The 50,389-nt window shown below is 74.9% G+C and carries 47 protein-coding genes, 1 pseudogene and 1 riboswitch; of the genes and pseudogenes, 27 read left to right on the top strand and 21 right to left on the bottom strand.

What is annotated here, in order from left to right; all coding sequences use genetic code 11:
* The 5 genes from ACI79O_RS18985 to ACI79O_RS18965 form a co-directional block, all read right to left on the bottom strand.
* On the bottom strand, nucleotides 1-682 hold a 682-nt coding region (locus tag ACI79O_RS18985; RefSeq protein WP_456914920.1), incomplete at its 3' end, for a YetF domain-containing protein.
* Between the two features lie 18 nt (nucleotides 683-700).
* Nucleotides 701-1,249 carry a redoxin domain-containing protein gene (locus ACI79O_RS18980; RefSeq protein ID WP_456914919.1) on the bottom strand — a complete coding sequence of 183 codons (549 nt, stop codon included), beginning with the start codon at nucleotides 1,247-1,249 and terminating at the stop codon, nucleotides 701-703.
* Nucleotides 1,246-2,880: an SMP-30/gluconolactonase/LRE family protein gene (locus ACI79O_RS18975; protein WP_456914918.1), complete on the bottom strand. Its 1,635-nt coding sequence runs from the start codon at nucleotides 2,878-2,880 to the stop codon at nucleotides 1,246-1,248. The genes ACI79O_RS18980 and ACI79O_RS18975 overlap by 4 nt, the downstream gene beginning before the upstream one ends.
* A gap of 2 nt (nucleotides 2,881-2,882) precedes the next feature.
* Nucleotides 2,883-4,085 (bottom strand): heme-binding protein, encoded by a 1,203-nt coding sequence (locus tag ACI79O_RS18970; protein WP_456891825.1) that lies wholly within the window; start codon nucleotides 4,083-4,085, stop codon nucleotides 2,883-2,885.
* 5 nt (nucleotides 4,086-4,090) lie between these two features.
* A complete protein-coding gene (locus ACI79O_RS18965; protein WP_456914917.1) occupies nucleotides 4,091-5,053 on the bottom strand; it encodes an SMP-30/gluconolactonase/LRE family protein in 963 nt (320 codons plus the stop codon).
* Nucleotides 5,054-5,246: 193 nt separating this feature from the next.
* On the opposite strand from ACI79O_RS18965, the gene ACI79O_RS18960 reads away from it, so the two are divergent.
* From ACI79O_RS18960 to ACI79O_RS18940, 5 genes and pseudogenes are all read left to right on the top strand, one after another.
* Complete coding sequence (locus ACI79O_RS18960; protein WP_456876923.1) at nucleotides 5,247-5,495, top strand: hypothetical protein; 249 nt, start codon at nucleotides 5,247-5,249, stop codon at nucleotides 5,493-5,495.
* The gene (locus tag ACI79O_RS18955) at nucleotides 5,473-6,048 is read left to right on the top strand and encodes a DM13 domain-containing protein (RefSeq protein WP_456914916.1); all 576 of its coding nucleotides are present in this window, start codon (nucleotides 5,473-5,475) and stop codon (nucleotides 6,046-6,048) included. Before ACI79O_RS18960 ends, ACI79O_RS18955 begins: the two co-directional genes overlap by 23 nt.
* A gap of 25 nt (nucleotides 6,049-6,073) precedes the next feature.
* A complete protein-coding gene (locus ACI79O_RS18950) occupies nucleotides 6,074-6,865 on the top strand; it encodes a DUF427 domain-containing protein (RefSeq protein WP_456891831.1) in 792 nt (263 codons plus the stop codon).
* A 6-nt stretch (nucleotides 6,866-6,871) separates the two neighbouring features.
* Nucleotides 6,872-6,991 (top strand): annotated as a pseudogene (locus ACI79O_RS18945) (peptidoglycan-binding domain-containing protein); the annotation flags it as partial.
* A gap of 172 nt (nucleotides 6,992-7,163) precedes the next feature.
* Nucleotides 7,164-8,219, top strand: coding sequence for a patatin-like phospholipase family protein (locus ACI79O_RS18940; RefSeq protein WP_456914915.1), 1,056 nt, complete (start codon nucleotides 7,164-7,166; stop codon nucleotides 8,217-8,219).
* A 328-nt stretch (nucleotides 8,220-8,547) separates the two neighbouring features.
* On the opposite strand, the gene ACI79O_RS18935 is transcribed toward ACI79O_RS18940, so the two are convergent.
* Nucleotides 8,548-8,931, bottom strand: coding sequence for a VOC family protein (locus ACI79O_RS18935; RefSeq protein WP_456891835.1), 384 nt, complete (start codon nucleotides 8,929-8,931; stop codon nucleotides 8,548-8,550).
* 128 nt (nucleotides 8,932-9,059) lie between these two features.
* Complete coding sequence (locus ACI79O_RS18930; RefSeq protein WP_456876916.1) at nucleotides 9,060-9,710, bottom strand: TetR/AcrR family transcriptional regulator; 651 nt, start codon at nucleotides 9,708-9,710, stop codon at nucleotides 9,060-9,062.
* A 62-nt stretch (nucleotides 9,711-9,772) separates the two neighbouring features.
* On the opposite strand from ACI79O_RS18930, the gene ACI79O_RS18925 reads away from it, so the two are divergent.
* The 3 genes from ACI79O_RS18925 (at nucleotide 9,773) to ACI79O_RS18915 (ending at nucleotide 12,877) form a co-directional block, all read left to right on the top strand.
* Nucleotides 9,773-10,744: an oxidoreductase gene (locus ACI79O_RS18925; RefSeq protein ID WP_456914914.1), complete on the top strand. Its 972-nt coding sequence runs from the start codon at nucleotides 9,773-9,775 to the stop codon at nucleotides 10,742-10,744.
* Nucleotides 10,741-11,586, top strand: a complete 846-nt coding sequence (locus tag ACI79O_RS18920) for an SDR family NAD(P)-dependent oxidoreductase (RefSeq protein WP_456914913.1) — start codon at nucleotides 10,741-10,743, stop codon at nucleotides 11,584-11,586. Before ACI79O_RS18925 ends, ACI79O_RS18920 begins: the two co-directional genes overlap by 4 nt.
* Before the next feature lie 142 nt (nucleotides 11,587-11,728).
* Nucleotides 11,729-12,877: an ABC transporter ATP-binding protein gene (locus ACI79O_RS18915; RefSeq protein WP_456914912.1), complete on the top strand. Its 1,149-nt coding sequence runs from the start codon at nucleotides 11,729-11,731 to the stop codon at nucleotides 12,875-12,877.
* A 206-nt stretch (nucleotides 12,878-13,083) separates the two neighbouring features.
* Here the strand turns inward: ACI79O_RS18915 and ACI79O_RS18910 are convergent, their stop codons facing one another.
* From ACI79O_RS18910 to ACI79O_RS18890, 5 genes are all read right to left on the bottom strand, one after another.
* Nucleotides 13,084-13,359, bottom strand: a complete 276-nt coding sequence (locus ACI79O_RS18910) for a type II toxin-antitoxin system RelE family toxin (RefSeq protein ID WP_456914911.1) — start codon at nucleotides 13,357-13,359, stop codon at nucleotides 13,084-13,086.
* Nucleotides 13,356-13,631 carry a type II toxin-antitoxin system Phd/YefM family antitoxin gene (locus tag ACI79O_RS18905; RefSeq protein WP_456891845.1) on the bottom strand — a complete coding sequence of 92 codons (276 nt, stop codon included), beginning with the start codon at nucleotides 13,629-13,631 and terminating at the stop codon, nucleotides 13,356-13,358. The genes ACI79O_RS18910 and ACI79O_RS18905 overlap by 4 nt, the downstream gene beginning before the upstream one ends.
* 268 nt (nucleotides 13,632-13,899) lie before the next feature.
* Complete coding sequence (locus ACI79O_RS18900; protein ID WP_456914910.1) at nucleotides 13,900-14,970, bottom strand: DNA polymerase domain-containing protein; 1,071 nt, start codon at nucleotides 14,968-14,970, stop codon at nucleotides 13,900-13,902.
* A 26-nt stretch (nucleotides 14,971-14,996) separates the two neighbouring features.
* Nucleotides 14,997-16,565, bottom strand: coding sequence for an alpha/beta hydrolase (locus tag ACI79O_RS18895; RefSeq protein ID WP_456914909.1), 1,569 nt, complete (start codon nucleotides 16,563-16,565; stop codon nucleotides 14,997-14,999).
* Nucleotides 16,566-16,617: 52 nt separating this feature from the next.
* Nucleotides 16,618-17,688: an ATP-dependent DNA ligase gene (locus ACI79O_RS18890; RefSeq protein ID WP_456891851.1), complete on the bottom strand. Its 1,071-nt coding sequence runs from the start codon at nucleotides 17,686-17,688 to the stop codon at nucleotides 16,618-16,620.
* 103 nt (nucleotides 17,689-17,791) lie between these two features.
* On the opposite strand from ACI79O_RS18890, the gene ACI79O_RS18885 reads away from it, so the two are divergent.
* Both ACI79O_RS18885 and ACI79O_RS18880 read left to right on the top strand, forming a co-directional pair.
* Complete coding sequence (locus ACI79O_RS18885; RefSeq protein WP_456891853.1) at nucleotides 17,792-18,025, top strand: type II toxin-antitoxin system Phd/YefM family antitoxin; 234 nt, start codon at nucleotides 17,792-17,794, stop codon at nucleotides 18,023-18,025.
* The gene (locus tag ACI79O_RS18880) at nucleotides 18,022-18,408 is read left to right on the top strand and encodes a type II toxin-antitoxin system VapC family toxin (protein ID WP_456891855.1); all 387 of its coding nucleotides are present in this window, start codon (nucleotides 18,022-18,024) and stop codon (nucleotides 18,406-18,408) included. Before ACI79O_RS18885 ends, ACI79O_RS18880 begins: the two co-directional genes overlap by 4 nt.
* Before the next feature lie 34 nt (nucleotides 18,409-18,442).
* Here the strand turns inward: ACI79O_RS18880 and ACI79O_RS18875 are convergent, their stop codons facing one another.
* Nucleotides 18,443-19,099 (bottom strand): signal peptidase I, encoded by a 657-nt coding sequence (locus tag ACI79O_RS18875; RefSeq protein ID WP_456891857.1) that lies wholly within the window; start codon nucleotides 19,097-19,099, stop codon nucleotides 18,443-18,445.
* Nucleotides 19,100-19,232: 133 nt separating this feature from the next.
* Here ACI79O_RS18875 and ACI79O_RS18870 point away from each other — a divergent pair, with 133 nt between their 5' ends.
* Entirely contained in the window at nucleotides 19,233-19,844 is a 612-nt protein-coding gene (locus ACI79O_RS18870) for a hypothetical protein (protein WP_456914908.1), read from the top strand.
* A 16-nt stretch (nucleotides 19,845-19,860) separates the two neighbouring features.
* Here ACI79O_RS18870 and ACI79O_RS18865 read toward each other — a convergent pair whose 3' ends face one another.
* Together ACI79O_RS18865 and ACI79O_RS18860 are read right to left on the bottom strand one after the other, a co-directional pair.
* Nucleotides 19,861-20,550 carry a LuxR C-terminal-related transcriptional regulator gene (locus tag ACI79O_RS18865; RefSeq protein WP_456914907.1) on the bottom strand — a complete coding sequence of 230 codons (690 nt, stop codon included), beginning with the start codon at nucleotides 20,548-20,550 and terminating at the stop codon, nucleotides 19,861-19,863.
* The gene (locus ACI79O_RS18860; protein ID WP_456914905.1) at nucleotides 20,547-22,040 is read right to left on the bottom strand and encodes a sensor histidine kinase; all 1,494 of its coding nucleotides are present in this window, start codon (nucleotides 22,038-22,040) and stop codon (nucleotides 20,547-20,549) included. Before ACI79O_RS18860 ends, ACI79O_RS18865 begins: the two co-directional genes overlap by 4 nt.
* Before the next feature lie 255 nt (nucleotides 22,041-22,295).
* On the opposite strand from ACI79O_RS18860, the gene ACI79O_RS18855 reads away from it, so the two are divergent.
* On the top strand, nucleotides 22,296-22,910 hold the full coding sequence (locus tag ACI79O_RS18855) for a TasA family protein (protein ID WP_456914904.1): 615 nt from the start codon (nucleotides 22,296-22,298) through the stop codon (nucleotides 22,908-22,910).
* A 66-nt stretch (nucleotides 22,911-22,976) separates the two neighbouring features.
* Here ACI79O_RS18855 and ACI79O_RS18850 read toward each other — a convergent pair whose 3' ends face one another.
* From ACI79O_RS18850 to glgX, 5 genes are all read right to left on the bottom strand, one after another.
* The gene (locus tag ACI79O_RS18850) at nucleotides 22,977-23,699 is read right to left on the bottom strand and encodes a dihydrofolate reductase family protein (RefSeq protein WP_456914903.1); all 723 of its coding nucleotides are present in this window, start codon (nucleotides 23,697-23,699) and stop codon (nucleotides 22,977-22,979) included.
* 2 nt (nucleotides 23,700-23,701) lie between these two features.
* Nucleotides 23,702-25,456: a malto-oligosyltrehalose trehalohydrolase gene (treZ, locus tag ACI79O_RS18845; protein WP_456914902.1), complete on the bottom strand. Its 1,755-nt coding sequence runs from the start codon at nucleotides 25,454-25,456 to the stop codon at nucleotides 23,702-23,704.
* A gap of 180 nt (nucleotides 25,457-25,636) precedes the next feature.
* A complete protein-coding gene (locus ACI79O_RS18840; protein ID WP_456914901.1) occupies nucleotides 25,637-26,326 on the bottom strand; it encodes a transglycosylase family protein in 690 nt (229 codons plus the stop codon).
* A gap of 3 nt (nucleotides 26,327-26,329) precedes the next feature.
* Nucleotides 26,330-26,457, bottom strand: a riboswitch (cyclic di-AMP (ydaO/yuaA leader).
* Nucleotides 26,458-26,700: 243 nt separating this feature from the next.
* Entirely contained in the window at nucleotides 26,701-29,022 is a 2,322-nt protein-coding gene (gene treY / locus ACI79O_RS18835) for a malto-oligosyltrehalose synthase (protein ID WP_456914900.1), read from the bottom strand.
* Nucleotides 29,019-31,133, bottom strand: coding sequence for a glycogen debranching protein GlgX (gene glgX / locus ACI79O_RS18830; protein WP_456891873.1), 2,115 nt, complete (start codon nucleotides 31,131-31,133; stop codon nucleotides 29,019-29,021). The genes treY and glgX overlap by 4 nt, the downstream gene beginning before the upstream one ends.
* A 478-nt stretch (nucleotides 31,134-31,611) precedes the next feature.
* Here glgX and uvrB point away from each other — a divergent pair, with 478 nt between their 5' ends.
* From uvrB to ACI79O_RS18790, 8 genes are all read left to right on the top strand, one after another.
* Nucleotides 31,612-33,723 carry an excinuclease ABC subunit UvrB gene (uvrB, locus tag ACI79O_RS18825; RefSeq protein ID WP_456891875.1) on the top strand — a complete coding sequence of 704 codons (2,112 nt, stop codon included), beginning with the start codon at nucleotides 31,612-31,614 and terminating at the stop codon, nucleotides 33,721-33,723.
* A 244-nt stretch (nucleotides 33,724-33,967) separates the two neighbouring features.
* Nucleotides 33,968-35,068, top strand: coding sequence for a TerC family protein (locus tag ACI79O_RS18820; RefSeq protein WP_456914899.1), 1,101 nt, complete (start codon nucleotides 33,968-33,970; stop codon nucleotides 35,066-35,068).
* Nucleotides 35,069-35,306: 238 nt separating this feature from the next.
* Complete coding sequence (locus tag ACI79O_RS18815; RefSeq protein WP_456874248.1) at nucleotides 35,307-35,903, top strand: TerD family protein; 597 nt, start codon at nucleotides 35,307-35,309, stop codon at nucleotides 35,901-35,903.
* A 204-nt stretch (nucleotides 35,904-36,107) separates the two neighbouring features.
* A complete protein-coding gene (locus tag ACI79O_RS18810; RefSeq protein WP_456914898.1) occupies nucleotides 36,108-37,484 on the top strand; it encodes a VWA domain-containing protein in 1,377 nt (458 codons plus the stop codon).
* A gap of 79 nt (nucleotides 37,485-37,563) precedes the next feature.
* Nucleotides 37,564-38,766, top strand: coding sequence for an HpcH/HpaI aldolase/citrate lyase family protein (locus ACI79O_RS18805; protein ID WP_456891881.1), 1,203 nt, complete (start codon nucleotides 37,564-37,566; stop codon nucleotides 38,764-38,766).
* Complete coding sequence (locus ACI79O_RS18800; protein ID WP_456914897.1) at nucleotides 38,763-40,049, top strand: phosphoribosyltransferase domain-containing protein; 1,287 nt, start codon at nucleotides 38,763-38,765, stop codon at nucleotides 40,047-40,049. Before ACI79O_RS18805 ends, ACI79O_RS18800 begins: the two co-directional genes overlap by 4 nt.
* Nucleotides 40,046-41,173 carry a cysteine protease StiP family protein gene (locus ACI79O_RS18795; RefSeq protein ID WP_456891885.1) on the top strand — a complete coding sequence of 376 codons (1,128 nt, stop codon included), beginning with the start codon at nucleotides 40,046-40,048 and terminating at the stop codon, nucleotides 41,171-41,173. The genes ACI79O_RS18800 and ACI79O_RS18795 overlap by 4 nt, the downstream gene beginning before the upstream one ends.
* Nucleotides 41,170-41,976: a hypothetical protein gene (locus ACI79O_RS18790; RefSeq protein ID WP_456891887.1), complete on the top strand. Its 807-nt coding sequence runs from the start codon at nucleotides 41,170-41,172 to the stop codon at nucleotides 41,974-41,976. The genes ACI79O_RS18795 and ACI79O_RS18790 overlap by 4 nt, the downstream gene beginning before the upstream one ends.
* A 2-nt stretch (nucleotides 41,977-41,978) precedes the next feature.
* Here the strand turns inward: ACI79O_RS18790 and ACI79O_RS18785 are convergent, their stop codons facing one another.
* Nucleotides 41,979-43,253, bottom strand: a complete 1,275-nt coding sequence (locus tag ACI79O_RS18785) for a hypothetical protein (RefSeq protein ID WP_456914896.1) — start codon at nucleotides 43,251-43,253, stop codon at nucleotides 41,979-41,981.
* 260 nt (nucleotides 43,254-43,513) lie between these two features.
* Between ACI79O_RS18785 and ACI79O_RS18780 the strand changes: the two genes are divergently transcribed.
* The 7 genes from ACI79O_RS18780 to ACI79O_RS18750 all read left to right on the top strand — a co-directional run.
* Nucleotides 43,514-44,635: a DUF475 domain-containing protein gene (locus ACI79O_RS18780; RefSeq protein WP_456891890.1), complete on the top strand. Its 1,122-nt coding sequence runs from the start codon at nucleotides 43,514-43,516 to the stop codon at nucleotides 44,633-44,635.
* Nucleotides 44,636-44,787: 152 nt separating this feature from the next.
* On the top strand, nucleotides 44,788-45,405 hold the full coding sequence (locus tag ACI79O_RS18775) for an AIM24 family protein (protein WP_456874240.1): 618 nt from the start codon (nucleotides 44,788-44,790) through the stop codon (nucleotides 45,403-45,405).
* A gap of 3 nt (nucleotides 45,406-45,408) precedes the next feature.
* The gene (locus tag ACI79O_RS18770) at nucleotides 45,409-46,053 is read left to right on the top strand and encodes an AIM24 family protein (protein WP_456891892.1); all 645 of its coding nucleotides are present in this window, start codon (nucleotides 45,409-45,411) and stop codon (nucleotides 46,051-46,053) included.
* Between the two features lie 10 nt (nucleotides 46,054-46,063).
* Nucleotides 46,064-47,044, top strand: coding sequence for an AIM24 family protein (locus ACI79O_RS18765; RefSeq protein ID WP_456891893.1), 981 nt, complete (start codon nucleotides 46,064-46,066; stop codon nucleotides 47,042-47,044).
* Between the two features lie 71 nt (nucleotides 47,045-47,115).
* Nucleotides 47,116-48,861, top strand: coding sequence for a prolyl oligopeptidase family serine peptidase (locus ACI79O_RS18760; RefSeq protein WP_456914895.1), 1,746 nt, complete (start codon nucleotides 47,116-47,118; stop codon nucleotides 48,859-48,861).
* A 106-nt stretch (nucleotides 48,862-48,967) separates the two neighbouring features.
* Nucleotides 48,968-49,759 carry a TerD family protein gene (locus tag ACI79O_RS18755; protein ID WP_456914894.1) on the top strand — a complete coding sequence of 264 codons (792 nt, stop codon included), beginning with the start codon at nucleotides 48,968-48,970 and terminating at the stop codon, nucleotides 49,757-49,759.
* 323 nt (nucleotides 49,760-50,082) lie between these two features.
* The coding region (locus ACI79O_RS18750) for an MFS transporter (protein ID WP_456914893.1) at nucleotides 50,083-50,389 on the top strand (307 nt) is incomplete at its 3' end.

Raw genomic sequence — 50,389 nt, 5'->3', positions numbered from 1 at the left:
GACGGTTTTTGAGAGAACATGAAGTGTGACGTGTGGGGGGGGGGGGCGGGGCGGGGGGGGCGCCCCCCCCCCCCCAAACCAAAACCCCGCGCAGACCCGCGCCACGGCCGCGCCGGGCGCCGTCCGCGGTGGCCGCCGCGATCGCCTGCTGGATGGCGTCGAGCCGCCGGTGGACCGCGTCGATGTCCCCCCGCGTCGCGGACATCCGCGCCGGTTCGAGCCAGACGACGATGCTGCCGCCGGGACCGAGGCCCGCCTCGGCGACGTCGCCGGCGCCGTCGGCACCCTGGGCGCGGAGGGCAGCCTCGACGTCCGCGCGCCGCAGCCCCTCCCGCCGCAGCGACCGGTCCAGGAACCGGCCGTGCCGGATCAGCGGGACGTCGGAGCCCTCGAACAGCCGGACGGCCCGCTCGGAGCGGGACACCACCCGGACGACGACCGCGTTCGTGGCGACGAGCACCGCGGCGGCCAGCAGCCCCCCGGCGACGCTGTCGTCGGGCCCGATGAGCGCGTTCTGGACGACGGTGGACAGCAGCAGCACGACGACGAGGTCGAACGAGTTCAGGTGGGCCAGGTTGCGCTTCCCGGCGACCCGCAGCAGCAGGGCGAGCGCCGCGTAGACCGCGACGGTGCGGAGGACCTTCTCGCCCGCGGGGACGTCGAGGGTCCAGACGTCCGACACGGTCCGGGGCCGTCCGGGTCACGCCGAGGCGCGGGCCCGGCTCCAGGCCGCGCGCGCCTCGGCGGTGGTGGGGTCGAAGTCGGCCTTGGTCCGCCGGAACAGGTCCTGCAGGTCCCGCCAGAGCTGGTCGGCGGACGGGCGCCCCCAGAACCAGTAGCCGCAGTAGACGCGGTCGATCACCAGTCCCGGCGCCAGCACCAGCGTGTGGGGCACGGTGGCCGGGTGGTGCGGGTCGGTGTACTCGTCGATGCCCAGCGCCCGCTGGACCGCGAGGTCGCCGTCGGAGAGGAAGGTCCACCAGGCGCCGGTGGAGCTCTTGAGCTTGTAGGTGTCGTGCAGGTCGTTCGGCACGATCGTGACCAGCGAGGTGAAGGCGATCGGGAGGACCTCCTGGAGCCTGAGCAGCTCCCGGTGGTGGGCCCGCTCCCGGGGGCAGTGCTCGCCCCGGCCGAGCTGCAGCACCATGGCGTCGGAGCCCTGCAGCTGCGACAGCCGCCACGGGGTCCCGTTCTCGTCGGGCAGCTCGAAGTCCGGCAGCACGGCGCCGACGTCCAGTCCGGTGCTCATCGGTCCTCCTCGTCGCGGGGACCGACGCCGCCGATCCCGGTCCGGATGCGGTAGACGCTCGTGGGCGCCGTGACGTACAGGGTGCGGCGGTCCGCGTCGCCCCAGGCGAGGCCGACCGGGCGCTCCGGCAGGTGCAGCGTGCCCAGGTGCCCGCCGTCGGGGGACAGCACCCGGATCCCGGAGCGCCCGCAGACGTACAGGTCGCCGTCCCGGTCGACGGTGATGCCGTCCACCGCGTCCTCGCCGCCGGCCGGGTGGACGACCACCCGGCCGCCGGACAGCGTGCCGTCGGCCGCCACGTCGTAGCGCACGACCGCCGGGCGGGCGGGGTCCCGGTCGGCGACGTAGAGGTGCCGCTCGTCGGGGGACAGGGCGATCCCGCCGGGATCGGTGAGCCCGTCCTCGACGAGGCGCACGACGCCGTCGCGCACGCAGAAGACGCCGCTGGACGGGAGCTCCCGCTCCGGGTCGTCGGCGCCGCCGGGCAGGCCGGACGGCGGATCGGTGAAGAAGAGCGTGCCGTCCGAGCGGTACACCAGGTCCTCCGGGCTGTTCAGCCGCCGGCCCTCGTGGCGGTCGGCCAGGACGGTGGTGTCGCCGTGCGGCTCCACCCGCAGCACCCGGCGGTTGCCGTGCTGGCAGATGGTCAGCCGCCCCTGCGGGTCGACGGCCAGCCCGGCCGAGCCGGGCGCGGTGAACCGGCCGATGTCGGTGCCGGCGTAGCCGCTGTGCGACCGGAACACCGTGACCCCGCCCCAGGGCGTCCACCGGTAGACGTGGTTGGTGGCGGGCGAGCTGAACAGCAGGGCGCCGTCGGCCGTCCACACCGGGCCGGCGGTGGACTCGAGGCCGCCGGCGACCCGCTCCGCCCCTGCGCCCGGCTCCAGGACGGCGTCCAGGCCGGCGTCCGCCCGGGTGGTCCGCAGCAGCACCGGCTCGGTCCGCCGCGCCCGGTGGGCCGGGTAGAGGTCCAGCGTGGCGCTGCGCAGCCAGATGTAGTTGCGGGGGGAGGCGGAGACGGGGCCGTTGGCGCCGAACACCGCGATCCGGAAGGTCTGGCCGGGCCGGGCGTCGTCGGTGAGCACCACGCGGTTCGGGGCGTTGAAGCCGGCCACCACCTGGCCGCCGGTGTCGCCCAGCGCCACGGGCAGCCGGCCGTCCACCCAGACCTCGGCGTAGTCGTCGACCACGACCTCGAAGACCACCGTGGTCCCGGTCGGGTCCAGGTCCCCGACGCGCTCGGGGAGGGTCACGCTCACCCGGTACCAGTTGAAGCAGACCCGCCCGCCGGCCAGGCGCAGCTGCGTGTCGCCGGGCGAGAGCACCCGCCAGGCGGAGTCGTCGAAGTCGGCCGCCCCGGCGTGCGGCAGCACGTCGAAGGTCCGGTTCGGCACGTCGCCCGGGCCGAGCGGGTCGGCCGGCGAGCCGACCTCGACGAAGTCGATCTCCTCGACCCGGGCGTCGCTGTACCGCCAGGTGGCCCCGACCAGCGCGGCGCCCTCGTCGGTCTGCAGGTCGACGACCGCGGCCGGGGCGCCGGGCAGCAGCTGCGGCGGCCGCGGCAGGTCGGCGGCCGGCCGGTGGCCGGTCGGCGCGGCCGTGGAGACGGCCGTGGAGGTGGCCGTGGCCACGGCTACGCCACCACCTTCGTCACGAGGTACAGGAAGGGGTCGGAGACGTCGACGAACTGGTGCGGCACGCCGGCCGGGACGACCAGCACGTCGCCCTCGCCGAGGTCGTGGGCGGTCCCGCCGTCGAGCGCCTCGGCGCGCAGCTCACCCGGCCCGACCTCGTGCGCGGAGCGCATCGTGCCCCCGGTGACGACCGTGGCCCGGCCCTGCACGACCCGCATGACGTCGACCACGGCGGCGTGGTACTCCACCGCGCCCGGGGCGGTGCGCCGTCCGGCGTCGACCTGGTAGCGGGCGGTGTCGACCAGCAGTCCGCCCGAGCGGAACCGCTCCTCGACCTCGGGCGCGGGGACGAGGACGGCGTCCTGCACGCCGGCGCCGGAGGCGGCCCGCCGGCCGGCGTCCCGGCCGATCTCGGCCAGCTCCTGGTCCTCGTCGGCCGAGGACGCGCCGCTCACGCCCACGGCGCCGACGACGTGGCCGTCGACCTCGATCGGCATGCCGCCCTGCAGCGGCACCGCGCCGGCCAGGTGCAGCGCCGACGGGCGCCCGCCGGAGGCCTGCTGCTCGAAGTCCCGGCTCGGGCGCCGGTAGAGCGCGGCGGTGCGGGCCTTGTCGGTGGCGACGCCGACGCTGGCGACCTGCGCCGCGTCGGGGCGCCACAGGTACACCAGGTCGCCACCCGCGTCGACGGCCGCGGCGACCGGCGCCACGCCGCGGGAGGTGGCCGCGTCGGCGACGGCCCGGATCGCGACCTGCGCGGCGGTGGCGCCCAGCGCCGGCACCTCGCGGGTGCTGAACGGCGCGGCCGCGCCGGCCAGGGAGACCGCCTCGTCCTCGTCCGGGGTCTCGCCGCTGGTGCCGATCGCGCCGACGACCTGGCCGTCGACCGTCAGCGGCACGCCTCCGGTCAGCGCCCGCGCGCCGTGCAGCGCCAGCGCGCCCAGCCGCCCGCCGGTCACCTGCTCCTCGATCTCCCGGCTCGGCCGCACGAAGACCGCCGCGGTCCGGGCCTTGTCGACGGCCACCTGGTCGCTGGCGGCCTGGCTGTCCTCCGTCCGGCGCAGGGCGAGCACCCGCCCCGCGGCGTCGACGATCGCGATGACGACCCGGTGGCCGTGCGCGGTTGCGTGCTTCTCGGCGGCGGCGAGGACCGCGTCCACGCCGACGCCGTCGAGGACCCTGCGCGTGCGGACCGCGGTCATGGCGGTCACGCTCCTCTCGTGTTCAGGACGGCGACCCACACGGCCGTGTCCGCGGTGATGAACAGCCGGTCGCGGTCGCGACCGCCGAAGGTGAGGTTGACCGCGCCGGGCACGGCGAGCCGCCCGAGCAGCGCTCCGCCGGGGGTCAGCACCCGGACGCCGTCGGGGCAGCAGACGTAGAGCCGGCCGGCCACGTCCACGGCGAGCCCGTCGGGGGTGCCCGTGGGCGTGGTGTCCACGACCCGCCGCGCGGCGAGCGCGTCCCCGCCGACGACGTCGTAGGCGTAGACGTGGTGCGGCCGGTCCCGGTGGTGGCTGCCCGGCTCCTGCTCGGCGCCGCTGTCGGCGACGTAGAGCACCGTCCCGTCGGGGGAGAAGACCAGCCCGTTGGGCTTGTCGAGGTCGTCGGCGACCACCCGCAGCCGGCCGGTGGCGGGGTCGAACCGGTACACCGCGTCCGGCAGCTCGGGCGCGGGACGGAAGCCCTGCAGGTGCCCGTACGACGGGTCGGTGAACCAGATGGTCCCGTCCCGGTGCACGACGACGTCGTTGGGGGAGTTCAGCGGACGCCCGTCGTGGGCGTGCACGACCGTCGTCGTCGCCCCGGTGGCGGGGTCGAGGTGCGCCAGCCGGGCGGGGGAGTCGGGGCCGCCTTGGTCGCACACCAGCAGACCGGACCTCCACGCGGTCATCCCGTTGGGCGCGACGACGGTCCCGGGCACGGTCGTCACGGGATCGGCGCCGGCGCCGGCCCGGTCACCGTCCAGCGCGATCCGCCGGACCAGCGCCCCGGGCGGCCGGCCCCGGGGGGTCGTGGTGACGTAGAGGGCGTCGTCGCGGGGCAGGTACGTCGGGCCCTCGTGCGCGTCGCACCGGACCAGGACCGCCAGCGACGGGGACGTGCCCGTGACGGCGGCGAACCCCGCGTCGTCCGCGACGACGGCGTCCGCCGACAGACCGGTTGCCATCGCCCCTCCTACCGTCCCCCCGACCGCGGGGGGCTCGTGCACCGGCTGTCCCGGCTCGGCCGCGGGCGTTTCACCACCTCCTCGTCCCGCCGTGCTCGGCCGGGCGTGTAACCGATCCCCGGGGTGCACCGACGTCAGGGGTGCAGGGGCTGCCGTCCGGGCGGTTCCCCCGAGAGGTCAGGGGTGGTCGGTCATGGCTCCCAGGACGACAGACGGGTCCGGGCTGGTCGAGCTGGCCCGCCGCGAGCACGGCGCCGTCGAGGTGACACTGCTCTGGGACCGGGGGACCGGCGCCGCGGTGGTCGTCGTGTGGAACTGGGACACCGGCACCTGCCTCCGGCTGGAGGTCGAACCCGGGCGGGCCGGCTACGCGTTCGCCCACCCCTACGCGGTCGCCGCCGAGCAGGAGGTGTCCTCGGGTGACGTCCTCCAGGCGGCCTGACCGCAGCGCCGGCGCGGCCCGGCGCCGGAGGTGGCTGTGGCCGGCCGCGGCCCTCGCCGTCCTGCTCGCGGTGGTGCTGGTCTGGTTCCAGCCGCAGAAGCTCCTCTACGGCCAGCGGGTCGACGAGGCCCTGCCGACCGTGGCGGCCGGACCACCGGGGAGCGCCGCCCCCGGCGCATCGTCCGGCGCGGCGACGGCGCCGCAGCCGCCGGTGGAGCTCGCCTCGGGCGGCTTCGTCTCCCGGGAGCACGCCACGAGCGGCACCGCCCGGGTCCTGCGCCTCGCCGACGGGCGGGTGGTCGTGCGGTTCGAGGACTTCGCGACCTCCAACGGGCCGGTGCTGGTCGTCTGGCTGTCCCCGAACCCGGCGCGGGGGGAGGAGGACGCGTTCGGCGACGGGCACGTCGCGCTCGGGCCGCTCAAGGGCACCGCCGGCGACCAGAACTACCTCGTCCCCGCCGGCGTCGACACCTCCGCGTACGCGAGCGTGGTCGTCTGGTGCGACCGCTTCGACGTCGTCTTCGGCGCGGCCGACCTCGCGCCGCCCGGCTGAGCACCCGACCCACGAGAGGCACGTCATGGCTGATCCGATCCACCCGCTGCGCGACCACCCGCGGATGGCGGCCGAGACCGGCCGGGTCGAGCCCGTCCCGCGGCGGATCCGGGCCACGCTGGCCGGGCGGACGGTCCTCGACACCACGCGCGCCCGCTACCTGTGGGAGATCCCCGCCTATCCCCAGTACCTGGTGCCGGTGGCGGACGTCGATCCCGCCTGCCTGGTCGACGAGGGGTCCGAGCAGCACTCCGCGCACGGCACCGCCCGCCGCCACGGGCTCCGCGCCGGCGGGGAGGACCGGCCCGGCAGCGTCCGGGTCTTCGGAACCGACGCCGCCGAGGGGGTCGCCGGGACCGCCCGCTTCGACTGGACGGCGCTCGACGCCTGGTACGAGGAGGACGAGCAGGTCTTCGTCCACCCCCGCAGCCCCTACGTCCGGGTCGACGCGCTGCGGTCCCACCGCCACGTCCGCGTGCAGCTCGACGGGCAGGTCCTCGCCGACAGCCGGAGCCCGGTGCTGCTCTTCGAGACCGGACTGGTCACCCGCTACTACCTCCCGCGCACCGACGTGGCGTTCGAGCGGCTCCGCAGCAGCGACACCCGGACGGCCTGCCCGTACAAGGGCGTCACCTCGGAGTACTGGTCGCTGCGCGGGGACGGCGGGACGCCGGCTCCCGAGGACGTCGCCTGGTCCTACGCGTTCCCCACCCAGCAGGTCGCACCGATCGCCGGTCTCGTGGCCTTCTACAGCGAGAGGGTGGACGTCGAGGTCGACGGGGTGGCCCTGCCGCGAGCCCGGACCCGCTCCACCTGACCCGGCGTGCCGGGGAAGGGGGACCAGCTGCTCCGGCGTGGTGACCGTGGGGCCGCGGTGGCGACCTGGCAGTGGCGCCTCGTCCAGGTCCTCGACAGGAGGATCGACGTCGACGAGGTCTTCGGGCCGATGACCGAGCAGGCGACCCGCGACTTCCAGAGCACCTCGGGCCTCGCCGTGGACGCCGTCGACGGCCACGCACCCGAGCCGCGATGGTCCGGGCCCTCGGCCTCTGACGCGCACGGGGCGTCGGGGTGGATCGTCCGTACGCACGTCCTTCGAGCGGAGGTGGATGGCGATGACCGGGCAGCAGAGGTGCGACCTCGTCCTCGAGGGCGGTGGCGTCAAGGGCATCGGCCTGGTCGGCGCCCTCTCGGTGCTGGAGGAGGCCGGGTACCGCGTCCAGCGGGTCGCCGGGACCTCGGCCGGGGCGATCGTCGGGTCGCTGGTCGCCGCGGGGACCCCTGCGGCGCGGCTGGCCGAGATCATGGCCGGGCTGGACTGGCGCCGGTTCCAGGACAGGAGCCTGGTGGACCGCATCCCGATCCTCGGCCAGGCGCTGTCACTCGCGTTCGACAAGGGCCTCTACGAGGGGCGGTACCTGCGCGACTGGCTGGTCGACCGGCTGGCCGAGCGCGGGGTGACCACGTTCAGCGACCTGGCGATCACCCCGGAGCAGGACCCGGGCTCCGCGCTGCCACCGGAGAAGCGCTACCGGCTGACGGTGGTCGTCTCCGACGTCACCTGCGGCCTGATGCGCACCCTCCCGGCGGACTACGACCGCTACGGCCTCGTGGCCGACGACGTCCCCGTCGCCGACGCCGCGCGGGCCTCGGCCTCCATCCCGTTCTTCTTCGAGCCGGTGACCCTCGACGACGTCCGGGAGAGACGGAAGGTCGTGCTGGTGGACGGCGGGATGCTGTCCAACTTCCCGGTCGGGGTCTTCGACCGCCGCGACGGCCGGCCGCCGCGCTGGCCGACCTTCGGGATCAAGCTCTCCGCCAGGGGTCCGGCCACGCCGCCCGGGTTCGCGGTGCGCGGCCCGGCGAGCCTCAGCCTGGCGTTGCTCAAGACCCTGATCGGCCACACCGACCGGGCCCACCTCAACGACCCGGACGTCGTCGAGCGGACGATCTTCGTCGACACCGACGGCGTCTCGGCGACCGACTTCGACCTCGACCGGGCGACCGCCGACCGCCTCTACGAGAACGGCCGCACCGCCGCGCGGCAGTTCCTCGACACCTGGGACTGGGACGCCTACCTCGCCCGCCGCACCACCCGGCTGGGGGCCGAGCCGAGGATCCCGCAGCAGGCGCCGGCGCCCGACACCCTGGAGGCAGCACCCGGCACCTGACGGCCCGGCCTCCCCGGACACGGGCGAGGCGCGCACCGCCGTGGTGGACTCGTTCCCTCGGACGGCCGCGGCGTCGTCCGCAGGCGGCTGCAGAAGTGGCGTCGTGCGGGTGCGGCCACGCGGGCTCGTCCTGCTCGTCGCGCTCGCCTCCGCCGTCGCCCAGGCGTTCGGCCGCTTCTCCTACGCGCTGCTGCCGGGGTCCGCGCCGAGTCGTCGGGCGGGTTCGCCGTCCCCGTCCTCCTCGCGGGGCCGTGGCGGCGGTGGGGGCCGGTGCCGGTCTCGACTCCTTCCGCGCGCGGGGCTCCCGCCGCCGGGTGGGCGGCCCGGTTCAGTCGGGCTGGTCGACGCAGAGGATGTTGCCCTCGCTGTCGGTGAACCAGGCCGCCCGCCCCATCCCGGGGATCGAGGCGATGGGGCCGGCCCACTCGACACCGGGCATGTCGTAGTGCTCGAACCGCACGCCCTTGGCCTCGAGGTCGTGGACCTGGGACTCGATGTCGTCGACGTGGACCTGGGCGAGCGTGTGCCCCGCCCGCCCGGCGAAGTCGGTGCGGTAGACGGTGAAGCTCGTCCCGCCGGTGGTGCGGTACGTGAGCTGGACGCCCTCGACCTCGGCGACGGGGGTGAGGCCGAGCTTGTCGGCGTAGAAGTCACGCGCCCGGTCGAGGTCGCTGGCCGGGATGTTCGCCTCGACGCGGCTGTCGTTCAGCATGGCCGGCTCCGGTCGGCTCGGTGGAGTTCCCCCGTGCGGACGTCCGGACGGTAGACCCGCGGCCGGGCCGGAGGAAGGGTCCCTGGTCACGGGTGCGGCGCGGGCGGATCCGGCCGGTCGGTGTCTCGCTACGGGGACCCGGCGGTCGCCGGGCCACGGCCCCGCAGCAGCGTGGCGGTGACCCGTCGCACGCGTGCCACGACGGCGTCGGCGTCCTCGTCCGTCGAGCCGAACTGGCCGTCGGCGAGGAGGGCGGCGTGGCCGTGGGCCACGGTGAGGACGTCGACCGCCAGGTCCCTCGCGGCCTCCTCGTCCGCGTCGCCGTCGGGTCGGGCGGCGAGCGCCCGGGCGGCTGCCAGCCAGGTGCCGTAGCTCTGCAGCGCCGCCTCGGCCAGCGCCGGGAACCGGGACTTGGTGACCTCGGCGCGGAACAGGGCACTGAAGAGGGCCGGCTCGTCGACGGAGAACCGGACGTAGGCGGCCGCTGCCGCGCTGAGCTGCGCGGCCGGGTCGGACTGCCCGGCGATCGCGGCGTCCAGCCGAGGCCGGAGCACCTGGTGGGCCCGGACGCCGACGGCCGCCAGCAGCGACTCCTTGTCCGGGAAGTGCCGGTACGGAGCGCCGACGCTCACGCCGGCCCTGCGCGCGGCCTCGGCCAGGGAGAAGCCGTGCACCCCCTGCTCGCGGATCAGCTCGATCGCCGTGTCGGTGAGCACTGCCGGGAGGTCGCCGTGGTGGTAGCCGCGCTCCGGTCCCGACGTCTTGACGCTCCTGGGCATGCGTGTCACCTTAGTGACCGCAATGTATGTAGTACTCACATACATCTCGGAGGGAGCCCGACGTGCCGCACACGTGGGAACACCAGTCACGGCCGGACCTGCACGGGGCGGTGGTCCTCGTCACCGGGGCGAGCAGCGGAGTGGGGGCAGCGACGTCGCGTGCCCTCGCGGAGACGGGAGCCCACGTGGTGCTCGCGGTCCGCGACCCGGACAAGGCCCGCGCCGTCGTCAGCCGCATCGCCGACACGGTCCCCGGTGCCTCGCTCGAGATCGCGCGGGTCGACATGGCCGACCTCGGGAGCGTCCGGGCCCTGGCCGAGTCGGTCGTGCGCCGCCACGACCGTCTGGACCTGCTGGTGAACAACGCCGCGGTGGCGGCCGTCCCGCGGCAGGTCACCGTCGACGGCCTCGAGTTGCAGATCGCCGTCGCCCACTTCGGCCACTTCGCGCTGACCGGCCGCCTGCTGCCGCTGCTGCTGGCCACCCAGGACTCACGGGTGGTGACGGTGACCAGCGGCATCGCCGCCAGGCCCCGGATCGACCTCGCCGATCTGCAGTCCGAGCGGGACTACCGCCGCTACCCCGCCTACGCCCAGGCCAAGAGCGCCAACATGCTCTTCGCCCTGGAGTTGCACCGCCGCCTGGAACGGGCGGGTGCCGAGACCCGCAGCCTCGCCGCGCAGCCGGGGTGGACCCGCTCGGGACTGGGGCCGGGGGACACCGCCGGCCGCGTCGAGCGGGCGCTCATCGCCGTCGGCAACGCGCTGTTCGCCCACGATCCCGAGGTGGGCGCGCAGCCGATCCTGACGGCGTCCCTCGCGCCGCTCCCCGGAGGCACCTTCGTCACGCGCCGCCGCCTGAACGGCCTCAAGGGCGCCCCGGTGCCGGTGGCACCGGACCGGATCCCGGCCGATCCCGAACAACAGTCCGGCCTGTGGGCAGCCTCGGAGGCGCTCACCGGCGTGACGTTCCCCCTGTCCCCCGTGGGGTCGCCCGGTGCGCCGGTGTCGGGGGAGGAGGTGAGCCGGCCGTGAGGACGGCCCTGGTCACCGGGGCCACGAGCGGCATCGGCCGGGCCACCGTCGAGCGGCTGCTGCGGGACGGCTGGCACGTCCTGGCAGCCGGCCGGCGCGCCGGGCCCCTGGCTCCGCTCGTCGAGGCCGGCGCCCGGCCGGTCGTCTTCGACGTCACCGATCCCGCCGGCACGCGGGTCACCGTCACGGAGGCGGTGGAGGCGTCCGGCGGTCGGCTCCACGCCCTGGTCAACGCCGCCGGGTACGGCCTCTACGGTGCCGTGGAGGCCACCGACCTGGACCGGGCGCGGGACCAGTTCGAGGTCAACGTCCTCGGCCTGGTCGCGGTGACGCAGACGGCGCTGCCCTCCCTGCGCCGCGCCGGGGGAGGCGTCGTCGTCAACATCTCCTCGGTGGCCGGCCGGATGACCACGCCCATGGCGGGCTGGTACTCGGCCTCCAAGTACGCCGTCGAGGCGCTCTCCGACGCGCTCCGCGCCGAACTGCACGACGACGGCATCCGCGTGGTCGTGGTCGAACCCGCCGCGATCGCAACGGGCTTCGAGACCGTCGCCCTCGCGCACGCCCGCCGCAACAGCAGCCCCCGCTACGCCCGGATGGCCGACGACCTCGAGCGGCTGGTGCGCGACGGGTTCCGCGGCGCGCCACCTCCCGACGTCGTCGCCGACGTCGTGGCCCGCGCCGTGAGCAGCCCGCGGCCCCGGACGCGCTACCTCGTGCCGCGCCAGGCCCGCGCGCTCGTCGCTGCCCGCGGTCTGCTCGGCGACCGCGCCTTCGACGCGGTGATCCGTCACCGCATGCGCTCAGGGCGACCGCGGACGCGGAGTGGCGCGGTGGCCTGACGGCCTCCTCGCGCGACGAGACCCTCGTCGTCGTGGACGGACCGCCGTCTGAGCGCGGTGAGCGGCCACGGCGGTGCACACTCGCTGCACGGGACGGTCGGGCGGGACGAGGCGGCGGGCAGGACCGATGACGGACACGGGCGTGGACGGTGTGACCGTCGTGCGTGGCGGCACGACGGTGCTGAGCGACGTGACGCTGCTGGCGGCCGACGGCGAACTGCTCGTGGTGCTGGGCCCGTCCGGCAGCGGCAAGTCGACGCTGCTGCGTGCCATCGCCGGTCTCGAGGAGGCCGGCTCCGGCGACGTGCTGATCCGGGGCCGCCGGGTCACCCGGCTGCCGTCCGCCGAGCGGCACGTGGCCATGGTGTTCCAGTCGTCCGCCCTGTTCCCGTTCCTCGACGTGGCGCACAACCTCGGGTGGGGACTGCGGGTGCAGCACCGGCCCGAGGCAGAGGTGCAGGAGCGGGTCCGCGGCCGGGCCCGGCAGTTGCGGCTCGGCCGTCTGCTGTCCCGTCGGCCGGGTCAGCTGTCCGGGGGCGAGCGCGGCCTGGTCGGCATCGGCCGCGCGCTCGTGCAGGTCCCGGACGTCTTCCTCCTCGACGAGCCCCTCGGCGACCTCGACGCCGTGCAGCGCGTCGAGGTCCGGCGGCAGATCGTCGCGGCCGTCCGTTCCCTCGGCGTCCCCACCTTCTACGTCACCCACGACCCGGCCGAGGGCCTGGTGATCGCCGATCGGGTCGCGCTGCTGCACGAGGGCCGCATCGTGCAGGTGGACAGGCCCAGGGAGTTGTACGAGCGGCCGGTGGACCTGTTCGTCGCCGAGTTCATCGGCGACCCGCCGATCGGGCTGCTGTCCGCCCGGCTGGTGTCCGCCGGTGGGCAGGCCGGCTTCCAGGTGGGTACCCGGACCCTGCCCCTGTGGCAGGCGGTGCCGCCGTCGCTGCTCGACCACGTCGGCCGCGAGGTCGTCCTCGGACTGCGTGCCGAGGACGTGCACGACGCCCAGGCCGGTTCCGACCCGGACGCCGTCACGCTGGACGGGGTGGTGAGCCACGTCGAGTACACCGGGCGGCACCACGTGGTCGCGGTCGTGGTGGACGCTGCGCCGGACGACCCGGACGGCGGACCGCCCGGAGGCGGTTCCTCCGGCGGCATCCTGCACGCGTTCTTCCCGCCGCGGGCGGTGATCCGCCCCGGGGACGCGGTGCGGGTCACCGTCGACGCGACTCGCGCGCACGTGTTCGACCCCGCCACGGGCCGTGCGCTGCACCACCCTCCGGATCGGCGCTGAGCACCACCGCGTCGAACGCCGGACTCCCCGTCCGCGCCGGCCGGCTTCCTGGCCCGGCTCGGCTGCACCCGCATCGGCTCCCGGCATCTTCGGGGAGCGGACCACGAAAGCGCTGTTCAGAGCGGCTGAACCGCAGGCCAGCGTCGAGCCTCAGTGGGTGGGTCACCGGGCGAGTTGTCGCGTCCGGACCGGCACGGAGGTGCCGGTCAGCCGTAGACGTCGGCGCGGTGCGAGATGCGTACGACCCGGACGAGGACCTCGTCGTCGTGGATCGAGTAGACGACGCGGTACTGGCCCCGTCGCGCGGACCAGTAGCCCTCGAGATCGAAGCGCAGCGGCTTGCCGACGCGGTACGGGTCCGCAGCCAGCGGCCCGTAGAGGAAGTCGACGACCGCGACAGCCACCGGCTCGGGGAGGTCGCGCTCGATGGCCCGCTTGGCCGCTGCCGAGAGGACGACGGTGTACCGACCCGGGCCGGTCACCGCCGGCGGGCCGCGAGTGCGGCCCGCACCTCCGCCTCTCCGTAGGCCTCGCCGCCGGCCATCTCCTCCTCTGACTGCCGGATCTCCGAGCGCGCTCGAGGGTCGGACAGGATCTCCAGGGTCTCCATCAGGGACTCGTAGTCCTCGACGGCCAGGATGACCGCGACCGGGCTGCCGTTCCTCGTGACCGTGACGCGTTCGTGCGTGCCGGCGACCTCGTCGATCACCTGACTGAAGTGCGCCTTGACCGCCGCCAGCGACCGCGTCGTCATGACCACAATCATGGTCAGCCAGCGGGCGGCGGTCAAGGACCTCGGCCGGGAGGCCGGTCAGCTCGTCGAGCACTTGCTCGCGGCCGAGGGGCGATCAGCGAGCAGGAGGAACAGTGGACGCTCCAGCCGCTGCGCTCGATGGTCCACGGTGTGTCGGAACTCGGTCCCAGGAGCCCGGGGAGGCGACCGGAGGAGTACGCCCGATTCACTGCAGGACGTGGGTTGTCCGTCGAGTGATCGCTGTGCTCCCCTGGCGTTGAGCGCCGACTCATCCATCCGCGCTGGTAGGACGCTTGGCCCTGCTCGGTTGGACCCGCATGGGTTCGCCCGGCATCTTCGGGTAGTCCGGCGGATAGGGGAGGTCGCCCAGGCCGGCGTCCCTCTCCTGCCGCTCGGCGAGCTCCAGCAGCGGCTCGATGCCGAACGCGTGCCCAGCCAGCCCGGCGTGCTTGTCACCGACCGCCGTGAAGCGGGCCGGCATGGTCAGCACGTCGAAGTCGGTGGGGTGGACGTCGGGCAGCTCGTCCCAGTCCAGCGGGGCCGAGACCGGCGCGTACGGCTTGGGCCGGATGGAGTAGGCGGAGGCGATGGTGCGGTCCCGAGCCATCTGGTTGTAGTCGATGAAGATCTTCTGGCCGCGCTCCTCCTTCCACCATGACATGGTCACGCGGTCGGGCAGGCGCCGCTCCAGCTCGCGGCCGAAGGCGATCACCGCCCGGCGCACCTCGGTGAAGGTCCAGCGCGGCTGGATGGGCACGTACACGTGCACTCCCCGCCCGCCGGAGGTCTTGGGCCAGCCCTCCATGCCGAGCTCGTGCAGCAGTTCCCGTACGTGCGGGGCCACCCAGACGGCGTCGGCGAAGTCGGTGCCCGGCTGCGGGTCGAGGTCGATGCGGATCTGGTTCGGCGACTCGACGTCGTCCTTGCCGACCGGCCACGGGTGGAACGTCAGCGTGCCGAGGTTGGCGCACCACGCGACGACGGCGACCGAGTCGGGCGCGATCTCGTCGGCGGTCCGCCCGCTGGGGAAGGTGATGTGCGCCGTCGGCACCCAGTCGGGGGCGTTCTTGGGGACCCGCTTCTGGTAGAACGCGTCGCCGGTGTTGTCCACCCGCGTCGACAGCCGGGCCCCCTCGAACACCCCGCCGGGCCAGCGCTCGAGCGTGGTGGGCCGGTCCCGCAGGGCGAACAGGATCCCCTCGCCGACGGCGACGAAGTACTCGACGACGTCGATCTTGCGGATGCCGCGCTCGGCGAAGTACGGCTTCTCCGGGTTGGAGACGCGCACCTCGTGCCCGTCGATGGTCAGGACCACCGCGTCCTTGCTGCTGCTCGCCATCCGTCAGCTCCCGGGGCCGGGGCGGCTCAGGCCGGGCACGTCAGCCCGTCCTGCGGCGCCGTGAGGTCGATGAGGTAGGCGTTCACCGCCGTCGTGACGCACTCGGTCTTCGGGTAGGCGGTGTGGCCCTGTCCCTGCCAGACCACCAGCACGCCCGCGGTGAGGTCCTCGGCCATGTTCTCGGCGCCGGGCAGCGGGGTCACCGGGTCACCGCTGTTGCCGACGACGAGGAGCGGCGCGCTGCCCTCGGCGTCGCGCTCCGGCAGCGGCGTGCGAGGGGCATCCCACACCCCGCAGGTGTAGAGGCTGGAGGCGGCACCGGCGCCGAAGAGCGGGTAGCGGGTCACCCAGTCCTGCGCGAGGGCCAGTACCTGCTCCTCCGACCAGGTCTCGTCCTCGGGGGTGTCGGCGCAGTCGATCGCGATGCTCGCGTCGGTCTGGTTGGTGTAGGTCCCGTTGGGCAGCCGGCCGGTGTACCGGTCGGTGAGGGAGAACAGCCCCGCGGCGTCGCCGTTGTTGCGCGCGGCGGCCAGCGACTGCGACAGCTGCGGCCACGAGCCGGGGTCGTACATGGCCGCGAGCACCGCCGTGAAGACCACCCCGGGCGTCGCCGTCCGGGTCTCGCCGGGGACGGAGCTGGGGATCGGTGTGCCGGCGGCCTGGGCGAGCAGCTCGTCGAGGAAGCGGCGCGGCTCCCCGCCGAGCGGGCACCCGGAGACCAGCCCGGTGCAGTTGGCCGCGAACGCGTCGAAGGACGCCTCGAGCCCGGCGGCCTGCGACTCGACCCGGGTCTGCGGGTCGGCGACGGGGTCGACCGCGGCGTCGAGCACCATCGCCCGCACGTTCTCGGGGAACAGCTCGGCGTAGGTGCTGCCCAGCGTCGTCCCGTAGGAGTAGCCCAGGTAGGTCAGCTGCTCGTCGCCCAGCGACTCCCGCAGCAGGTCCATGTCGCGGGCGGTGTCGGCGGTGTTGAACGTGCCCAGCGCGTCGCCGTACTCCTCGGTGCAGGCCTCGGAGATCTCGTCGGTGATGGCCAGGACGTCGTCCATCTGCTCCTGCGTCGTGGGTCGCGGCTCGGCGGCGGTCGAGCGGTCCTTCAGCTCGGCCGGGATGCACTCCACCGGCGTGGACAGGCCGACGCCGCGGGGGTCGAAGCCGACCAGGTCGAAGCGGCGCAGCACGTCCTCGGGCATCGACAGCGCCAGGCTCAGCGCGGCGTCGGCCCCCGACCCGCCCGGGCCTCCGGGGTTGACCAGCAGCGAGCCGATCCGGTCGGTCTGCCCGGCGAGCGTGGCCCGGACGAGGAACAGCGGCAGCGTGGGGCCGTCGGCCTCGTCGTGGTCGATGGGCACCTCGGTGCGGCCGCACTCGAAGAACAGGTCGCGCTCGCTGCCGGGCGTCCCGGCGATCAGCTGGGTGATCTGCGCGTCACAGTCGGTCCAGGCGATCGGCGCGGCCTCCACCTCGGCCGGCGCCGACGACTCCGCCGCCGACGAGGCCTGGGCCTCACCGGCCGACTCCGAGAACGAGGTGCAGCCGGTGACCGCCAGGAGCAGTCCGGTCGAGGCGGCGAGCACACCGCGGCGCAGACGCATGATCACCACGGTAGGAGGCCGGTGCCAGGGGTGCAGGGCGGTGTCCGGGACCTCACCCCGAGAGGACCTCGGCGAGGTCGTAGCGCACCGGGACCTCGAGCTGGTCGTAGGTGCAGCTCACGGCGTCGCGGTCGGGACGCCAGCGCAGGAACTGCCCGGTGTGCCGCAGCCGCCGGCCCTCGAGCTGGTCGTACTTGATCTCGACGACGAGCTCGGGCCGCAGCGGCACCCACGACAGGTCCTTCTTCGCGTTCCACCGGCTCTGCGCGCCCGGCATCCGGTGCTCGCCATCGGCCTGCAGCTCGGCGTTCGCCCACTCCCGCCAGGGGTGGGTGTCCAGGGCGTCGGTGCGGTAGGGCGCCAGCTCCTCGACCAGCTCGGCGCGCCGGGCCATCGGGAACGACGCCGCGACGCCGATGTGCTGCAGGCCGCCGTCGTCGTAGAGGCCCAGCAGCAGCGACCCGACCACCGGCCCGCTCTTGTGCCAGCGGAACCCGGCGACGACGCAGTCGGCGGTGCGCACGTGCTTGACCTTGGTCATCAGCCGCTGGTCGGGGCCGTAGGGCAGATCCGGGGCCTTGGCGACGACGCCGTCGAGTCCGGCGCCCTCGAACTCCTCGAACCAGCGCCGCGCGGTCCCGGCGTCCTGCGTCACCGCCGTCACGTGCACCCGCTCGTGGGTGCCGGACAGCACCTCGCGCAGCCGCGCCCGGCGCTGCGCGAACGGCGTCTCCATCAGCGACTCGTCGCCCACCGCCAGCAGGTCGAAGGCGACGAAGTGCGCCGGGGTCTGCTCGGCGAGCAGGTCGACCCGCGACTTCGCCGGGTGGATGCGCTGCAGCAGTGACTCGAAGTGCAGCCGGTCGCCCTGAGGCACCACGATCTCGCCGTCGACGACGCAGCGCTCCGGCAGCGCCTCCTTGACCGCGGCCACGACCTCGGGGAAGTAGCGGGTGAGCGGGCGCTCGTTGCGGCTGCCGAGCTCGACCTCGTCGCCGTCGCGGAAGACGATGCAGCGGAACCCGTCCCACTTGGGCTCGTAGAACGTCCCGTCCGCCGTGGGCAGCGTCGTCGTGGCCTTGGCCAGCATCGGCTTCACCGGCGGGAGAACGGGCAGGTCCATGCCGGCCAGTCAATCAGCGCTGTCCGACGGTGCACAGGACGACGTCGACCGAACGGGTGGCGCGGCCCGATCCACGAGATGACCAGATGACCAGACTAAGTGCATGACGGTGTCGGTCGGGGTGCACGAGGCGAAGACGCACCTGTCCCGGCTGCTCGAGCGGGTCGCGGCCGGTGAGGAGGTCGAGATCACCAACCGCGGGCGCGTGGTCGCCCGCCTGGTGGCCCCCGCACGGCGCACGCCGAACTTCGGCTTCGACCGCGGCAACGTGTGGATCGCCGACGACTTCGACGAGCTGCCGGAGGACCTGCAGCGGGCGTTCGAGGGCGAGGAGTGAGGGTCCTCCTCGACACCCACGTCCTCGTGTGGGCGGCGACCACTCCGGAGCGGCTGGGATCCGACCTCCAGGCGATCGAGGACGCCGAGCAGAGGCTCCTCTCCGCGGTGTGCGTGTGGGAGCTGGCCGTCAAGCAGGGCCTGGGCAAGCTGACCCTGGGGTCCGACGTCCGCACCTGGGCGCGTCGGGTGGCCGCGGAGCTGGCGCTGGACCACCTGCCCGTCACCGCCGAGCAGGCGGTCGCGGTCGAGCACCTCCCCGACGTGCACCGTGACCCCTTCGACCGGCTCCTGGTGGCTCAGGCCGTCGCCGAGGGGGCCCTGCTGCTGACCGCGGACTCCCGCCTCGCCGGGTACGGGGGCGCCGTCCGGCTCGTCGGCTGAGGTCGGTCGCGGCCGGTGGCGGCGCCGCCGGGACTCAGCCCGGCCGGTCGACCAGCCCGATCGCTGCCGGAGGGGTCGCAGCGGGGCGGACGGCGGGCAGCCGGACGGTGGTGTCGTCGAACGGTGCGGGGTGCGCGTCGTGGCCGGGCGACGTCCGCGGACGCGCCCCCGGCGAGGCCGCGACGGCGGCGCAGACGAGGACGATGAGCAGGCCCGCGCCCTTGGGCGAGTGCAGGACCGCCGCGAGCCGGCCGAGGTGCGGCACGGCGAACCACAGCTCGCCGCGCACCGAGGAGGCCGGGACCGGGTCGAGGTCCGGGGCGTCGTTCGCGTCGCCCCGGGTGGTGAACACCGGAACCCCGCTGGTGGTGTCCACCGCGACGACCCGGTGGGTCACGAGCTCCGGGGCGCCGGGACGGCGCTGGAACGTGATCACGTCGCCGGGCTCGACCTCCGCCGTGTCGGCCGTGCGCGTGAAGACCATGCCGCCCACCGGCAGGCCGGGCGTCATGCTCCCGCTCAGGACGGCGAGCGCGGAGCCGCCGGTGACCGCGGGGTAGAGGGCGATGCCGAGTGCGGCCGCCGTCGAGGTCACCAGTACGAGGCCCAGCACCCAGGAGACGAGTCGGCGCAGCCGGCGCACGAGCGCGTTCCCGGCCGCGGGCTCCGCGGCGCTGGCTCGGCGGGACACGTCCCGATGCTCCCCGGCGGGCCGGCGGCCCACATCATCGAAATCGACGATGTGCCGGTGGGCCCCGCGCGCGCACGATCGTCCGCGTGCGCTGCCGGTTCCCCGTGACCCGCCGTCGTGGGGCAGGTGGCGCGTGAGGCGCGGCACGGCCTGGGCCCTCGGCGGTGTCCTGGCTGGGACGCTGGTTCTCGGCGTGGACGGCACGACGGCCACGTTCGTCGACACCGCCGTCCTCCCAGCGAAGGCGGGGGCGGGGTCGGTGACCCTCGACGTGGCGCCGGAGGGCCCGGTCGCGGGTCACCGGCTGCTGATGAACCCGGGCCAGGGCGGCACCGTCCGGGTCGCCACGGACGTCTCCGGAGCCGCGCCGGCCGAGCTGCGGCTCTCGGTGGTCGGCGTCCCCGAGGAGCGGCCGTGCGCCGGGCTCCCCGACATCACGCTCACCGTCCGGCCGGCCACCGGGGCACCGACCGTCGCTGACCTGTGCGAGCTGGCGACCGGGCGCGGCGCTCCGTTGCTCCTCACGGACGCCCCGGACAGCGAGACCACCCTGTCGCTCACGGCCACCGGGGAAGGCGGCTCCTCCCCGGCGGCCGACCGCTGGGACGGCACCCTCCGCCTCACCCTGGAACACCGGGGAGGCGGCTTCAGCGACGCGCGTGACGTGCCCGTCCGCGTCGTCCGGCCCGACGCCCAGGGAGGCCACGGCGGCGGGGCAGAGCCCGGTCGCGCCGGCGGGGACTGACCGCTCCCGGGGGCGGTCAGCGTGCCGGCAGCGGGCCCGGCCGGTCGAGCCAGCCCGACCGGCGGGCGAGCGCCACCGCCTGCAGCTGGGAGTTGACCGCCAGCTTCGTCAGCACGGCGCGGATCTGCGTGCGGACGGTGGCCTCGCTCACGTGGGCCGTCGCCGCGATCGTCGCCGCGGGCATGCCGGCCGCGAGGCACCGCAGCACCTCGTCCTCCCGCGGGCTCAGCTGCCGGAACGGCGCCAGCCGGGCGGTCTCGTCGGCGCGCGCCCGCCGGGCGGCGGCGAGCAGGTCCTGACGGCGCCCCTCGTCGAGCACCGGCCGTCCCTCCCGAACGGTGCCCAGCACGCGGACGAGGCTCTCGAGGTCGGTGTCCTTGGGCAGGACCGTCACCGCGCCACGCTCCACCGCGGTGCCCCAGGTCCCGTTCCCCGTCTCCGCGGTGAGGACCACCACCCGGCAGCCCGCGCTGGTGAGGGGACCGACCAGGTCGAGGCCGTCGATCGGCACGCCGTCGGCCCCGGTGCCGAGCCGGAGGTCGAGGAGCACCGTCGCCGGGGCGGCCGCGGCGCAGACCCGGGTGATCCCCTCGGCGGTGTCGGGGACCACGCGCCGGGCGGGGACGCCGGCCGCCCGCAACCCGATCTCCACCGCCTGGGCGAACAGCGAGTGGTCGTCGACCAGCAGCACCGGCGGGCCGTTCATCGCGCCAGGCCCAGTTCGGTGGGCACGTCCACGGCGGACCGCGGTCGCGGGACCGCCGCACTGCGGGCCGCCTGAGCCGGGGCCCGGACGGGCAGCGTGAGCACGAAGCAGCAGCCGACGGGGCTGTCCGCCGTGGTGAGGTCGCCACCGTGCCGCCGGGCGAGGTCCCGGGAGATGGCCAGACCGAGGCCCTCGCCGGGGCTGTCGGGGCGCCGCGCGCCGGCCTCGAAGACGGTGTCCCGGGGACCGGCCGGGAGGCCGGGGCCGTCGTCGGCCACGGTGACCGTGAGCCGGTCGGTGACCTCGACCGACACCCGGCACAGTGACCGAGGCGTGTGGGACAGGACGTTGCCGAGGAGGTTGCCCAGGATCACCGCCAGGGCATCGCCGTCCACGGCCACCGGCGCGGTCCCCGAGGGGGACCAGGCCACCCGCAGGCCGCGCTCCCGGTGGCTGACGACCAGGGGCCGGACGACCCTGTCGAGGTCGACGACGGTGACCGACGGCGTCCGATCGGGCAGTCGCAGCATGCGCCCGAGCCTGGCCAGCTCCAGGGTGATCGACTCCTCCAGGTCGGCGCGGGCAGCGCTCGCCGGTCCCAGGTGGCGGACGGCGGAGGACGCGGCGCGGACGCCGGCGACCGCCGCCCGCGCGTCGTGCAGGCAGGCGCGGGCCTGCTGCAACTCCCGCTCGTGGCCGGCGAGCTGCTCCAGCAGCCCGGCGACGTAGCGCTCCTGACCGGCCAGCGCGCCGGTGAGGCGGTGGAGCCCGACCAGGACGGCGGCCAGCGCGACGGCGAGGAGCCCGGTGTCCTCGACGGCCTGCACCGCGGCGGCGGTGCCGGGCACGACGGCCGGGAGGCCCGGCGCGGCGGTGAGGAGCCCGACGACGAGCGCGCTCGCGCCCAGTGCCCCGGAGGACCTCCGGTCGTGGGCATCGAGCCGGTCGCCGCGCGGGGTGGCGCCGGCGACGAGGACCCACAGCGCGCCGGCCAGCACGAAGCCCGAGGCTCGTGCGGCGCCGCCGAAGGGGATCGACGGACCGAGCGTCCCGGCGGCCACGAGTACCGCTGCGACGAGGGGGAGCGCGACCAGCCCGGCACCGATCGCGGTGCCCCGCCGCGGCCGGGTGCCGGCGTCGGTGGCGGCGCGGAGAACGGCGCAGGCGGCAGCCACGACCACGGCCAGCCCGACGCCCTCGGACAGGTCCGGCGACCGCTGGTCGAGGAGGGCGGAGGCCGCGACCGTGGCGGGATCGTGCAGGCCCAGCAGGACCAGCCCGACGCCGGTGTACCAGGTGGCCCGCGTGCCGGTCACCCGCCAGCAGAGCAGGAACATCGCACCCGCGGCGACCAGGCCCAGGGTCGCGAGCAGCACCAGGACGGTGTGCCGCGCCTCGTGGCCGGCCGTGACCAGGACCGTGAGCGCCGCGGCGACGACCGTGCAGCGACCGACGGACAGCCACCGCCGCCCAGAACTGATCGCGCACATGCTCCGCACTCCTCGAACCCCCCCGTCGAACGAAGGGCACCACATCACACGGACGGGTGACACCACGGCGGTCCGCGACGAGGGAGGGGCGCCAGCGCCACGCGGTGACTCTGTGACAGACGTGTTCCGGTACCAGAGTGGATCAACAGAACTGACGATGCCGCGGAGGGGGTGGGCGACCGACGCTGTCGTCGTTCGCCGCACGCATGCCGGCGAGAACCGTCGCCGTGACGGGGACACCGACAGGAGACACCCGTGAAGAAGATCGCACTCGCCTCCGCCGCCATGGGCGGCGCCGCACTGCTCGCCTTCGGCGCCAGCGGCACCTTCGCCGCCTTCCAGGACAGCAGCACCCAGACCGCCGGCGCGGGCGCCGGGACGCTCACCATCGGTGTCGGGCGCCCCGCATCGGCTCCGGCCCAGGCGGGCAACCTCGCACCCGGTGAGTCGGTCGTGGTGCCGCTGTACGTGAAGAACACCGGTAACGACATCTCCGGCACACTCGGCGCGAGCATCGAGGGGATCGTCGACCAGGAGAACGGCTGCTACGGGCCCGAGATCGCTGCTGAGGACGGCTGCCAGGCCGCGGACGACGAGGGTGAGTTCAGCGCGGCCGCCGACTACGCCGTTGCGCTGTCCGGTGCCAGTGAGACTGCCTGCAACGCATCCGCGACCCCGAATGGCTGGGGCTGGATCCCCTTCCAGGAGGACGACGGTCTCCTCCCGACTGCCTCGCCGCTGAGCCTGGACCCGGGCAAGGGAGCGTGCCTCCTGCTGCGCATCACGCTGGACGAGGAGCGGGCGGGCAACGACGTGCAGAGCGATGTCATGAGCTTCACCGCGAAGCTGACGCTCGAGCAGAAGTTCTGATCAACCGTTGGTGCACGCGGGGGCGGTCCGGGTTCTCCCGGGCCGCCCTCGCGGCGTTCCCGGGGCTCAGGAACCGATGGCGTAGCGGGTGAACAGGACGCCGTCCTCCTCGAGCACCTGGACCAGCCGCGGGCGGACGACGTCGGCCAGCGCCCGGTCGAGCAGCCGGGCCGGCCCGCCGACCAGGGCGGGGGAGACGGTGAGGTCGAGTTCGTCGACCACGCCCGCGTCCAGCGCCGCCGACAGCAGCGCCGGCCCGCCCTCGCACACCAGCTGCCCGAGGCCGCGGTCGGCCAGCCGGTCGAGCGCGAGCGGCAGGTCGACGTCGTCGTCGCCGCAGACGAGCACCTCGACGCCGGCGTCGGCCAGCGCGGCGCGGCGGCCGGGGTCGGCGGCGGCGCAGGTCACCAGCAGGGTCGGGGCCTGCGCCAGCCGGTCGCCGGGCGCCATCGACGCTCGGCGCGAGACCACCGCCACCGGCAGCTCCGGCGGCCGCCCGAGGGACGCGCGCAGCCGGCCCACCGCGGAGTCGGCGGGCACCGGGCGGTAGCCCTCGGCCGCGGCGGTGCCGTGCCCGACCAGGACGGCGTCGGCCAGGGCCCGCAGCACGCGGAACACCCGCTGGTCCCCGGGCGAGCCCAGCCCCGCGCTGCGCCCGTCGACGGCGATCGCGCCGTCGAGCGAGACGACGAAGTCGACCCGCACCGACCGCCCCGGCGACAGCCGGTAGGCCGCGGCGAGCGCGGCGTCGTCCGCGACGGGCCCGGCGTCCGGGAACAGCCGCCGCACGGTCAGCGGGTGGTGAGCACGGCCGAGCTCTCGGCCGGCAGCGTCACCGTGTCGCCGTCCAGCGCCGGGTCGTCCCCGGTGGCGAACAGCACGCCGGTGGCCGGCCGGTCGAGGTCGACCTCCCGCGGCTCGCCCGACAGGTTGGCCACCACCCGCAGCGCGCCGCGGTGCACAACCAGCAGGCGGTCCTCGTCGTCCCAGCCGACCTCCACCGCGCCCAGGTCCGGGTCGACCAGATCCGGCTGCGCCCGGCGCAGCGCCAGCAGCGCCCGGGTGGTCGCCAGCAGCCGCGCGTGCGGCTCGCGCTCGGGCTCCGACCAGTCCAGCTTCGAGCGGGTGAACGTCTCCGGGTCCTGCGGGTCGGGCACCTCGTCGGCGTCCCAGCCGTGCTCGGCGAACTCGCCCTTGCGCCCCTCGGCCGTCGCCCGCCCGATCTCCGGGTCGGTGTGGCTGGTGAAGAACTGCCACGGCGTCGAGGCGCCCCACTCCTCGCCCATGAACAGCATCGGGGTGAACGGGCCGGTGAGGACCAGCGTCGCGCCGACGGCGAGCAGGCCGGGGGACAGCGACGCCGAGATCCGGTCACCGATGGCGCGGTTGCCGACCTGGTCGTGGTCCTGCAGGTAGCCGAGGAACGCCCAGCCCGGCAGCCGCGCGGTGTCGACCGGCCGGCCGTGGGACCGGCGGCGGAAGCTCGACCAGGTGCCGTCGTGGAAGTACGCGCCGGTCAGCGTCTTGGCCAGTCCCGCCAGCCCGGCCGCGGCGAAGTCGCCGTAGTAGCCCTGCCCCTCGCCGGTGAGCACCGCGTGCAGCGCGTGGTGGAAGTCGTCGCTCCACTGCGCGTGGATGCCCGTGCCGTTGGCGGCGCGCGGGGTCACCAGCCGGGGGTCGTTGAGGTCGCTCTCGGCGATCAGTGTCAGCGGCCGGCCCAGCGCCGCCGAGAGCCGGTCGACCTCCTGTGCCATCTCCTCGAGCACGTGGGTGGCCCGCTCGTCGACCAGCGCGTGGACGGCGTCGAGCCGCAGCCCGTCGACGTGCATGTCCCGCAGCCACATCAGCGCGTTGTCGAGGATGTAGCGGCGCACCTCGTCGGAGTCGGGCCCGGACAGGTTGATCGACGAGCCCCACGGGTTGGGCCCGCCCTCGCTGAACACCGGCATGAACAGCGGCAGGTAGTTCCCCGACGGGCCGAGGTGGTTGTAGACGACGTCCTGGATCACGCCCAGGCCGCGCTGGTGGCAGGCGTCGACGAACCGCTGGTAGGCCGCCGGCCCGCCGTAGCTCTCCTGCACCGTGTACCAGAGGACGCCGTCGTAGCCCCAGTTGTGCGTGCCGTCGAAGCCGTTGACCGGCAGCAGCTCGACGAAGTCGACGCCGAGGTCGACGAGGTGGTCCAGGCGCTCGACCGCCGCGTCCAGGGTGCCCTCGGGCGTAAAGGTGCCCACGTGCATCTCATAGACGACGCCGCCGGCCAGCGGGCGCCCGGTCCAGGCGCCGTCGCCCCAGGAGTGGGCCGCGGGGTCGAAGCGGCGGGACGGGCCGTGGACGCCGTCGGGCTGGCGGCGCGAGCGCGGGTCCGGCCGCACGGTGTCGTCGTCGCCGAGCAGGAAGCCGTAGTCGGCCTCGGGCGCGGCCGGCACCTCGGCGCGCCACCAGCCGCCGTCGTCGCGGCGCATGTCGTGCACGGCGCCGTCGACCTGCAGGCGCACCCGCTCCGGCACGGGCGCCCAGACGGCGAACTCGGCGGCAGCGGACATGCGAGGACCTCCCGGCGGTGGTGCGGCTGACCGGACCCTCTTGCCCGCTGGGGGAGCGGTCAACCGCCGCGGGCGGCGGCCCGCGGGGGAGCGGGTCCCCCGGCGGCCGCGCGGCTCACGGCCGGCCGAGACCCCCGGGCTCCCGGCAGCCGGGGGAGGACCCCCCGGCTGCCGGAGGACTCACGGGAGCTGCAGCTCCTGACCGACGTAGATCCGGTTCGGGTCGCTGCACTCGTCGCGGTTGGCGGCCCACACCGCCCGCCAGCCACCGTCGACGCCCTGCGCCCCCGCGATCTTGCCGAGGGTGTCGCCGCTCTTCACGACGTAGGAGCCGCCCTCACCGTCGCCGCGGTCCCAGCGGGAGCCGCGGTCCCAGCTGCGGTCGGCGTCCTCGGCCGGTGCCGGCGCCGGCTCCTCGGCGGCCGGAGCGGGAGCGGGGGCAGGAGCGGCGGCCGGCTCCGGAGCCGGCGCGGGGGCCGGCGCGGGGGCCGGGGCAGCCGCGGCCTCGGGCGAGCCGGCCTCCGGCGCCGACGGGTCGAGGTTCTTGCCGCAGGTCGGCCAGGCGCCCGGGCCCTGGACGTCGAGCGTGGCCTCGGCGACGGCGATCTGCTGCGCCTTGGTCGCCAGGTCGGCGCGCGGGGCGTAGTCGAGGCCGCCGAAGGCCTCCCAGGTGCTCTGGCTGAACTGCAGGCCGCCGTAGTAGCCGTTGCCGGTGTTGATGCTCCAATTGCCGCTGGACTCGCACTGGGCGACGGCGTCCCAGTCGTTGGGGGCGGCGGCCGAGGCCGGGCCGGCCGCGACGCCGATCGCGGCCGCGGCCACGCCGGTCGTCACGAGGGCACGGCGGAGGAAGGACGTGGACGTGCGCATGCGGGATCTCCGATCCGCCGCCTGCGAGGTGAGCTGTCGGGTTCGGAGCGATCGGTGCCCCGGCCGCACGTGTGCGGCTTCACCCCCAGGCGCTGCGTCCGGTCCCCCCGTGACCGCGGCGCACACGCCGAGATGGGTCCCCCACCCCCGTCCTGGCTGTGCAGGAGGAACGGAGCCCGGCGGACGGGGTTCGGCGGACCGGCTCCGGCACGCCGCCGTCGGTCGGCCGCGTGCGGGAGCCAAGGTAACGGTCGCATCACGGGGCGGCACACCGGCCCCACCCGTCACGGCGTGCCGCCCGGCGTCCCGGGTCCGGCCCGGGCGCGGCACCGCAGGTCACGGCGGCGCCGGGCGGCGCCGCCGTGACCTCCGTCTCATCCTCGGACGAGCAGCGCCACGGGCAGCCGGGCGAGCAGGCCCGCCACGGGCGCCCCGCCGGCGTCGGCCACGACCCGGGTGTCGGTCAGCACGTCGCGCCAGGCGCCCGTGGGCAGCGCCAGCGCGGTGTCGCCCCAGCCGGTGGCGGCCAGCGCCACGGGCAGCCGGGTCGCCACCGTGACCGCTCCGCCCCGGTCGAAGGCGACGACGGAGCAGGCGGCGCTGCCGGTGGCCTCGACCGGCGTGTAGCCGGAGAACAGCTCCGGGGAGTCCCGGCGCAGCCGCAGCGTCCGGGAGGTGACCAGCAGTTTGGCCGCGCCGGTGTCGTCGACCCCGGGCACCTCACCGCCGTCGAGGCGGGCCAGCAGCCGCCGGCGCTCGTCGTAGTCGACCGGGCGGCGGTTGTCGGGGTCGACCAGCGAGCGGTCCTCCAGTTCGGTGCCCTGGTAGACGTCGGGGACGCCGGGCATGGTCAGCTGCACGAGCTTCTGCGCCAGCGCGTTGGACCGCCCGGCCGGGCCGATGCGGGCGACGAACGCCTCGATCTCGGCGTTGGTCGCCGGGGCGTCGTACGCGGCGTCGACCATCCCGTGCAGCTGCGCCTCGAAGGCCTCGTCGACGTCGGTCCACGTCGTCGAGGTGCCCGCCTCCCGGGCGGCCTTCTCGGCGTAGGCGTGCGCCCGCTCGCGCGACAGCGGCCAGGCGCCGACCAGGTTCTGCCACACCAGGTGCGCCAGCGGCCGGTCGGGCAGCGGGTGGCGCGCGAGCCAGCCGCGTACCAGGTCCGCCCACTCGGTGGGCACCTCGGCGAGCACGGCCAGCCGAGCCCGGGTGTCCTCGCTGCGCTTGGTGTCGTGCGTGGTCAGCGTGGTCATCGACTCGGGCTTGCGCGCCAGCCGCCGGGCCTGCGCCTCGTGGAACTCCGCGACCGTGCTGCCGAACCGGGCCGGGTCGCCGCCCACCTCGTTGAGCACCACGAACCGGGCCCAGCGGTAGTAGGCGCTGTCCTCGACGCCCTTGGCCATCACCGGGCCGCTGGTCTGCTCGAACCGGGTGGCCGCCTCGGTGCCGGCCCGCGCCAGCACCGGGTGCAGCGCGTCGACCGCGGCGACCAGGTCGGGACGGCGGTCGCGGACGGCGGCCACCGTGGCGTCGAGGTGCTCGCGGCCGTCGGGCAGGTAGGTGCGGTAGACGTCGAAGCTGGCCAGCAGCTCGGCCAGCGCCTCCTCCTCCGTCTCGACGTCGATCCCGGGCAGCTCGCCGATCACCCGCACCAGGCGGGCGACCTCCGAGCCGAGGCTGCCGTCGGTGACCTCGCGCTTGCAGTCGTGCACCAGCCGCGCGTAGTCGACCTCGCGGCCCGACAGCTCCGTGTCCAGCGCGGTGAGCGCCGCCTCGCCGGCCGGGTCGACCAGCACGTCGTCGACCTCGGCGAGGGCGTCGTAGCCGGTGGTGCCGGCGGTGCGCCAGCTCTCCGGGAGGTCCTCGCCGGGCTCGAGGATCTTCTCGACCACCGTCCAGCGCCCGCCCGAGGCCTCGGCCAGCCGGTCGAGGTAGCCCCTCGGGTCGGCCAGGCCGTCGGGGTGGTCGATCCGCAGCCCGTCGACCGCGCCGTCGGCCACCAGTTCCAGCACCAGCTCGTGGGTGGCGCGGAAGACCTCGGGGTCCTCCACGCGCAGCCCGGCGAGGGTGTTGATGGCGAAGAAGCGCCGGTAGTTGAGGTCGGAGTCCGCCCGCCGCCAGTCGACCAGCTCGTAGTGCTGCCGGTCGTGCACCTCCTGCGGGGTCCCCTCCCCGGTGCCCGGGGCGAGGGGGAAGCGGTTGTCGTAGTAGCGCAGCTCCCCGTCGACGACCTCCAGCTCCGCCACGTCGTCGGCCGAGCCGAGCACCGGGATGCGCACCCGGCCGCCGAAGTCCCAGTCGATGTCGAACGCCGCCGCGTGCGCGCTGTCCCGCCCGTGCCGCAGCACGTCCCACCACCACGGCGCCTCGGCCGCGTCGGCCACGCCCATGTGGTTGGGCACCAGGTCGAGCACCAGCCCCAGGCCGTGCTCGTGCAGTGCGGCGACGAACCGGTCCAGGCCCGCCCGCCCGCCGCGCGACTCGTCGACGTGCGCGTGGTCGACCGTGTCGTACCCGTGCGTGCTGCCCGCCGCCGCGCGCAGCAGGGGCGAGGAGTAGGCGTGGCTGACACCGAGGTCGGCCAGGTAGCCGGCCACCGCGGCGGCGTCGTCGAGGGTGAAGTCGGCGGTCACCTGCAGCCGGTAGGTCGCCGTGGGGACGGCGCGCCGGCGCTCCTGGCCCGTCGGGCCGCTCACGAGCGGCGCTTGGCCGACAGCACGACCATCGACCGGTCCTGCAGGGTCAGCGACTCGCCCGGCTTGAGCTCGACGCGCTCGACCTCGCCCAGCTCGGCGGTGTCGAGGACGACGGTCCACACCTGCGCGTACTCCTCGGGCGGCAGGGCGAACTCGATCGGCTCGTGGTGGGCGTTGAAGGCCAGGAAGAAGTGGTCGTCGACGACGTCCTCGCCGCGCTCGTCGGTCGACCGGATCCCGTGCCCGTTGAGGTACATGCCGATCGACTTGGCGTAGCCGGCGTCCCAGTCGTCCTCGGTCATGAGGTCACCGGAGGGGGTCAGCCAGGCGATGTCCTGCACCGGCTCGCCCTCCGCCCGGCGGACCGGGCGGCCGTGGAAGAAGCGCCGCCGCCGGAACGTCGGGTGCTCGGTGCGCAGCCGGGTGACCAGCTTGGTGAACTCCAGCAGCCCCTCGTCGACCTCGTCCCAGTGGATCCAGGTCAGCGGGGAGTCCTGGCAGTAGCCGTTGTTGTTGCCCTTCTGCGTGCGGCCCAGCTCGTCGCCGTGCAGCAGCATGGGCACGCCCTGGCTGAGCATCAGCGTGGCGAGGAAGTTGCGCCGCTGGCGGGCGCGCAGGGTGAGCACCTTCGGGTCGGTCGTGGGCCCCTCGACGCCGCAGTTCCAACTGCGGTTGTGGCTCTCGCCGTCGTTGTTGCCCTCGCCGTTGGCCTCGTTGTGCTTCTCGTTGTAGGAGACCAGGTCGGTGAGCGTGAAGCCGTCGTGGGCGGTGACGAAGTTGATGCTGGCCACCGGGCGCCGCCCGGAGTGCTGGTAGAGGTCCGAGGAGCCGGTGATCCGGCTGGCGAACTCCCCGACCGTGGCGCTCTCCCCGCGCCAGAAGTCGCGCACCGTGTCGCGGTACTTGCCGTTCCACTCCGTCCACAGCGCCGGGAAGTTGCCCACCTGGTAGCCGCCCTCGCCGACGTCCCACGGCTCGGCGATCAGCTTCACCTGGCTGACCACCGGGTCCTGGTGCACCAGGTCGAAGAACGCCGAGAGCCGGTCGACGTCGTGCAGCTCGCGGGCCAGCGCCGAGGCGAGGTCGAAGCGGAAGCCGTCGACGTGCATCTCGGTGACCCAGTACCGCAGCGAGTCCATGATCAACTGCAGCGCCTGCGGCGTCCGGGCGTTGAGCGTGTTCCCGGTGCCGGTGTAGTCCATGTAGTACTGCGGGTCGTCCTCGACCAGCCGGTAGTACGCGCGGTTGTCGATGCCCTTGAACGACAGCGTCGGCCCGAGGTGGTTGCCCTCGGCGGTGTGGTTGTAGACCACGTCGAGGATGACCTCGATGCCCGCCTCGTGCAGGGTGCGGACCATCCCCTTGAACTCCTGCACCTGCATGCCGTTGTCGGTGTTGCTCGCGTACTCGTCGTGCGGCGCGAAGAACCCGATGGTGTTGTAGCCCCAGTAGTTGCGCAGGCCCTTCTGCTGGAGGGTGTCGTCCTGCACGAACTGGTGGACCGGCATGAGCTCGATCGCGGTGACGCCGAGGCCCTGCAGGTAGGAGACGACGGCGGGGTGCGCGATGCCGGCGTAGGTGCCGCGCAGCTCCTCGGGCACGTCGGGGTGGGTCATGGTCAGGCCCTTGACGTGGGCCTCGTAGATGACCGTCTTGTGGTACGGCGTCCTCGGCGGGCGGTCGACGCCCCAGTCGAAGTACGGGTTGACGACGACGGACTTCGGCATGTGCGCCGCGGAGTCCTCGTCGTTGCGCTCACCGGTGTCGAAGTCGTAGCCGAAGACCGACGGGTCCCAGTCGATCTGGCCGTCGATGGCCTTCGCGTAGGGGTCGAGCAGCAGCTTGTTCGGGTTGCAGCGCAGCCCCTGCGCGGGGTCGTAGGGGCCGTGCACGCGGTAGCCGTAGCGCTGCCCGGGCTGGATGCCGGGCAGGAACGCGTGCCACACGTAGCCGTCCATCTCCGGCAACCGGATGCGGGTCTCGGTGCCGTCGTCGTCGAACAGGCACAGTTCGACCTTCTCGGCCACCTCGCTGAAGATCGCGAAGTTGGTGCCGGTGCCGTCGAACGTGGCTCCGAGGGGGTAGGCCGTTCCGGGCCACACCTGGGTCATGGACGTGTTTCCTCCTGCACGGGCGCCCCCGGCGGGGTCAGGGGGCGCGGTGGCCCCCCGCCACGACCGTCGGCAGGGGGTCTGGGCACAGGGTGCCCGCGCGTCCCTTGCCCGAAAGGGGCGGCTCCACACCTGACGCGGCGGAGGTCACGTCCGCGCCTCCCGCCCACCGTCCGGGGCGCCCCGGACGACGACGCCCCCCGCGGCAGGCCGCGGGGGGCGTCGTGCGCAGGTCCGGCGGTGCCGTCGGTGGCCCGGTCCGGGGAGCGCGTCGCGGGGTCCGACCTCGCCCGGCGTCCGGGTGGCACTGGTCCCTGGCGCGCGCTCCTGCGAGGCGTCACGCTAGCGCCCGGGCCGCACCGGCACGAGCACCGAGGCCGCGATCGGTCAACCGGCGGCGTCCCCCGGTCCCGTCCGTCGCAGGGGCCACGTCCGGTCCCACCGGTTTCTGTCGCCGGTCGGTCGTACCGTCGTTCCCGTGCGCGCGACCACCGACATCCGGCCCACCCAGGGGCGTTTCCGCGTCGTCAGCGAGTTCCAGCCCTCGGGCGACCAGCCGGCCGCGATCGAGGCGCTCGCCCGGCGGGTGAACTCGGGCGAGACGGACTCCGTGCTCCTCGGCGCCACCGGCACGGGCAAGTCGGCCACCACGGCCTGGCTCATCGAGCAGGTGCAGCGGCCCACCCTCGTGATGGCGCCGAACAAGACGCTCGCCGCGCAGCTGGCCAACGAGTTCCGGGAGCTGCTGCCCGACAACGCCGTCGAGTACTTCGTCTCGTACTACGACTACTACCAGCCCGAGGCCTACGTCCCGCAGACCGACACCTACATCGAGAAGGACTCCTCGATCAACGAGGAGGTCGAGCGGCTGCGGCACTCCGCCACCCAGGCGCTGCTCACCCGGCGCGACGTCGTCGTGGTCGCCACCGTCTCCTGCATCTACGGCCTGGGCACCCCGCAGGAGTACGTCGACCGGGCGCTGCGGATCTCGGTGGGGGAGGAGCGCGACCGCGACGAGTTGCTGCGCACGCTGGTCGAGGAGCAGTACACCCGCAACGACCTGTCCTTCACCCGCGGCACGTTCCGGGTGCGCGGCGACACCATCGAGGTCTTCCCGGTCTACGAGGAGCTCGCCGTCCGGATCGAGATGTTCGGCGACGAGGTCGAGCGGCTGTACTACCTGCACCCGCTGACCGGCGAGGTGGTCCGCGAGGTCGAGGAGCTGTTCGTCTTCCCCGCCACCCACTACGTCGCCGGCCCCGAGCGCATGGAGCGGGCCATCACCGCCATCGAGGCCGAGCTCGAGCAGCGGCTGGCCGAGCTCGAGCGGCAGGGCAAGCTGCTGGAGGCGCAGCGGCTGCGCATGCGCACCACCTACGACATCGAGATGATGCGCCAGGTCGGCTTCTGCTCCGGCATCGAGAACTACTCCCGGCACATCGACGGCCGCGCGGCGGGCTCGGCAGGTGCCTGTCTCATCGACTACTTCCCCGACGACTTCCTGCTGGTCATCGACGAGTCCCACGTCACCGTCCCGCAGATCGGCGGCATGTACGAGGGCGACATGAGCCGCAAGCGGACGCTGGTCGAGCACGGCTTCCGGCTGCCCTCGGCGATGGACAACCGCCCGCTGAAGTGGGAGGAGTTCACCGACCGGATCGGCCAGACGGTCTACCTGTCGGCGACGCCGGGGCCCTACGAGCTCGGCCGGGTCCAGGGCGACGTCGTCGAGCAGGTCATCCGCCCGACCGGCCTGGTCGACCCCGAGGTCGTGGTCAAGCCGACCAAGGGCCAGATCGACGACCTGGTGCACGAGATCCGGGTGCGGGTGGAGAAGGACGAGCGGGTCCTGGTCACCACGCTGACCAAGAAGATGGCCGAGGACCTCACCGACTACCTGCTCGAGCTGGGGATCAAGGTGCGGTACCTGCACTCCGAGGTCGACACCCTGCGCCGGGTGGAGCTGCTGCGGGAACTCCGGCAGGGCGAGTACGACGTGCTGGTCGGCATCAACCTGCTGCGCGAGGGGCTCGACCTGCCCGAGGTGTCCCTCGTGGCCATCCTCGACGCCGACAAGGAGGGCTTCCTCCGCTCGGGCACCTCGCTGATCCAGACGATCGGCCGCGCCGCCCGCAACGTGTCCGGGCAGGTGCACATGTACGCCGACACGATCACCCCCTCGATGGCGACCGCGATCGAGGAGACCAACCGGCGCCGCGAGAAGCAGATCGCCTACAACCGCGAGCGCGGCATCGACCCCCAGCCGCTGCGCAAGAAGATCGTCGACATCCTCGACGGCATCTACCGCGAGGCCGAGGACGGCGGCGCGGAGCTGGTCGGTGGCTCGGGCCGCCAGCAGTCGCGCGGCAAGGCACCGGTCCCGGGGCTGTCGTCGAAGACCCGCGGGAAGGCCGGCGCCATCGACGTCCAGGGCCTGCCGCGGGCGGAGCTGGCCGACCTGATCAGCCAGATGAACGAGCAGATGCTCGCCGCCGCCCGCGAGCTGCAGTTCGAGGTGGCCGCCCGGCTGCGCGACGAGCTGTCCGAGCTGAAGAAGGAGCTGCGCCAGCTCGACGCCGCCCACGCCTAGGAAGCAGACGCAACCGTCCGGATCGACCGGGAACCCGGAACGGTCCACCGGCCGTTGGCCGTTGCGGACCTCCCGTGTGGCGCGCCCTGTTGTGCGGGTACCGGTCCCGCGTGGAGGGGAGTATCCCGACGCGGTGGTGTCGTCAGCACGGGCCGCGGCCCCGGCGCCATCGGCCGACCGGTTCCCGGTCGGTGGGAGAGACCTCCGGTGCTGACAGCTGCCAGTGGACCGGAGGTACCGCCTGATGGACGTCCCGCTCTGGGTGTGGGGGATCACCGTCGCCGCGATCGTGGCCATGATCGCGTTCGACTTCATCGGCCACGTGCGCACGCCGCACGCGCCCACCCTGCGCGAGTCCGCCACCTGGTCGGCGATCTACGTCGCGCTCGCCATCGTGTTCGGGATCCTGGTCTGGTGGTTCGCGGGCGCGCAGTACGGCGGTGAGTACTTCGCCGGCTACATCACCGAGAAGAGCCTCTCGGTGGACAACCTGTTCGTCTTCGTCCTGATCATGGCCAGCTTCGCGGTGCCCCGGGAGCTGCAGCAGAAGGTGCTGCTGTTCGGCATCGCCTTCGCCCTCGTCCTGCGGACGGTCTTCATCTTCCTCGGCGCCGCGGCGATCGAGAACTTCAGCTGGGTCTTCTACCTCTTCGGCGCGTTCCTCATCTACACCGCCATCGCCCAGGCGCGGGCCAGCGGCCACGACGACGACGAGTTCAAGGAGAACGCGTTCCTCCGGCTCACCCGGAAGATCGTGCCGACGACGCAGGAGTACCACTCCGACCGGATGACCACGAAGATCGACGGCAAGCGGTACATCACCCCGCTGGCCATCGCGCTGGTCGCCATCGGCAGCGCCGACATCCTCTTCGCGGTCGACTCGATCCCGGCGATCTTCGGCCTGACGCAGGAGACCTTCCTCGTCTTCACCGCCAACGCCTTCTCGCTGCTGGGCCTGCGGCAGCTGTTCTTCCTCATCGACGGCCTGCTCGACCGGCTGGTCTACCTGCACTACGGCCTGGCGGTGATCCTCGGCTTCATCGGCATCAAGCTGCTCATCCACGCGCTGCACGAGAACGAGCTGCCGTTCATCAACGGCGGCGAGCACGTGACCGCGATCCCCGAGGTGCCGACCTGGCTGTCGCTGGCGGTCATCGTCGTCACCCTGTTCGTCACCACCGTCGCGAGCCTCGCGCGCAGCCGCCGCGACGCCCGCGAGGCCGCCGCGCAGGGCACCGTCGGCCGGGGCGCGGCCGCGGTGGCCGGCGAGACCGGGGTCCCGACCGCGGAGCGGCAGAGCGAGGACCAGCCGCGGCCGGCGACCCGGCCCGCACCACCGGCCTGACCGCGGTCCGCGGGGTCACCCGGGCGGGGCACCCCGCCCGCGTTGCCGAGCCTGTTGCTCCCGGTGACCGTGCGGCAGTATCCGAGACACGTCCGCTCCGCCGGGTGCCCGACCGGGGCCCGGCGCAGCGGTGCCGGGGGACAGCGCCGGGCGCCCGCGCCTGCGCACCTGCCCGGTGGCGCCGGCCCGTCCGGCGTGCTGCGCCAGCGGCGACCGCCGCTGCGTGACCGACAGTGACATGGGAGTCCAACTGATGGGTGTCAGCCTCTCCAAGGGCGGGAACGTCTCGCTGACCAAGGAGGCGCCCGGCCTGACCGCGGTGAACGTGGGCCTGGGCTGGGACGTCAACACGTTCTCCGGGGGCGACTTCGACCTCGACGCGTCGGCGATCATGGTCGACGCCGGTGGCAAGGTCACCCCCGACGACTCGGGCTTCGTCTTCTTCAACAACCTCCGCAGCCCCGACGGCTCGGTCGTCCACGTCGGTGACAACCTCACCGGTCAGGGCGAGGGCGACGACGAGGTCATCCAGGTCAACCTGGCCGGGGTCCCGCCGACGGTCGACAAGATCGTCTTCCCGGTCTCGATCTACGACGCCGACAACCGCAAGCAGAACTTCGGCGCCGTGCGCAACGCCTTCATCCGCGTCGTCAACCAGGCCAACGGCTCGGAGATCGCCCGGTACGACCTCACCGAGGACGCCTCGGTCGAGACCGCCATGGTGTTCGGCGAGCTCTACCGCAACGGCCCGGACTGGAAGTTCCGCGCCGTCGGCCAGGGCTACGCCTCCGGCCTGCGCGGCATCGCGCAGGACTTCGGCGTCAACGTCGGCTGACCGCCACCGGGCCCGGACGGCACCCGTCCGGGCCCGGTGCCCCCGCGCGCGCCGACCCCTCCCGTTCCGGGTCTCCCCGACGTACTGTCCCCGCGCTTCCGACCCAGCCCCCGAGACCCGGAGGTCCCGCCCCGCCATGCCCGCTGCCCCGGTGGCCGCCGTCCACCCGCCCGCACCCCGCTCCCTCGGCTGAGCGGCGGCAGCGTGGTCCACGTCCTGACCCGGGGCGGCAACGTCGGCCTGGCCCAGGCCGGCCTGACCGGTCCCGTCGTCGTCACCCTCACCTGGAACCCGGCGCCGGGCGTCGACGCCGACCTCTCGGCGTTCCTCACCACCGGCGCCGGCCGGGTCCGCAGCGACGACGACTTCGTCTTCTACAACCAGCCCGCGGGTGCCGGCGGCGCGGTGCGCCACCTCGGCAAGTCCGTCCGCGGCGGCGTCACCGTCGACCGGGTCCGCATCGACCCGGCCGCGCTGCCCGCCGACGTGGAGAAGGTCGTCATCGGCGCCTCCCTCGACGGCGCGGGCACCTTCGGCGGGCTCACCGGCCTGGCCGTCGAGGTGGCGCCCGACGGCGGCGCGCCGGCGGCGGTCCGCTGCGAGCTGGCCGCCGGACCGGAGACCGCGCTGGTCTTCGCCGAGGTCTACCGCCGCGGGGCCGACTGGAAGGTCCGCGCGGTCGGGCAGGGCTACACCGGCGGCCTGGCGGCCATGGCCACCGACGTCGGCGTCAGCGTCGACGACGAGCCCTCCGCTGCCCCGGCGCCGGCCGCTCCCGCCGCCCCGCCGCCCGCACCTGCCGCGAGCGCGCCGCCGGTCAGCATGGAGAAGCGGCGGCTGGTCGACCTCGAGAAGAAGCTCGCCACGCAGGCGCCGCAGATGCTCAGCCTGGTCAAGTCCGCCGGGGTCAGCCTGGAGAAGCGCGGCCTGGGCGAGCACACCGCCCGGGTGGCGCTGGTCCTCGACATCTCCGGCTCGATGGCCGCGCTCTACCGCGCCGGCGCCGTCCAGCGGCTGGCCGAGCGGGTGCTCGCGCTGGGCCTGCGCTTCGACGACGACGGCGTCGTCGACGTCTTCCTCTTCGGCAAGGACGTGCACCGGCCCGAGCCGGGTCTGCGGCTGGAGGGCCACCAGCAGTACATCGCCGAGCTCACCTCCCGGTACCCGCTGGAGTACGACACCCGCTACGGCGCCGCGATGGCCGCCGTCCGGCAGGCCTACTTCGGCGACAGCCGCGAGCGCGTGGAGCCGCAGCCGGCGCAGGTGCCCGTCTACGTCATGTTCCTGACCGACGGCGCCCCCAGCGACAAGGCGGTGGCCACCCGGCAGATCCGGTCGGCGTCCTACGAGCCGGTGTTCTGGCAGTTCATGGGCATCGGCCCGGAGCGGCAGTTCTCCTACCTGCAGCGACTCGACGACCTCGAGGGCCGCTACACCGACAACGCCGACTTCTTCGCCGTCGACCAGGACGACCTGATGGGCCGCCGGCCGATCAGCGACGACGCGCTGTTCGACCGGCTGATGACCGAGTACCCCGGCTGGCTGCGCCGGGCGCGCGCCCAGGGCCTGCTGCGTCCCTGAGCCGCACCTGCCCGAGACCCACACCGGCCGTCCAGGCCCCGTCCAGCCCGCATCCAGCAGAGGGTGAGAGGGATCGACCGTGCGCCACTTCGCCTACCTGACCGACGACGAGCGGGAGCGGCTGTTCGCCGTCCCGCCGGGGGAGGTCGGCCCCGCCACGCCGCGCGCCATGCTGGCGCTCGCGCTCGGCGCGACGCTCTACACCCCCGGCACCCGGCCGCTGCTGGATGCCGACGCCGCCCGTGCCGCCGCGGCCGGGGCCACGAGCACCGTGTGGTGCCTCGAGGACGCCATCCCGCACGCCGCCGTGGGGGAGGCCGAGGCCAACGTCGTCGCGGCGCTGCAGCGCATCGACCGCCGGGTGGCCGAGGGCGACACCGCGCCGCTGCCGCTGGTGTTCGTGCGGGTGCGCACGCCCGAACAGATCCGCTCGATCGCCGTCGGGGCGGGTGCGGCGCTGTCCCGGCTGACCGGGTTCAGCCTGCCCAAGGCCACCGGCGCCACCCTCGGGCCGATGCTCGAGGCGATCGCCGAGGTCAGCGCGGACACCGGCCACCCGCTGTACGGCATGCCCATCCTCGAGACGCCCGACCTCGCGTGGCGGGAGACCCGCGCCGACGCGCTGGCCGCCCTCGCCGAGGTGGTCGCCGCCCACCGTGAGCAGGTGCTGTGCCTGCGCGTGGGCGGCACCGACCTGTCGGGGCTGTTCGGCCTGCGCCGCGACCGCGACACCACCATCTGGGACGTCGCCGTGGTCCGCGACTGTCTGGCCGACGTGGTCAACCGCTTCACCCGGGGCGGCGAGCACGTGGTGACCGGCGCGGTCTGGGAGCACATCCCCGGCCCGCGGCTGTTCAAGCCGCAGCTGCGGCAGTCGCCGTTCACCGAGCAGCACGAGGGCCGGCTGCGGCAGCGGATGATCGCCGGCGACCTCGACGGCCTGGTGCGCGAGGTCGCCCTCGACAAGGCCAACGGGGTGCTCGGCAAGACCGTCATCCACCCGGCGCACGTCGCGGTGGTCAACGCGCTGCTCACCGTCTCCCGCACCGAGTACGACGACGCCCTCGAGATCCTCACCGCCCGCGGCCGCGGCGGGATCGCGGTGTCCGAGAACGGCCGGATGAACGAGATCGGCCCGCACGCGCTGTGGGCCGAGCTGATCAGCCGCCGCGCCGCGGTGTACGGCGTGGTCGCCGACGAGGCCGCGCTGGTCGACCTGCTCTCGGCCGGGGAGCGCCGGCTGGCCGAGGTGTTCGGCGGGAACGAGGTCCACCGGGCGTGACCACCACGATCACCGGTGCCCCCTGGCTGGGCGGCACCGTCTCCGCGCTGCTCGACGTGCGGGCGTCCGACCCCGGCCGCTTCGCCACGCTGTGCGGCCTCGCGCTGCGCGACAACCCGCGCCGCGCCCACCTCGTCGTCTCCCGTGTGCTCGGCAAGCACGTCCCGGTCGCCCCCGCCGACGTCCTCGCCGCCGGGCACGCGGTCGGCGACGCCGTGGCCGCCGTCCTCGGCGGCGAGCTGCCCGGCCTGGTCGTCGGCTACTGCGAGACCGCCACCGGGCTCGGCCACGCCGCGGCCGCCCGGCTCGGCGCGACCGCCCTGTCCACCACGCGGCGGGTGCACCCCGGCGTGCCCGTGGCCGCCGCGTTCGAGGAGGAGCACTCCCACGCCGTGGCCCACGCCCTGCAACCGGCCGGGCCGGTGACGCTGGCCGCGCCCGGCCCGCTGGTGCTGGTCGACGACGAGCTGACCAGCGGGCGCACCGCGCTCAACACCGTCGCCGAGCTGCACGCCCGCTGGCCGCGGTCGCGCTACGTGATCGGCGCGCTGCTCGACGCCCGGCCGCCCGCCGCCCGGGCCGCGTTCGCCGAGCGGGCCGCCGCGCTGGGCGTGCGGGTCGACGTCGCCGCCGTCCTCACCACCGCGCTCACCCTCCCCGACGACGTCCTCGAGCGGGCCGCGGCCGCCCGCGCCGCGCTGCCCGGCCCGGCGCCGCTGCCCACCGGGGCGCCCGGCGCGGTCCGCGTGCACGAGGGGCTGTGGCCGGCGGGCGCGCCGACCACCGCCCGGCACGGGCTGACCGCCGCCGGCACCACCCGGCTGCACGCGGCCGCCGGCACGGCCGCCGCCGCGCTGGCGCCGGCGCTGGCCGGTAGCCGCGGCGTCCTCGTGCTCGGCACCGAGGAGCTCATGTACGCGCCCACCGTGCTCGCCGCCGCCCTCGACCGGCGGCTCGCGGACGTCCCCGTCACCACCCAGTCGACCACCCGGAGCCCCGTGCACGCCGCCGACGACCCCGGCTACGCCCTGCGCCGCAGCCTGGCCTTCCCCGCCCCCGACGAGCCCGCCCGCACCTCGCGGGTGCACAACCTCGCCGACCCGGCGGCCGTCCCCCCGGCCGGCCCGTGGTCGGACCTGCGCGCCGACGACGTCGTGGTCGTGGTCGACGCCCCGGCCACCGACGCCGCGCCGCTGGCGGAGGCGCTGCAACCGTTCGCCGCCCGCGCGGTGCACGTGGTCCCCGTGCCGCTGTCCTCGCCGCTGGCGGAGCCGGCCCCGTGACCGCGCTGCAGCCGCCGCTCGCGCCGGCGGTGCCCGGCCGGTTCGGCTCGTACCCCGTCGAGGACGTCACCTGGCTGCTCACCGACCTGTCCGGGGTGGCGCTCGAGCGCGGCACCGAGGACCGCGAGGAGGCCATCCAGTCGGGCACCCACTACTCGGAGATGCTGCCGGTCGAGTACCAGCCCGACGACGCCTACCTCGCACTGTTCACCAGCGCGCTGGAGGCGTCGGCGGAGCGGCTCGCCGACGCCGTCGCCCGGGTCGGCGAGCTGGTGTGGGACGCCGCGGCCGCCGCCGGGCACACCCCCGTCCTGGTCTCGCTGGCCCGCGCCGGGACGCCGATCGGCGTGCTGCTGCGCCGCTGGTTCCGGGCCTCGCGCGGCATCGACGTGCCGCACTACACCGTCTCGATCATCCGCGGCCGCGGCATCGACCAGGTGGCGATGGCGCACGTGCTGGCCCGCCACCCGGCCGGTGCGGTGCGCTTCGTCGACGGCTGGACCGGCAAGGGCGCCATCCAGCGACAGCTGACCGAGGCCGTCGCCGGCTGGGTCGCCGCGCACCCCGAACACGCCGCGCTGGACGACCGGCTCGCCGTGCTGGCCGACCCCGGTGTGTGCACCGAGCTGTTCGGCACCCGCGACGACTTCCTCATCCCCAGCGCCTGCCTGAACAGCACGGTGTCCGGGCTGGTGTCGCGGACCGTGCTGCGCGAGGACCTCATCGGCCCGGGAATGTTCCACGGCGCGAAGTACTACGCCGAGCTCGCCGGCGCCGACGTCTCCGCGCTGTTCGTCGACACCGTGGCGGCCGCGTTCCCCGCCGTCGCCCCGGCCGACGACGTCCCAGCCGCGCGGCGCCGGCCGACCTGGGCCGGGTGGGCGGCGGTCGAGGCGATCGCCGCCGAGCACGGCATCGCCGACGTCAACCTGGTCAAGCCCGGGGTGGGGGAGACCACCCGGGTGCTGCTGCGCCGGGTGCCGTGGCAGGTGCTGGTCCGGCCCGACCGCGCCGCCGACCTGCGGCACGTCGTCGCCCTCGCCCAGGCCCGCGGGGTGCCGCTGGTCGAGGTGCCCGGCCTGCCCTACTCCTGCGTCGGGCTGATCCGGCCGGTGGGCCGGTGACCGCCGTCCTGCCGGCGACCCTGGCCGCCGTCGACCTCGACCGCACGCTCATCTACTCCGCGTCCGCGGCCGGCGGCACCGACGGGCTGCGGGTCGTCGAGCACCTCGACGGCGCCCCGCTGAGCCACGCGACCCCGGCGTCGTGGGAGCTGCTGGCCGAGCTGGCGCGCCGCGCCGTCCTCGTCCCGGTGACCACCCGCACCGCCGCGCAGTACGAGCGGGTGCAGCTGCCGGTGGTGCCCCGCTACGCGCTGTGCGGCAACGGCGGCGTGCTGCTCGCCGACGGCGTGCGGGACCCCGAGTGGGACGCCTGGGCGGCGGCCACCGCGGCGCAGGCGGGGCCGCTGGCCGAGCTGCTCGCGCCGCTGGAGGCGGTGGCCGGCGAGCCCTGGGTGCGCACCGTGCGCGCCGCCGAGGGCCTGTTCGGCTACCTGGTCGCGCACGCGCGCGAGGCGATCCCGGAGGAGTGGCTCGCCGCTGCCGGCGCCGCCGCGGCCGCCGCCGGGGCCACGCTCAGCGTGCAGGGCCGCAAGGTCTACGTCGTCCCCGCGGGGCTGTCCAAGGCCGCCGGGCTGCTGCGGCTGCGCCGGCTGCTCGCGGGCGCCGGCCCCGCGCCGCGGCTGCTGTGCGCCGGCGACAGCCTGCTCGACGCCCCGATGCTGCTCGCCGCCGACGCCGCCGTCCGGCCCGCGCACGGCGAGCTGCACGAGCAGGGCTGGACCGGCGCGCGGGTCGCGGTCACCGCGGCCACCGGAGCCGCGGCGGGGGAGGAGATCGTCCGCTGGCTGCTCGAGCGGACGTGAGGTCACTCCGCCCGGGCGGTGCGCACCAGCCCGGCCAGCCCCCGCTCGATCGACTCGGCCTCCCGCAGCACCGCGCCCCAGTCCGGCCGGTCGGCGCGGGCGGCCGCCTCCAGCGCCGGCAGCCGGCGGGCGAGGTCCTCGAAGGTCCGCCGGTAGCGGCGGGCGCGGTCCTCGGGCAGCCCGGCCAGGAACCGCCGGGCGTCGACGACGGCCCGCTGCACCGCGCCCAGCAGCGATGCCGGATCGGACCGGACGGCGTCCAGCCGGGCCAGCCGCTCGGTCGCCGCGCGCACCTCGTCGTCGACCCGCCCGGCCGCGGCGCGGACCCGGACGAGCTGCGCGGCGGCCTCCGGCACGTCGACCGGGGACGCGTCCAGCGCCGCGGTCAGCGCGGTCAGCGCCGCGTCGGCCTCGGCCAGCGCCTCGGCCGCCCGCTGCGGCGCACGCTCGACGTCGGCCCACGCCGACAGCGGATAGCGCCGCCGCAGCTCGCTCATCACCGGCGCCAGCCGCTCGTGGCGGGTGCCCAGCGCCTCCCGGCGGGTGCGCACCGACGCCGCGCCGCGGCGCACCTCGGCGGCACGGCCGGCCAGCCCCCGGAGCCGCTCGGCCCCCGCGTCGGCGGCCCGGCGGGCCCGCTCGGCCGCGGCCACCGCGTCGGCGGCCCGGCGCTGGGCGAGGGCCGCCTCCGCGCCGGCCAGCGCGGTGGCGGCGTCGTCGAGCAGGACCGGCACCCCGGGGTCGGTCAGGCCGGTGGCGGCGGAACCGGCGAGCGCCTCGCGGGCGGCGGTCAGCGCGGCCGACGCCGCGGCGACGGCCGCGCCGGCGGAGGCCCGGACGCGGGTGGCGGCGGCGAGCACCTCACCGTACTGCTCGCGGAAGCGCCGCACCTGGTCGAGGACCCCGCGCAGCGCGGCCGCGGCGGCGTCGAGCTCCCGGGCCGCGGCGCGGGCGCGCCCGGGGTCGACGTCGTCGTGACCGGCCAGCGCCTGCAGGTAGTGTCCGATGACCGCGTCGGCGTGCGTCGAGAGGTCGTGCCAGTCGCGCGCCAACGAGTCGGGGACGGGGATGTGGTGGTGAGCCCGTCGTCCACCGGCGCCCGCGGTCCCGCCGGCCTCCTCGGCCGCGGCCACCGCGTCGGGCAGGTCGGCCAGGGCCGCGTCGAGCTCCAGCATCGCCGCGGCGGCGGCCTCGCGGGCCGCGCCCGCCTCGCGCCGGCCGGCCTCCCGGTCGCGCCGCCACCACCGGGGAGCGGGGTCACCACCGAGCCCGCCCACGACCGTCTCCCTCCGCGTCGCCGGCGCGCTCGCGCCCCGGCGTCGTGCCTACCACGTCGGGACCGCGCACTCCCGGACGGACGGTCCGGTCCGCCCGTCCGGTCGACTCCGTCACACCCGTCGCCCGCAGCCCGGGCGGCGGGAACGTCTGGCACCCGGGGCCCGTTGGACCGTGGGTTCGCCTCCCGGCCGATCCGGCTCGGTGCTGTCTGCCGTACTCGTCGCCGCCTCGTCCGTCAGGCGTCGGAAAGGAAACCCTGATGCTCCGCTACTTCGGCTTCTCCGTCGGTCTGACGGTGGCCGCGCTCGTCACCGCCGTGCTGTTCGGCGGTCCGGCGGCACTGCTGGCCGTCGCCGTCCTCGGCGTGCTCGAGGTCTGTCTCTCGTTCGACAACGCCGTGGTCAACGCCAAGGTGCTGCGCCGGATGAGCCCGCTGTGGCGGAAGCTGTTCCTCTACGTCGGCATCTTCATCGCCGTGTTCGGCATGCGGCTGCTGCTGCCGATCGTGCTGGTCGCGGTCACCGCGCAGCTGTCCATCCCCGAGGTGTGGGACCTGGCGCTGTCGGACCAGGAGGCCTACGCCGAGAACGTCGAGGCCGCGGCCGAGGCGATCTACACCTTCGGCGGCATCTTCCTGCTGATGATCTTCCTGAACTTCCTCTTCGACGAGGAGCGGGACATCCACTGGCTGGCCTGGCTGGAGCGCCCGCTGGCCAAGGCCGGCAAGCTGCCCTACCTCGCGATCATCATCGCGCTGGCGGTCATCTACATCGGCTCGCAGATCGCCGACGACGACAAGTACGCCACCGTGCTCGTCTCCGGCCTCGCCGGCCTGTTCACCTACCTGCTGATCGGCGGCCTCAACGAGCTCATGGAGGCCCCGGAGGACGACGACGCCGACGACGTGACCGCCACCGGCGCGTCGACCACCGGCGGCAACGCGGCCGGCACCGCGACCAAGGCCGTGGCCGGCGCCGGCTTCGCCGCGTTCCTCTACCTCGAGGTGCTCGACGCGTCGTTCTCCTTCGACGGCGTCATCGGCGCCTTCGCCCTGAGCAGCGACATCTTCATCATCGCGCTGGGCCTGGGCATCGGCGCCTTCTGGGTGCGGTCGCTGACCATCTACATGGTCGACAAGGGCACCCTCGACGAGTACCGCTACCTCGAGCACGGCGCGATGTGGGCCATCGGGTTCCTCGCCGCGATCATGATCCTCGAGCTGCGGTTCCACATCAGCGAGTACGTCACCGGCCTGACCGGCCTGCTGTTCATCATCGCCGCGGTGGTCAGCAGCGTCCTGGAGTCCCGGCGGGAGCGGGCCGCGGTGCCCGCCCACGCCGAGGAGCCGCGCGAGGAGGAGGTCGTCGCCGGCCGGCGCTGACGCCGTCCCTCCCAGCGGCCCCGGGGCACCCGCCCCGGGGCCGCTGGTGCGTCCGGGACACCCGGGAGTGGGTCCGGGGCGGAGCACCTTCCGCGCGGGGGGACCTCCGGTTACGGTCCCGCCGGTCCCGATCCCCGTACCGAGAGGCATCCGTGGCACTGCTCACCGCCCACAAACGCGTCCTGCACGCCGACCTCCAGGGCGACCGCGTCCGGGCCGCCAGCGGCTCGATGGTCGCCGTCGAGGGCAACGTCGACTTCAAGAGCTCCGGCATGGGCGGGGGCGGCGGCATGCGCGCGGCGCTCAAGCGCGCCGTCGCCGGCGAGAGCCTCTCGCTGATGGACTGCGCCGGCCACGGCCGCGTCTACCTCGCGCTCGACGCCATGGACGTCCTCGTCGTCGACCTGGCCGGCGACACGCTCACCGTCGAGAGCCAGCACATCCTCGCCCACACCGAGCAGCTGCGCCTCGACGTCCAGTTCGCCGGCCTGCGCGGCATGACCAGCGGACACGGCCTGGCGACGACGACGGTCACCGGCCACGGGCAGGTGGCGATCGTGTCCGAGGGCCCGGTCATGGCGCTGGAGGTCGCGCCCGGTGCCGACCTCGTCGTCGACCCGGACGCCTACGTCGGCTCCCGCGGCCAGCTGTCGATGAACCTGGTGTCGGGCGTCTCGTGGAAGTCGCTGGTCGGCGAGGACGCCGGCGAACCGTTCTCGCTCCGCTTCACCGGCTCCGGCCTGGTGCTCGTCCAGTCCGCGGAGCGCTGAGCCATGTCCTTCGAGACCGTCAACAGCAAGGTCGTGCGCGCGCACGTCGGCCCCGGCACCCCGGTGCTCGCCCGCCGCGGCTCGATGCTCGGCTACTCCGGGCAGGTCACGTTCCGCCCGGTGCACGGGCAGGGCCGCGGCATCGGCGGCATGGTCGGGGCGGCGATGTCCGGCGAGTCCAACCCGATGATGGCCACCGAGGGCACCGGCCAGGTGCTCTACGGCTACAAGGGCCTGCACGTCACCGTCCTGGAGCTCGACGGCAACGCCGCCCTGGTGTGCGAGGCCGACCGGCTGCTGGCGCACGACGCGACCCTGCAGACCAGCGTGCAGTTCCTCGGCTCGGGCGGCATCCGGCAGGCGATCAGCGGCGCGATGACCGGGCAGGGCCTGTTCACCACCAACGTCCACGGCCGCGGCGCGGTCGCGCTGCTGTCGCACGGCGGCGCGTTCCCGCTGCAGCTGGCCGGGCAGCAGGTCGGCGTCGACCCGCAGGCCTACGTCGGCCACGTCGGCCAGCTGTCGGTCGACCTCGCGGCCAAGGTCGGCTTCCGCGACGTCGTCGGCCGCGGGTCCGGCGAGGCGTTCCAGCTGAGGATCAGCGGCCACGGCACCGTGTACGTGCAGGCCAGCGAGAAGAAGTTCTGAGGGCGACGAGATGACCTACCCACCCGGCAACCCCTACGGCCAGCCGCAGGGCAACCCCTACGGCCAGCCCCAGCCCTACGGCCAGCCGCAGCCCTACGGCGGTCAGCCGCAGCCCGCGTACGGCCAGCCGCCCTACGGCCAGCCTCCCTACGGCGCGCCCCAGCACCCCGGCGGGCAGCCGCAGCCCTACGGCGGTCAGCCGCAGCCGCCCTACGGCGGCCAGCCGGCGCCGGGCGGCCAGCCCAGCGGCGTGCCGAGCACGCTGAACCCGCACACGCTGCCCGACGACGACAACGTCAACCCCTACGTGTTCTGCATCGCCCTCAACGGCGAGTGGTTCATGAGCAAGGGCGCGATGCTCGCGTACTACGGCAACATCCAGTTCGACGCGGTCACCGAGTACTCGTCGGCGCAGGCGTGGGTCGCCGCCCGCTTCTCCAGTCCGGTGTACATCTCCGACTGGGTGGTCGCCCAGGGCCACGGCAAGCTGCTCATCGGCGACCGGGGCTTCGACCTCAACAGCTACGACCTCGACGACGGCAACCTGACGATCAAGGCGAGCAACCTCTGCGCCTTCTCCAAGCAGCTGGAGCTCAAGCAGTCGATCGTGCCGGGCTTCGTCACCCTCATCGGGACGGGGAAGTTCATCGCCTCGTCCAACGGGCCGGTGATCTTCGTCGAGCCGCCGTTCCGGGCCGACCCCGACGCGCTGCTCGGCTGGGCCGACTGCCCGTCGCCGTCGGTGCACCACGACGCGCAGTGGATGACCCAGAACCTGCGCGGGATGCTCTCCGGCGCGCTGGGCCGGGCCTCCGGCGAGGAGCGGCAGTACGACTTCACCGGTCAGGGCACGATCCTGCTGCAGTCCTCCGAGGTCGCCCGCGAGGACCCGGCCGTGCTGCGGCTGGTCGAGTCCCAGACGCAGCTGCTCACCAACAGCCAGGCCGGCTCGCTGGGCCACCGGCTCGTCGCCCGGTCCCAGCAGCAGTAGCCCGCCGTCCCCGGCCCGGGTCCCGCGCGGACCCGGGCCGGGGGTGAGCGCTGCACTACGCTCGGTGCGCCATGCGGCCCGCCGACCTCGCCCTCGTGCGCACGCCGGGGACGCCCACCGTCTCGCCCGACGGGCGCATGGCGGTGGTCGCCGTCGACCGGGCCGACGCCGACGGCGTCCGCGGGCAGCTGTGGGCCGTGCCCACCGACGGCTCCGCGCCGGCCCGCCCGCTCACCTCCGGCGCGCACGACTCCGCGCCGGCGTTCTCCCCGGACGGGCGCTGGCTGGCCTACCTGTCGGCTCCCCTCGGCGGCCCGCCGCAGGTGCACCTGCTGCCCACCGCCGGCGGCGCCCCCCGGCGGCTCACCGACGCGCCGGCCGGCGCCGGCGCCCCGGTGTGGTCGCCGGACTCCCGGCGGCTGGCCTGGATCGCCCCCGTGCCCGAGGCCGACGACGGGCCACGGCTGGTCACGTCGCTGAGCACCCGTGCCGGTGCGCCACGGACCCGCGTGGTCGTCCTCGACCTGCCGGCGGACCCGCTGGGCGACGACGCCGGTGCGCTCCCGGCGCCGCGGCAGCTGACCGACGGCGCCGGGCACGACGCCGACGTGACCTGGTCGCCCGACGGCACCGCCCTCGCCTTCGTCGCCGCCCGGCACCCCGGCGCCGACCGCGACGCCGTCCGCGACGTCTACCTGGTCCCGGCGACCGGCGGCCGCCCGCGGCGGGTCACCCGCAGCCGCGGCGCGTGCCGGCAGCCGGTGTTCGACGCGGCCGGCACGACGGTCCTCGTCGTCGCCCGCCCCGACCTGGGCCCCGACGGTCTCGACGTCACCGCGTCCGCGCCGGTCCTGTGCCGGGTACCGGTGTCCGGGGGCGAGCTCGAGCCGGTGCCGGGGCGGGCGGTGCCCGACGGCGCGCCGGGGCCCGTGCGCGACGGCGGCGCGGCGCTCGTGGGCGCCGAGCGGGAGGGTGCCGTGGAGCTGGTGCGGGTGCCGCTCGACGGGGGCCCGCCCGCGACGCTGGTCGACGGCCCGTTCGCCGTGCGCGGGTGCTCCGCCGCGGCCGGCGTCGTCGTCGCCACGGTCGCCCACGACCGCTCGGCCGGGGAGCTGGTCGCGATCACGCCCAGCAGGCGTCGGCTGCTCACCGGCTTCGGCTCCGCGCTGGGCGCCACGGGTCGGCTGCACCGCACCGCGCAGCGCGCCGTCGTCACCCCGGACGGGACGGAGCAGCGGGTGTGGGTGACCGTGCCGCCGGGGCCGGGTCCGCACCCCGTGCTGCTGAAGCCCGGACCGGCGCGGCCGGAGTGGTCGCTGGCCGGCGAGGTGCAGGTGCACGTCTCGGCCGGCTACGCGGTGGTGCGGTGCGACGCGGACGCCGGCGACGTGCTCGGCCTGCTCGACGCCGTCCTCGCCGACCCCGCCCTCGACGCCGGCCGGGTCGGTCTCGCCGGCGGGCCCGGCAGCGTGCCGCTGCTGACCCGCACCGACCGGTTCGCGGCCGCCGTCGTCGACTGGACCGGGGGGCTCGACCCGTGGGGGGCGGACGACCCCGCCGACGTCGCGGCCGTCGTCACGCCGACGCTCGGCGTGCAGGACGAGCGCTGCCCGGCCGGGGCCGGCCGGCGGCTGTTCGCGGCGCTGCAGCGCCGGCGGGTGCCCAGCGCGCTGCTGCTCGTCCCCGGGGACGACCCCGCGGCGGGCCGGCCGCGGCACCGGGCGGCCCGGCTCGAGCACCTGCTCGACTGGTGGGACCGCTGGCTGCCCGTGGCGGCGACGGGGCCCGCCGACGAGGTGGCGGAGGCCTCCAGCTGAGCGCGGGGCGCGGACCGGAGGAGAGGGGCGCCCCCTAGGGTCGGGGCACGCAATCCGCCGCTCAGCGAGCAGGACCCGGTCCGCCGGGGGCCTGCGGGAGGTCTCCGTGGTCGACTACACGAAACGTCCGAAGTCCCCGCCGCCCCAGCCGCCGCAGGGCCAGCCGCCGCAGGGTCAGCCGCCGCAGCCCGGTCCCCACGGTCAGCCGCAGCCGTACGGGCAGCAGTCGCCGGCCACGCAGCCGGGCGGCGTGAACATGAGCAAGGTGTCGCTCACCAAGTCCTCGCCGTCGGTCTCGCTGACCAAGACGGCCGGCACCACGGGCGTGCTGAGGGTCAACCTCAACTGGAACTCCAGGCCCGGGGGCGGCGGAGGCGGTGGCGGCGGCTTCCTCAAGCGGCTGGCCGCGGCCGCCGGCGGCGGGGCGATCGACCTCGACCTGGGTTGCCTCTACGAGTACGCCGACGGGTCGAAGGGCGTCATCCAGGCGCTGGGCAACGCCTTCCGCGGCCAGCACGACCTGGGCGGCGGCCGGGCGATCGCGTGGCTGGACGGCGACGACCGGTCGGGCTCGAGCTCCGGCGGCGAGAACCTGCTGATCGACCTGCAGCACACGCAGCTCATCCGCCGGATCCTGGTGTTCGCGCTGATCTACGAGGGCGTGCCGAACTGGGGTCAGGCCGACGCCGTCGTCACGATGTTCCCGGCGAGCGGGCCGCAGATCGAGGTGCGTCTCGACGAGCACGACCCGCGGGCCCGGATCTGCGCGATCGCGATGATCCAGAACCAGGGCGGGCAGCTCGTCGTCAACCGCGAGGTGCGCTACGTGCACGGCGGCCAGGACGTGCTCGACCGCACCTACGGCTGGGGCATGGACTGGACGCCCGGCCGCAAGTGAGCCGCTGAGCCGGCGCGCCCGGGGCTCACCAGCCCCGGGCGCGCCGGCCCCGTGGCGGCGACCCGCGCCTCGGGTCGTAGGGCCTCCCGGACCTCCCTACTCGATGGTCGTGCACCCGGAACGGGACCTGCGACGGATGTGGCCGTCGCCGGACCGGCCCTAGCGTGGGCCCGGTCCTGACACAGATCTCATCCGGGGCCGGTAGCCGGACGAGACGGTCCACGAGAGGCCACGCCGACGACCGCTGCCCCGAGGACCGGGCACCACGACACGGGTGGGGCGTCGGCAGCGCTGTCCTGGCCGGTCCTCCCCGGGGAGAGCTCATGAACGAGACCACCCGCGTCAGGGCGGTCGACCCGGGGGACGCCCACGCGGCGGCCGCTGGAGCGGATCCCAGTGGTGCCTTCACCCACCGGCAGATCCGCACGATCATCGTCGGCCTGATGGTGGCGATGTTCCTCGCCGCCCTCGACCAGACCGTGGTCGCCACCGCCATCCGCACGATCGCCGACGACCTGCAGGGCTACGACCTGCAGGCGTGGGCGACGACGGCGTTCCTCATCACCTCGACGATCGCCACGCCGCTGTACGGCAAGCTCTCCGACATCTACGGCCGGCGGCCGTTCTACC

The sequence above is a fragment of the Geodermatophilus sp. SYSU D00696 genome, assembly GCF_054050235.1.
Note: the sequence above shows the minus strand (reverse complement) of the source record. Positions and strands in the feature narration are given on the sequence as shown.

Excerpts from the sequence above, each read along its gene's own strand:
- ACI79O_RS18980 (WP_456914919.1), bottom strand. The coding sequence starts at position 1,249 with ATGAGCACCGGACTGGACGTCGGCGCCGTGCTGCCGGACTTCGAGCTG.
- ACI79O_RS18970 (WP_456891825.1), bottom strand. The coding sequence starts at position 4,085 with ATGACCGCGGTCCGCACGCGCAGGGTCCTCGACGGCGTCGGCGTGGAC.
- ACI79O_RS18965 (WP_456914917.1), bottom strand. The coding sequence starts at position 5,053 with ATGGCAACCGGTCTGTCGGCGGACGCCGTCGTCGCGGACGACGCGGGG.
- ACI79O_RS18960 (WP_456876923.1), top strand. The coding sequence starts at position 5,247 with ATGGCTCCCAGGACGACAGACGGGTCCGGGCTGGTCGAGCTGGCCCGC.
- ACI79O_RS18950 (WP_456891831.1), top strand. The coding sequence starts at position 6,074 with ATGGCTGATCCGATCCACCCGCTGCGCGACCACCCGCGGATGGCGGCC.
- ACI79O_RS18940 (WP_456914915.1), top strand. The coding sequence starts at position 7,164 with ATGACCGGGCAGCAGAGGTGCGACCTCGTCCTCGAGGGCGGTGGCGTC.
- ACI79O_RS18935 (WP_456891835.1), bottom strand. The coding sequence starts at position 8,931 with ATGCTGAACGACAGCCGCGTCGAGGCGAACATCCCGGCCAGCGACCTC.
- ACI79O_RS18930 (WP_456876916.1), bottom strand. The coding sequence starts at position 9,710 with ATGCCCAGGAGCGTCAAGACGTCGGGACCGGAGCGCGGCTACCACCAC.
- ACI79O_RS18905 (WP_456891845.1), bottom strand. The coding sequence starts at position 13,631 with ATGACGACGCGGTCGCTGGCGGCGGTCAAGGCGCACTTCAGTCAGGTG.
- ACI79O_RS18900 (WP_456914910.1), bottom strand. The coding sequence starts at position 14,970 with ATGGCGAGCAGCAGCAAGGACGCGGTGGTCCTGACCATCGACGGGCAC.
- ACI79O_RS18895 (WP_456914909.1), bottom strand. The coding sequence starts at position 16,565 with ATGCGTCTGCGCCGCGGTGTGCTCGCCGCCTCGACCGGACTGCTCCTG.
- ACI79O_RS18890 (WP_456891851.1), bottom strand. The coding sequence starts at position 17,688 with ATGGACCTGCCCGTTCTCCCGCCGGTGAAGCCGATGCTGGCCAAGGCC.
- ACI79O_RS18885 (WP_456891853.1), top strand. The coding sequence starts at position 17,792 with ATGACGGTGTCGGTCGGGGTGCACGAGGCGAAGACGCACCTGTCCCGG.
- ACI79O_RS18865 (WP_456914907.1), bottom strand. The coding sequence starts at position 20,550 with ATGAACGGCCCGCCGGTGCTGCTGGTCGACGACCACTCGCTGTTCGCC.
- ACI79O_RS18860 (WP_456914905.1), bottom strand. The coding sequence starts at position 22,040 with ATGTGCGCGATCAGTTCTGGGCGGCGGTGGCTGTCCGTCGGTCGCTGC.
- treZ (WP_456914902.1), bottom strand. The coding sequence starts at position 25,456 with ATGTCCGCTGCCGCCGAGTTCGCCGTCTGGGCGCCCGTGCCGGAGCGG.
- ACI79O_RS18840 (WP_456914901.1), bottom strand. The coding sequence starts at position 26,326 with ATGCGCACGTCCACGTCCTTCCTCCGCCGTGCCCTCGTGACGACCGGC.
- glgX (WP_456891873.1), bottom strand. The coding sequence starts at position 31,133 with ATGACCCAGGTGTGGCCCGGAACGGCCTACCCCCTCGGAGCCACGTTC.
- ACI79O_RS18820 (WP_456914899.1), top strand. The coding sequence starts at position 33,968 with ATGGACGTCCCGCTCTGGGTGTGGGGGATCACCGTCGCCGCGATCGTG.
- ACI79O_RS18815 (WP_456874248.1), top strand. The coding sequence starts at position 35,307 with ATGGGAGTCCAACTGATGGGTGTCAGCCTCTCCAAGGGCGGGAACGTC.
- ACI79O_RS18780 (WP_456891890.1), top strand. The coding sequence starts at position 43,514 with ATGCTCCGCTACTTCGGCTTCTCCGTCGGTCTGACGGTGGCCGCGCTC.
- ACI79O_RS18770 (WP_456891892.1), top strand. The coding sequence starts at position 45,409 with ATGTCCTTCGAGACCGTCAACAGCAAGGTCGTGCGCGCGCACGTCGGC.
- ACI79O_RS18765 (WP_456891893.1), top strand. The coding sequence starts at position 46,064 with ATGACCTACCCACCCGGCAACCCCTACGGCCAGCCGCAGGGCAACCCC.
- ACI79O_RS18760 (WP_456914895.1), top strand. The coding sequence starts at position 47,116 with ATGCGGCCCGCCGACCTCGCCCTCGTGCGCACGCCGGGGACGCCCACC.